59 protein-coding genes (2 of these 59 running past the window's edge) are annotated in these 54,429 nt (G+C 69.0%); 32 read left to right on the top strand and 27 right to left on the bottom strand.

The window, feature by feature from the left end; genetic code table 11:
* A protein-coding gene (gene sodB, locus AVE30378_RS03575) for a superoxide dismutase [Fe] (RefSeq protein ID WP_129239398.1) crosses the window boundary here: on the bottom strand, positions 1–86 show its beginning. 493 nt of this gene lie to the left of the window's left edge; 86 of the gene's 579 nt are visible here — the first part of the coding sequence; it begins with the start codon at positions 84–86; its stop codon lies beyond the left edge, outside the window.
* A 121-nt stretch (positions 87–207) separates the two neighbouring features.
* On the bottom strand, positions 208–1,575 hold the full coding sequence (xseA, locus tag AVE30378_RS03570) for an exodeoxyribonuclease VII large subunit (RefSeq protein WP_129239397.1): 1,368 nt from the start codon (positions 1,573–1,575) through the stop codon (positions 208–210).
* A 353-nt stretch (positions 1,576–1,928) separates the two neighbouring features.
* Here xseA and AVE30378_RS03565 point away from each other — a divergent pair, with 353 nt between their 5' ends.
* The 3 genes from AVE30378_RS03565 to lpxK are packed head-to-tail and all read left to right on the top strand — an operon-like array spanning position 1,929 to position 4,008.
* On the top strand, positions 1,929–2,555 hold the full coding sequence (locus tag AVE30378_RS03565; protein WP_129239396.1) for a MotA/TolQ/ExbB proton channel family protein: 627 nt from the start codon (positions 1,929–1,931) through the stop codon (positions 2,553–2,555).
* Complete coding sequence (locus tag AVE30378_RS03560; protein ID WP_129239395.1) at positions 2,552–2,965, top strand: ExbD/TolR family protein; 414 nt, start codon at positions 2,552–2,554, stop codon at positions 2,963–2,965. The genes AVE30378_RS03565 and AVE30378_RS03560 overlap by 4 nt, the downstream gene beginning before the upstream one ends.
* The gene (lpxK, locus tag AVE30378_RS03555; RefSeq protein ID WP_129239394.1) at positions 2,962–4,008 is read left to right on the top strand and encodes a tetraacyldisaccharide 4'-kinase; all 1,047 of its coding nucleotides are present in this window, start codon (positions 2,962–2,964) and stop codon (positions 4,006–4,008) included. The genes AVE30378_RS03560 and lpxK overlap by 4 nt, the downstream gene beginning before the upstream one ends.
* Here lpxK and AVE30378_RS03550 read toward each other — a convergent pair.
* Complete coding sequence (locus AVE30378_RS03550; RefSeq protein ID WP_129239393.1) at positions 4,005–6,218, bottom strand: IgaA/UmoB family intracellular growth attenuator; 2,214 nt, start codon at positions 6,216–6,218, stop codon at positions 4,005–4,007. The genes lpxK and AVE30378_RS03550 overlap by 4 nt on opposite strands.
* A gap of 193 nt (positions 6,219–6,411) precedes the next feature.
* Between AVE30378_RS03550 and AVE30378_RS03545 the strand changes: the two genes are divergently transcribed.
* From AVE30378_RS03545 to rpsT, 7 genes are all read left to right on the top strand, one after another.
* On the top strand, positions 6,412–6,594 hold the full coding sequence (locus AVE30378_RS03545; protein ID WP_129239392.1) for a Trm112 family protein: 183 nt from the start codon (positions 6,412–6,414) through the stop codon (positions 6,592–6,594).
* 11 nt (positions 6,595–6,605) lie between these two features.
* Positions 6,606–7,370, top strand: a complete 765-nt coding sequence (gene kdsB, locus AVE30378_RS03540) for a 3-deoxy-manno-octulosonate cytidylyltransferase (protein WP_129239391.1) — start codon at positions 6,606–6,608, stop codon at positions 7,368–7,370.
* 91 nt (positions 7,371–7,461) lie between these two features.
* Positions 7,462–8,118, top strand: a complete 657-nt coding sequence (adk, locus tag AVE30378_RS03535) for an adenylate kinase (protein WP_129239390.1) — start codon at positions 7,462–7,464, stop codon at positions 8,116–8,118.
* Between the two features lie 133 nt (positions 8,119–8,251).
* Positions 8,252–9,010 carry a 3-hydroxyacyl-CoA dehydrogenase gene (locus tag AVE30378_RS03530; RefSeq protein WP_129239389.1) on the top strand — a complete coding sequence of 253 codons (759 nt, stop codon included), beginning with the start codon at positions 8,252–8,254 and terminating at the stop codon, positions 9,008–9,010.
* A 250-nt stretch (positions 9,011–9,260) separates the two neighbouring features.
* Positions 9,261–10,820, top strand: a complete 1,560-nt coding sequence (gene murJ, locus AVE30378_RS03525) for a murein biosynthesis integral membrane protein MurJ (RefSeq protein WP_129239388.1) — start codon at positions 9,261–9,263, stop codon at positions 10,818–10,820.
* A 193-nt stretch (positions 10,821–11,013) separates the two neighbouring features.
* Entirely contained in the window at positions 11,014–11,982 is a 969-nt protein-coding gene (locus AVE30378_RS03520) for a FecR family protein (RefSeq protein ID WP_129239387.1), read from the top strand.
* 278 nt (positions 11,983–12,260) lie between these two features.
* Positions 12,261–12,524 (top strand): 30S ribosomal protein S20, encoded by a 264-nt coding sequence (gene rpsT / locus AVE30378_RS03515; protein ID WP_006396042.1) that lies wholly within the window; start codon positions 12,261–12,263, stop codon positions 12,522–12,524.
* 105 nt (positions 12,525–12,629) lie between these two features.
* On the opposite strand, the gene AVE30378_RS03510 is transcribed toward rpsT, so the two are convergent.
* From AVE30378_RS03510 to AVE30378_RS03500, 3 genes are all read right to left on the bottom strand, one after another.
* Positions 12,630–13,544, bottom strand: coding sequence for a LysR family transcriptional regulator (locus AVE30378_RS03510; RefSeq protein ID WP_129239386.1), 915 nt, complete (start codon positions 13,542–13,544; stop codon positions 12,630–12,632).
* A gap of 94 nt (positions 13,545–13,638) precedes the next feature.
* Positions 13,639–13,980: a type II toxin-antitoxin system PemK/MazF family toxin gene (locus AVE30378_RS03505; RefSeq protein ID WP_244234950.1), complete on the bottom strand. Its 342-nt coding sequence runs from the start codon at positions 13,978–13,980 to the stop codon at positions 13,639–13,641.
* Complete coding sequence (locus tag AVE30378_RS03500) at positions 13,977–14,201, bottom strand: antitoxin MazE family protein (protein WP_129239385.1); 225 nt, start codon at positions 14,199–14,201, stop codon at positions 13,977–13,979. Before AVE30378_RS03500 ends, AVE30378_RS03505 begins: the two co-directional genes overlap by 4 nt.
* Before the next feature lie 203 nt (positions 14,202–14,404).
* On the opposite strand from AVE30378_RS03500, the gene lysA reads away from it, so the two are divergent.
* A complete protein-coding gene (lysA, locus tag AVE30378_RS03495; RefSeq protein ID WP_129239384.1) occupies positions 14,405–15,637 on the top strand; it encodes a diaminopimelate decarboxylase in 1,233 nt (410 codons plus the stop codon).
* Between the two features lie 203 nt (positions 15,638–15,840).
* On the opposite strand, the gene garL is transcribed toward lysA, so the two are convergent.
* The 6 genes from garL to AVE30378_RS03465 all read right to left on the bottom strand — a co-directional run bounded on the left by garL (position 15,841) and on the right by AVE30378_RS03465 (position 22,643).
* Positions 15,841–16,608 carry a 2-dehydro-3-deoxyglucarate aldolase gene (gene garL, locus AVE30378_RS03490; protein ID WP_129239383.1) on the bottom strand — a complete coding sequence of 256 codons (768 nt, stop codon included), beginning with the start codon at positions 16,606–16,608 and terminating at the stop codon, positions 15,841–15,843.
* An 88-nt stretch (positions 16,609–16,696) separates the two neighbouring features.
* Positions 16,697–17,698: a Bug family tripartite tricarboxylate transporter substrate binding protein gene (locus AVE30378_RS03485; RefSeq protein ID WP_129239382.1), complete on the bottom strand. Its 1,002-nt coding sequence runs from the start codon at positions 17,696–17,698 to the stop codon at positions 16,697–16,699.
* Positions 17,699–17,892: 194 nt separating this feature from the next.
* Positions 17,893–19,638, bottom strand: coding sequence for an L-arabinonate dehydratase (araD, locus tag AVE30378_RS03480; protein WP_129239381.1), 1,746 nt, complete (start codon positions 19,636–19,638; stop codon positions 17,893–17,895).
* A gap of 30 nt (positions 19,639–19,668) precedes the next feature.
* On the bottom strand, positions 19,669–20,790 hold the full coding sequence (locus AVE30378_RS03475; protein WP_129239380.1) for an Ldh family oxidoreductase: 1,122 nt from the start codon (positions 20,788–20,790) through the stop codon (positions 19,669–19,671).
* A gap of 43 nt (positions 20,791–20,833) precedes the next feature.
* Positions 20,834–21,538: a FadR/GntR family transcriptional regulator gene (locus AVE30378_RS03470; protein ID WP_165360076.1), complete on the bottom strand. Its 705-nt coding sequence runs from the start codon at positions 21,536–21,538 to the stop codon at positions 20,834–20,836.
* Between the two features lie 175 nt (positions 21,539–21,713).
* The gene (locus tag AVE30378_RS03465; RefSeq protein WP_129239378.1) at positions 21,714–22,643 is read right to left on the bottom strand and encodes a dihydrodipicolinate synthase family protein; all 930 of its coding nucleotides are present in this window, start codon (positions 22,641–22,643) and stop codon (positions 21,714–21,716) included.
* A 218-nt stretch (positions 22,644–22,861) separates the two neighbouring features.
* Between AVE30378_RS03465 and AVE30378_RS03460 the strand changes: the two genes are divergently transcribed.
* The 3 genes from AVE30378_RS03460 to AVE30378_RS03450 all read left to right on the top strand — a co-directional run bounded on the left by AVE30378_RS03460 (position 22,862) and on the right by AVE30378_RS03450 (position 25,997).
* Positions 22,862–23,869, top strand: a complete 1,008-nt coding sequence (locus AVE30378_RS03460; RefSeq protein ID WP_129239377.1) for a Bug family tripartite tricarboxylate transporter substrate binding protein — start codon at positions 22,862–22,864, stop codon at positions 23,867–23,869.
* A 76-nt stretch (positions 23,870–23,945) separates the two neighbouring features.
* Positions 23,946–24,932: a Bug family tripartite tricarboxylate transporter substrate binding protein gene (locus tag AVE30378_RS03455; protein ID WP_129239376.1), complete on the top strand. Its 987-nt coding sequence runs from the start codon at positions 23,946–23,948 to the stop codon at positions 24,930–24,932.
* Positions 24,933–25,034: 102 nt separating this feature from the next.
* On the top strand, positions 25,035–25,997 hold the full coding sequence (locus AVE30378_RS03450; protein WP_129239375.1) for a 2-hydroxyacid dehydrogenase: 963 nt from the start codon (positions 25,035–25,037) through the stop codon (positions 25,995–25,997).
* 162 nt (positions 25,998–26,159) lie between these two features.
* Here AVE30378_RS03450 and AVE30378_RS03445 read toward each other — a convergent pair whose 3' ends face one another.
* From AVE30378_RS03445 to radA, 3 genes are all read right to left on the bottom strand, one after another.
* The gene (locus AVE30378_RS03445) at positions 26,160–26,399 is read right to left on the bottom strand and encodes a hypothetical protein (protein ID WP_129239374.1); all 240 of its coding nucleotides are present in this window, start codon (positions 26,397–26,399) and stop codon (positions 26,160–26,162) included.
* A 172-nt stretch (positions 26,400–26,571) separates the two neighbouring features.
* Positions 26,572–27,351, bottom strand: a complete 780-nt coding sequence (locus tag AVE30378_RS03440; protein ID WP_129239373.1) for a sulfite exporter TauE/SafE family protein — start codon at positions 27,349–27,351, stop codon at positions 26,572–26,574.
* Positions 27,352–27,440: 89 nt separating this feature from the next.
* Positions 27,441–28,802 carry a DNA repair protein RadA gene (radA, locus tag AVE30378_RS03435; protein ID WP_129239372.1) on the bottom strand — a complete coding sequence of 454 codons (1,362 nt, stop codon included), beginning with the start codon at positions 28,800–28,802 and terminating at the stop codon, positions 27,441–27,443.
* Between the two features lie 71 nt (positions 28,803–28,873).
* On the opposite strand from radA, the gene AVE30378_RS03430 reads away from it, so the two are divergent.
* From AVE30378_RS03430 to hpaR, 3 genes are all read left to right on the top strand, one after another.
* Positions 28,874–29,095, top strand: a complete 222-nt coding sequence (locus tag AVE30378_RS03430; RefSeq protein ID WP_129239371.1) for a hypothetical protein — start codon at positions 28,874–28,876, stop codon at positions 29,093–29,095.
* Positions 29,096–29,207: 112 nt separating this feature from the next.
* Positions 29,208–29,834, top strand: coding sequence for a hypothetical protein (locus tag AVE30378_RS03425; protein ID WP_129239370.1), 627 nt, complete (start codon positions 29,208–29,210; stop codon positions 29,832–29,834).
* Between the two features lie 106 nt (positions 29,835–29,940).
* A complete protein-coding gene (gene hpaR / locus AVE30378_RS03420; protein ID WP_129239369.1) occupies positions 29,941–30,405 on the top strand; it encodes a homoprotocatechuate degradation operon regulator HpaR in 465 nt (154 codons plus the stop codon).
* On the opposite strand, the gene hpaD is transcribed toward hpaR, so the two are convergent.
* Complete coding sequence (gene hpaD / locus AVE30378_RS03415) at positions 30,406–31,257, bottom strand: 3,4-dihydroxyphenylacetate 2,3-dioxygenase (RefSeq protein WP_129239368.1); 852 nt, start codon at positions 31,255–31,257, stop codon at positions 30,406–30,408. It abuts the gene before it with no gap.
* A 221-nt stretch (positions 31,258–31,478) separates the two neighbouring features.
* Between hpaD and AVE30378_RS03410 the strand changes: the two genes are divergently transcribed.
* From AVE30378_RS03410 to hpaI, 4 genes are read left to right on the top strand one after another with little or no spacing between them, the layout of a single operon-like run.
* Positions 31,479–32,528: a fumarylacetoacetate hydrolase family protein gene (locus tag AVE30378_RS03410; protein ID WP_129239367.1), complete on the top strand. Its 1,050-nt coding sequence runs from the start codon at positions 31,479–31,481 to the stop codon at positions 32,526–32,528.
* Positions 32,529–32,544: 16 nt separating this feature from the next.
* A complete protein-coding gene (locus tag AVE30378_RS03405) occupies positions 32,545–33,294 on the top strand; it encodes a fumarylacetoacetate hydrolase family protein (RefSeq protein ID WP_129239366.1) in 750 nt (249 codons plus the stop codon).
* A 23-nt stretch (positions 33,295–33,317) separates the two neighbouring features.
* Entirely contained in the window at positions 33,318–34,121 is an 804-nt protein-coding gene (hpaH, locus tag AVE30378_RS03400; protein ID WP_129239365.1) for a 2-oxo-hept-4-ene-1,7-dioate hydratase, read from the top strand.
* Positions 34,122–34,135: 14 nt separating this feature from the next.
* Complete coding sequence (hpaI, locus tag AVE30378_RS03395; RefSeq protein WP_129239364.1) at positions 34,136–34,936, top strand: 4-hydroxy-2-oxoheptanedioate aldolase; 801 nt, start codon at positions 34,136–34,138, stop codon at positions 34,934–34,936.
* Positions 34,937–35,015: 79 nt separating this feature from the next.
* Here the strand turns inward: hpaI and AVE30378_RS03390 are convergent, their stop codons facing one another.
* Positions 35,016–35,735, bottom strand: coding sequence for an SDR family oxidoreductase (locus tag AVE30378_RS03390; RefSeq protein WP_129239363.1), 720 nt, complete (start codon positions 35,733–35,735; stop codon positions 35,016–35,018).
* A gap of 130 nt (positions 35,736–35,865) precedes the next feature.
* Positions 35,866–36,993, bottom strand: coding sequence for an alanine racemase (gene alr, locus AVE30378_RS03385; protein WP_129239362.1), 1,128 nt, complete (start codon positions 36,991–36,993; stop codon positions 35,866–35,868).
* A 141-nt stretch (positions 36,994–37,134) separates the two neighbouring features.
* Here alr and hpnC point away from each other — a divergent pair, with 141 nt between their 5' ends.
* The 3 genes from hpnC to hpnE are packed head-to-tail and all read left to right on the top strand — an operon-like array spanning position 37,135 to position 40,149.
* The gene (gene hpnC / locus AVE30378_RS03380) at positions 37,135–37,965 is read left to right on the top strand and encodes a squalene synthase HpnC (protein ID WP_129239361.1); all 831 of its coding nucleotides are present in this window, start codon (positions 37,135–37,137) and stop codon (positions 37,963–37,965) included.
* A gap of 1 nt (position 37,966) precedes the next feature.
* Positions 37,967–38,830, top strand: a complete 864-nt coding sequence (gene hpnD, locus AVE30378_RS03375; RefSeq protein WP_129239360.1) for a presqualene diphosphate synthase HpnD — start codon at positions 37,967–37,969, stop codon at positions 38,828–38,830.
* A complete protein-coding gene (gene hpnE / locus AVE30378_RS03370; RefSeq protein ID WP_129239359.1) occupies positions 38,827–40,149 on the top strand; it encodes a hydroxysqualene dehydroxylase HpnE in 1,323 nt (440 codons plus the stop codon). Before hpnD ends, hpnE begins: the two co-directional genes overlap by 4 nt.
* A gap of 57 nt (positions 40,150–40,206) precedes the next feature.
* On the opposite strand, the gene AVE30378_RS03365 is transcribed toward hpnE, so the two are convergent.
* The 5 genes from AVE30378_RS03365 to AVE30378_RS03345 form a co-directional block, all read right to left on the bottom strand.
* Positions 40,207–40,665, bottom strand: a complete 459-nt coding sequence (locus AVE30378_RS03365; RefSeq protein WP_129239358.1) for a carboxymuconolactone decarboxylase family protein — start codon at positions 40,663–40,665, stop codon at positions 40,207–40,209.
* A 66-nt stretch (positions 40,666–40,731) separates the two neighbouring features.
* The gene (locus AVE30378_RS03360) at positions 40,732–41,718 is read right to left on the bottom strand and encodes a tripartite tricarboxylate transporter substrate binding protein (protein WP_129239357.1); all 987 of its coding nucleotides are present in this window, start codon (positions 41,716–41,718) and stop codon (positions 40,732–40,734) included.
* Positions 41,719–41,790: 72 nt separating this feature from the next.
* Positions 41,791–42,795: a cyclase family protein gene (locus AVE30378_RS03355; protein WP_129239356.1), complete on the bottom strand. Its 1,005-nt coding sequence runs from the start codon at positions 42,793–42,795 to the stop codon at positions 41,791–41,793.
* A gap of 53 nt (positions 42,796–42,848) precedes the next feature.
* A complete protein-coding gene (locus tag AVE30378_RS03350) occupies positions 42,849–44,060 on the bottom strand; it encodes a CaiB/BaiF CoA transferase family protein (protein WP_129239355.1) in 1,212 nt (403 codons plus the stop codon).
* 56 nt (positions 44,061–44,116) lie between these two features.
* Entirely contained in the window at positions 44,117–44,962 is an 846-nt protein-coding gene (locus AVE30378_RS03345) for an HpcH/HpaI aldolase/citrate lyase family protein (protein ID WP_129239354.1), read from the bottom strand.
* Between the two features lie 85 nt (positions 44,963–45,047).
* Between AVE30378_RS03345 and AVE30378_RS03340 the strand changes: the two genes are divergently transcribed.
* The 3 genes from AVE30378_RS03340 to AVE30378_RS03330 all read left to right on the top strand — a co-directional run bounded on the left by AVE30378_RS03340 (position 45,048) and on the right by AVE30378_RS03330 (position 47,794).
* A complete protein-coding gene (locus tag AVE30378_RS03340) occupies positions 45,048–45,950 on the top strand; it encodes a LysR family transcriptional regulator (protein ID WP_129239353.1) in 903 nt (300 codons plus the stop codon).
* An 84-nt stretch (positions 45,951–46,034) separates the two neighbouring features.
* Positions 46,035–47,000: a tripartite tricarboxylate transporter substrate binding protein gene (locus AVE30378_RS03335; protein ID WP_129239352.1), complete on the top strand. Its 966-nt coding sequence runs from the start codon at positions 46,035–46,037 to the stop codon at positions 46,998–47,000.
* Positions 47,001–47,026: 26 nt separating this feature from the next.
* Entirely contained in the window at positions 47,027–47,794 is a 768-nt protein-coding gene (locus AVE30378_RS03330; protein ID WP_129239351.1) for a GntR family transcriptional regulator, read from the top strand.
* Here AVE30378_RS03330 and crcB read toward each other — a convergent pair.
* Both crcB and AVE30378_RS03320 read right to left on the bottom strand, forming a co-directional pair.
* A complete protein-coding gene (crcB, locus tag AVE30378_RS03325) occupies positions 47,791–48,183 on the bottom strand; it encodes a fluoride efflux transporter CrcB (RefSeq protein ID WP_129239350.1) in 393 nt (130 codons plus the stop codon). The genes AVE30378_RS03330 and crcB overlap by 4 nt on opposite strands.
* A 6-nt stretch (positions 48,184–48,189) precedes the next feature.
* Positions 48,190–48,744 carry an HdeD family acid-resistance protein gene (locus AVE30378_RS03320; RefSeq protein ID WP_129239349.1) on the bottom strand — a complete coding sequence of 185 codons (555 nt, stop codon included), beginning with the start codon at positions 48,742–48,744 and terminating at the stop codon, positions 48,190–48,192.
* Between the two features lie 189 nt (positions 48,745–48,933).
* Between AVE30378_RS03320 and AVE30378_RS03315 the strand changes: the two genes are divergently transcribed.
* From AVE30378_RS03315 to AVE30378_RS03295, 5 genes are read left to right on the top strand one after another with little or no spacing between them, the layout of a single operon-like run.
* Positions 48,934–49,560 (top strand): PepSY-associated TM helix domain-containing protein, encoded by a 627-nt coding sequence (locus AVE30378_RS03315; protein WP_129239348.1) that lies wholly within the window; start codon positions 48,934–48,936, stop codon positions 49,558–49,560.
* Between the two features lie 27 nt (positions 49,561–49,587).
* Positions 49,588–50,103: a DUF2271 domain-containing protein gene (locus AVE30378_RS03310; protein WP_129239347.1), complete on the top strand. Its 516-nt coding sequence runs from the start codon at positions 49,588–49,590 to the stop codon at positions 50,101–50,103.
* A gap of 20 nt (positions 50,104–50,123) precedes the next feature.
* Positions 50,124–50,924 carry a DUF4198 domain-containing protein gene (locus AVE30378_RS03305; RefSeq protein WP_129239346.1) on the top strand — a complete coding sequence of 267 codons (801 nt, stop codon included), beginning with the start codon at positions 50,124–50,126 and terminating at the stop codon, positions 50,922–50,924.
* Between the two features lie 15 nt (positions 50,925–50,939).
* A complete protein-coding gene (locus tag AVE30378_RS03300; RefSeq protein ID WP_129239345.1) occupies positions 50,940–51,956 on the top strand; it encodes an FAD:protein FMN transferase in 1,017 nt (338 codons plus the stop codon).
* 4 nt (positions 51,957–51,960) lie between these two features.
* Complete coding sequence (locus AVE30378_RS03295) at positions 51,961–53,331, top strand: sulfite reductase subunit alpha (protein ID WP_129239344.1); 1,371 nt, start codon at positions 51,961–51,963, stop codon at positions 53,329–53,331.
* A gap of 10 nt (positions 53,332–53,341) precedes the next feature.
* Here the strand turns inward: AVE30378_RS03295 and AVE30378_RS03290 are convergent, their stop codons facing one another.
* Together AVE30378_RS03290 and AVE30378_RS03285 are read right to left on the bottom strand one after the other, a co-directional pair.
* The gene (locus tag AVE30378_RS03290; protein WP_165360066.1) at positions 53,342–54,301 is read right to left on the bottom strand and encodes a tripartite tricarboxylate transporter substrate binding protein BugE; all 960 of its coding nucleotides are present in this window, start codon (positions 54,299–54,301) and stop codon (positions 53,342–53,344) included.
* A gap of 32 nt (positions 54,302–54,333) precedes the next feature.
* Positions 54,334–54,429: the 3' portion of an N-acyl-D-amino-acid deacylase family protein gene (locus AVE30378_RS03285; protein ID WP_129239343.1), read on the bottom strand. The gene runs 1,359 nt beyond the window's last position; the window shows 96 of its 1,455 coding nt (coding positions 1,360–1,455); the start codon falls outside the window, past its right edge; the stop codon is at positions 54,334–54,336.

Below are 54,429 nucleotides of genomic sequence, written 5' to 3'. Positions count from 1 at the left end.
CCGTAGTGGAACTCCAGCGTTTCCTTGGAGATATGCGGAGCCAGCGCGTCCAGTTCGTAAGGCAGGGGGGGGAGAGTATGTGCCATGTGAAAGTTCCTTCTGTTGAGTGCACGATCAAGCCGGTCAATTGTATCGGCAACTCATGAGGATACCTCGTTAACCCCGCGGTGGCTCGGGGTTAACGGACACACCGTTTTTGAGACGCGTTCAGGAAGCGTCGCGCGCGCCGCGGGTCTGCGTGACTTCGACCTGGGCGCCACCTTGCGCGAAGCTGAGATCCAGCGCCTGCCCCGCCGCCAGCGCCGCCGCGTCGCGCACGATGCGGCCTTGCGCGTCGCGGGCGATGGCGTAGCCGCGCGCCAGCGTATTGCCCGGATCCAGCGCGCGCAACTGCGCCGTCGCGGCCGCCAGCCGGTCGCGCCGCTGCGCCAGCAGCCGCGCGTGCGCCTGGCCCAGTTGGCGCAACGCGCCGTTCAGGCGGTCGGCGGCGCGGCCGGTGTCGGGCACGCGATGCGCCAGCCGCTGCGCCAGCAGGTTGACCCGCGCCGCGCGGCGGCCCTGCGGCCCCGCCCAGGCGGACGCCAGGCGAAAGCGCAGGCTGTTGAGCCGTTCGCGCTGGTGCTCCAGCCGCTGGGCCGGGGACACGAGCTGCGCCGCGGCGCGGTCCAGCCGCTGGGCGGCGCGCTCGAGCCGGCGCTGCTGGCCTCTTGCCATGGCCTGGGCCGCCTGCATGACGCGGCCCAGCAATTCGGAACGCGGCACGCAGGCCAGTTCGGCGGCCGCCGTCGGCGTGGGCGCGCGCACGTCGGCCACGAAATCGGCGATCGTGAAATCCGTTTCGTGCCCGACGCCGCTGATGACCGGAATGCCGCTGGACGCCACCTGGCGGGCCAGGCCCTCGTCGTTGAAGCTCCAGAGATCCTCGATGCTGCCCCCGCCGCGCACCAGCAGCAAGGTGTCCACTTCGGCGCGTTCATTGGCCAGGCGCACCTGGGCGGCCAGCCGCCCGGCGGCGTCCGCCCCCTGGACCGGGGCCGGATAGATGATCACGGGCACCTGCGGCGCGCGGCGGGCCAGGGCCGACAGCACGTCGCGCAGCGCGGCGGCGTGCAGCGAGGTGATGACCCCGATCGCCCGCGGCAGCCTGGCGGGCTCGCGCTTGCGGGCCGGATCGAACAGGCCTTCGGAGGCCAATTGCTCCTTCAGCCGCAGGAACGCTTCATAGAGATTGCCGACTCCGGCCCGGCGCATCGCGTCGGCCTGCAACTGGTAGTCGCCGCGGGGCTCGTACAGGGAGACCCGGGCCCGGATTTCGACCTGGTCGCCCGCCCGGGGCACGAAACCCACCGCGCTGGCGCGGCTTCGGAACATGACGGCGCGCACGGAAGCCCGGCTGTCCTTGAGCGTGAAGTACCAATGCCCGGAAGCCGCGGCCGTGAAGTTGGAAATCTCCCCGCGCACCCATAACGCCGGGATGCTGCGCTCCAACAACTGCCCCACGGCTTGGTTCAACTGGGCAACCGTCAGGATATCCCGCGCAAATGCGTTGTTTGTGACTGCAAATTCAATTGTCATGAGGCTTTCCGATGCATACCTGTCCACAGGGCACGCGTAGCGGGCCGCCATCATACCGCGTCCCCGCTTGTTTGCTCCAATTGCCCCGATAGCCAGCAAATTCAAAGCAACTTGTTGATTTATATATGATTTTTATAAAAAACCGACTGCTCGAAATTGAAGCAATCAAGTGCAAGCCCTGTGCCCACAAGCGTTCCGGGGAAGTTTTACACAGAATTATCCACAAGATCTGTGGATAGCTTCGGGGTCGTTCCGACTTGCCACGCCCCGGCCGCCCCGTTACAGTTTCAGCTTGATCAGAAGCCGGCGCGCGCCGTTCCCGCGCGCATGGCGCCCCCCGGGAGTTGAACGCTTTGCTTTCCATCTTGCGCGAGGCCGGCTGGCCCATCTGGCCCCTGCTGGCGACATCGGTCCTGGGCTTGGCGCTGATCTTCGAGCGCTTCCTGTCCCTGCGCCGCGGCCTGGTCATGCCGCGCGGCCTGAACGAGCAGGTGGCGGAAATGCTGCGCAACCACCAGGACACCCCCGAATCGATCAACCGGCTCGAACGCAATTCGCCGCTGGGCCGCGTGCTGGCCGAGGTGATGCGCCACCGCCACCTGCCGCGCGAGGAACTGCGCAACGTGGTCGAGGACGCCGGCCGCGCCGTCGCCCACGACCTCGGGCGCTACATCTCCGCCATCGGCACCATCGCCGTCATCGCGCCCCTGATGGGGCTGTTCGGCACCGTGGTCGGCATGATCGAGATCTTCGGCTCCTATACGCCCGGCGGCGGCGACCCCGCCCAGTTGGCGCGCGGCATCTCGATGGCGCTCTACAACACCGGCTTCGGCATCCTCATCGCCATTCCCGCCATGATCGCGCACCGCTACCTGCGCGGCCGCGTGGACGGCTACCTCAGCGCCATGGAGCAGGCCGCGTCGCGCCTGGTCCGCGCCGTATCGCCCTATTCCGCCGCCTCCCGCGAGGGCCGTTCATGAATTTCCGAGGCTCCCGGGGCGGCCGCGACGAGCTGGACATCAACCTGATCCCGCTCATCGACGTCCTGCTGGTCATCCTGATTTTCCTCGCGGCGACCACCTCGTTCGCGCGCTTCACGCAGTTGAAGGTGACCCTGCCCCAGGCCTCGACGGAACAGGACACGCCGCCGGCCCTGGAAGTGGCCGTCAGCCAGGACGGGCGCTACGCGCTCAACGGCACGCTCATCGACGTGTCCACGCCGCCCGAAATCGCCGACGCCCTGCGCCAGGCCGCGGCCGGCAAGACCGAGCCCCTCGTCGTCATCAACGCCGACGCCCAGGCCACCCATCAATCCGTGATCAACGTCATGGAAGCCGCCCGGCTGGCCGGCATCGGCCGCGTCAACTTCGCCGCGCAGACCGCCCGGTGACCGCGAAGCGCGCCTCGACGCTGCTGGCGCGCCAATGGCAGCACGGCGGCTGGCTGTCCACCCTACTGCGCCCCCTGTCCGCGCTGACCGCCTGGGCAGTGGCGCGCAAGCGCAAACGCTACCTGGACGGCACCCGCAAGGCCTATCGCGCCCCCGTTCCGGTGGTGGTGATCGGCAACGTCTACGTCGGCGGCACCGGCAAGACGCCGATGGTCATCGCCACCGTGGAAGGCCTGCGCGCGCGCGGCTACACGCCGGGCGTGGTCAGCCGCGGCTACGGGGTCGAAGTCGGCCCGCAAGCCCGCGTCGGGACCGGCGCGCTGGAAGCCGCCCGCTACGGCGATGAACCGGCGCTGATCGCCCGCGCCACCGGCGCCCCGGTGGCGGTGCATCCCAAGCGCGCCCTGGCGGCCCAGGCCCTGCTGCAAGCGCACCCCGAAGTGGACGTGATCGTGTCGGACGACGGGCTTCAGCACCTGGCGCTGGCCCGCGACGTCGAGATCGTGGTGCAGGACGAGCGCGGCGTGGGCAACGGCCGCCTGCTGCCGGCCGGCCCCTTGCGCGAGCCCGCCAGCCGCCTGCGCGAGGTGGATGCGGTGGTGACGAACGCCGGCGCCCCCGGCGGACCGCCGCAAGCCGCCAGCGGCGCGGGCGGCCGTCCGCGCCAGGCGCGCATGTGGCTGGAGCCAGGCGAAGCGCGCCAGATCGAAGGCGGCGGCACGCGGCCCCTGGCGGCCTTCGCCGGGCAGCCCCGCGTGGCGGCGGCGGCCGGCATCGGCAACCCCGAACGCTTCTTCGCCACGCTGCGCGCCGCGGGCATCGCGCCGGAAACCACCCTGGCGCTGCCGGACCACCACGACTACGCCGAATCGCCTTTCCGGACGCTGGCGGCCGACGCCATCCTGGTCACTTCCAAGGACGCGATCAAGTGCGCCGCCCTGGGCGACGCGCGCCTGTGGGAAGTCCCGGTGCGGGCCGGTTTTTCCGACCCGGAACTCTTCGACTGGCTGGCCCGGTCCCTGCGCCAGCCGCCCAGACACTAGAAGAACGCGGGCTTGGCCGCGCGGCGGCGCTCGGCATATTCCCGCAGGCCCCGTTCGCGGGCGGAGGACTCCCGCTTGCGAACGACGGCCAGCGGCAGGTGCGCGAGCACCAGCAGCCCCGCCAGCAGCAGCCAGGCCATGCGCGCCAGCGACGGCCACGGATCATCCAGGCTGCGCCCCGCATCCACGGCGATCTCCGGCGCGCCCGAGGAATCGGTGCCCGCGCCCGCCACCATGCCGCTGACCTTGAACGGCATCGCGCCGTCGGGCGACAGAACGTGCAACTGCTGGTTCCAGGCCGCCAGCAGCCCCTCGTTGGCCGTATCGCGCAGGCGCGGCAGCGTCGCGTACGGCCCGGGCAGCACGCGCAGCACCACCCCGCCCCGCTGCGTTTCCATGGCGCCGCGGGACGCGCGGTCCAGGGCCGCCTCGATCAATGTGTGCATGCCGGACCGCGCCAGGCGGCGGACCTCGTCGACATAGCGCGAGAACATGACGCCGTCGTCGCCGCGCCCCTTGCCCTGGAACGCGCCCTCTTCCGCCAGCCTGTGCAGTTCGAGCCAACTGCCGGCCCCCTCTTTCGCCAGCAGGACGTTGGCGGCGAATGCCCGCTTCAGCTCGTCGCACGCGGCGATCGATTCGCCGGTGGCCAGGTCGCAGGCCTGCTCGATGGTGAGCACCGTCTTGCTCAAGCCCGCCACGCTCAGCGCCGAAACGTTGCGCGCGGCGTAGCCCGCCATGGGGTTGTCGCGCATCCGGCTGTAGATCTGGCTGGCCAGCAGGACGTCCAGCATCGGATTGGGCCGGGTCTTCAGGAAATCGCCGGAATATAGCTGCATGACCGCCGCGTTCACTTCCAGGCGACCGGGCTGCGGCTCCTCGCCGCCCCAGCGCAACCGGCCGCAGTCGAAATCCACCTTGCCGTCATCGCCGGGCCGCAGTTCGCAACGCGCGCGGCCCTGCAGCGAGACGGGCACGCCGAAGCCCGGCGGATCCTGGGCCAGTTCGGCCGCCGAGGCATAGGCGCGCGGCGGAACGCCCCGCAGCCAGGCGCTGGCCAGCGCCGCATCGCCCTTCAGGCTGTCCGCCGACGCGTACAGCGCCGCGCCGGCCAGCAACCCCGTCAGCGCCAGCGTCGCGTGGCGGCCCCAGAAAACGCGCGGGAAAAGGCGCTGCTCCTCATCCACCGAATGGCTGCCGCCCAGGCGCACGACGGAGTAGTCCTCCACGCGCATGTCCACGTCCACGCGGCCGTCGTCGGGCAACTCCAGCGTGGCGCGCCAATGGTCCGGCAGCTTGACCGGCAGTTTGTCGCCCAGGAACAGTTGGGCGGACACGGCCTGGGCGTTGTCGGGATTGGTCAGCACGATGGCGTGGAGTTCGCCCCTGGCGCGGTTCACCTTCTGCGGCGCGCCCAGGGCGCGCTTGCGCCAGGTCAGCCACAGCGCCAGGACGGCCAGCGCCGCGGCCGCGCCCGCGAACGCCGCGCCGCCGCCCGCCGCCGTCGCGGCCAGCCCGGCGAAGACCAGCAGCCACAGCATCGAGATCCAGAAGGCGATGCCCGGATGCCGGCGATCGGCGATTTCCGCGGGCGTCTCGTCGCGCTGGCCCAGGATCTCGACCCGCATCGCCTCGGACAGTTCGTGCCCGTCCTGCTCGCGCGCCGCGCCAGGCGCCTCGGTTTCCGGATCGGCGATATTCTGCATCGCCCCGGTCTTGCCGGCGGACCATTGCCGCTCCTGCCTGTCCCGCCGCTGGTCGCGCTCGCGCCCGCCAGCCAGGTCGAACTCGCCGTTCAGGGCGACGACGATGGCGTATTTTTCCGTCATCGCCACTTCGGCCACGTTGTCTTCGCGCAGATAGTCGCGGGCGTCGTAGGGCAGCACCACGTCCACCCCGCCCAGCGTGTCGTGCATGGTCGAACCGCCCTGGTTCGACGAGATGCCGTGGCGCACGAAGGCGCCGCGCAGCGGAAAGATCCCGTCGTTGGCCAGGCGCGCCGTCTTCCTGGGGCCCGCCGGATGGATCAGGAAGGGCTGCAGCATCTCGCGCTCCGCCGCCGTCATCCGGCGCAAGGGCTGGCCTTCCTGCTTGAGTTCGCGCAGCGCGCCCTTGTTGCCGCTGCGCCGGGCCATGTAGGTGATCCCGCTCACCACCGTCCAGGCCAGGACGATGAGCATCAAGCCGATCCTGATAGTGTTGGAATCCATCGCGTTTCCTGTGTTCTGCTGAGAATCGCGGCGGATGATAGCGACGATCCGTCCCGCAATTCGCAGGACTCAATTCAAAATATGACATTAATTAACAAATCGGTCGAAAACGGCGCCAAAAGGCGTCCCGCCGCCGCTTCGGGCACCCGCCAGGCCGGTCCGGCCCGGGGCAAACTGCTTTAGAATTCCGGTCATGGAATCCCGCCTTCTCGACATCCTCGTCTGCCCCCTGTGCAAGGGCCGCCTCGAACACGACCGGCAGCAGGCCGAACTGGTCTGCCGCGCCGACCGCCTGGCCTTCCCCGTGCGCGACGGCATCCCCGTCATGCTGGAATCGGAAGCCCGCGCGCTCGACGACGCCCCCGCCGCCAGTTGAACCGCCGCCGCATGAGCTTCATCGCCCTGATTCCGGCGCGCACCGCCTCGACCCGGCTGCCCGACAAGCCGCTGGCCGACATCGCCGGCAAGCCCATGGTGGTGCGCACGGCCGAGCGCGCCGCCCAGTCCGGCGCTGCCCGCGTCTACGTCGCCACCGACGACGCGCGGGTCCAGCAGGCCGTGCAGGCCCATGGCCTGCAGGCGCTGATGACCCGCGGCGACCATCCCACCGGCACCGACCGCCTGGCCGAAGCCGTGGATCAGCTCGGCCTGCCCGACGATGCCATCGTGGTGAACGTCCAGGGCGACGAACCGCTGATCGAGCCCGGCCTCATCGACGCCGTCGCCGCCAAGCTCCAAGCCTGTCCGGAGGCGGACATCGCCACCTGCGCCTGCCCCCTGGCCGACGCCGAAGCGCTGTTCAACCCCAACGTCGTGAAACTGGTCTGCGCCGCGGACGACCGCGCCCTGTATTTCTCGCGCGCCCCCATCCCCTGGGCCCGCGATGCGCTGGCCTCCGGCGAACGCGTGCTGGCCGAGGGCCTGCCCGCCTGGCACCATATCGGGCTGTACGCCTACCGCGTGTCGTTCCTGCGCCGCTACCCCACCCTGCCGCAAGGCGCGCTGGAGCGTTTCGAGTCGCTGGAGCAACTGCGCGCCATGGAACACGGGCACGTCATCGTCGTCCATCGGGCGTCCCACCCTCCGGCGGCGGGCGTAGATACCCCGGCGGACCTGGAGCGCGTCCGGCTGGCCTACGCCAATCAGACATAAGGGTTATTTCCTATAGCGCAGCGCCGCACCGGCTGCTGCATTGCGGCATAATTCCCCGGATCACAAAAAATAAACCCCATCAGGAGCACTCATGCGTCTCATCTTGCTCGGACCCCCCGGCGCCGGCAAAGGCACCCAGGCCGCGTTTCTCACCCAGCACTTCGGCATCCCCCAGATCTCCACCGGCGACATGCTGCGCGCGGCCGTGAAGGCGGGTACGCCGTTGGGTATTGAAGCCAAAAAGGTCATGGACGCCGGCGGCCTGGTCTCCGACGAGATCATCATCGGCCTCGTGCAGGACCGCCTGAAGCAGTCCGACTGCGCCAACGGCTACCTGTTCGACGGCTTCCCCCGCACCATCCCGCAGGCCGACGCGCTCAAGAGCGCCGGCGTCAAGCTGGACTACGTGGTGGAAATCGAAGTGCCCGAAGAAGACATCATCGAACGCATGAGCGGGCGCCGCGTGCACCAGCCCAGCGGCCGCACCTACCACGTGCGCTTCAACCCGCCCAAGACGGCAGGCCGCGACGACGTCACCGGCGAGGAACTGATCCAGCGCGACGACGACCGCGAGGAAACCGTGCGCAACCGCCTGTCCGTGTACCGCGAACAGACCCGCCCCCTGGTCGACTACTACTCGACCTGGGCGCAGCAGGATTCCGCCGGCGCGCCGAAGTACCGCAAGATCTCCGGCGTCGGCGCGGTCGACGAAATCAAGTCGCGCCTCTTCGAGGCCGTCAAGAGCTGACCGGCGCCGCGATGGCTTGAAGGCCTTCGGCGCCGGCGGGACGCGACGCGTTCCCGCCCCGGCCCGAAGGCCTTGTCACATTCGGCGCCTGCCGCGCCGCTTTCATCCCTTGAATTGATCTGGTGGTAGACACATGGAAATCGCGAACAAGGTATTCATCGTTACGGGTGGCGCTTCCGGACTGGGCGCGGGCACCGTGCGCATGCTGGTGCAGAACGGCGCCAAGGTCGTCATCGCCGACGTCCAGGACGAGCCGGGCGAGGCCCTGGCCAAGGAACTGGGCCAGCGCTACGTGCATTGCGACGTGACGCAGGAAGCCGACGGCAAGAACGCCGTGGCCGCGGCCAAGGAACTGGGCGCGCTCTTCGGCCTGGTTAACTGCGCCGGCGTGGCTCCGGCCGCCAAGATCGTCGGCAAGAACGGCGCGCACCCGCTGGATCTGTTCCAGAAGGTCGTGTCGATCAACCTGATCGGCAGCTTCAACATGATGCGCCTGGCCGCCGAAGCCATGAGCGCGAACTCGCCCGAACCCACCGGCGAGCGCGGCGTGATGATCAACACCGCATCCGTGGCCGCCTTCGACGGCCAGATCGGCCAGGCGGCCTACGCCGCGTCCAAGGCGGGCGTGGCCGGCATGACCCTGCCGATCGCGCGCGACCTGGCCAAGACCGGCATCCGCTGCATGACCATCGCCCCGGGCATCTTCGGCACGCCCATGATCTTCGGCATGCCGCAGGAAGTGCAGGATTCCCTGGCCGCCAGCATCCCCTTCCCCGCCCGTCTCGGCCGCCCGGAAGACTACGCCAAGCTGGTCCACAGCATCATCACGAACGATATGCTGAACGGCGAAACGATCCGCCTGGACGGCGCCATCCGCATGCCGCCGAAGTGAGGCCCCCACGCCGCGCACACTGCGTGTGCTTGCTGCCCCCCGAGGGGGCTGCGCCGCCTTGGGGCGGCCCGGCGGCGGCGCGGCTATTTTTACGACGGTCGTCAAAACGACCATCGGTCTCCGCGCTTAGTCTTGCAGACTCGGCAAGGTGCCGCCGGAGACCGTACATTCTTGCGGGCGCGGCGCCTTTCGGGCGAAGATCCTGTCTTGCGGGGCCAGTCGGCCCCTTTTTCATTACATAGCCTTCCCCATGAGCCTGTTCCGTTCGGCGGCCACGGTCAGCAGCTTTACGCTGCTGTCCCGCATTTCCGGCCTGGTCCGCGACATCCTGGTGGCCCGCGCCTTCGGCGCCGGCCCCATCACTGACGCGTTCTGGGTCGCCTTCCGCATTCCCAACCTGTTGCGCCGGCTGTTCGCCGAAGGCGCTTTCGCACAGGCGTTCGTGCCCATCCTGGGCGCGGCGCGCAACAACCGTTCCCCGGAAGAGGTCCGCACGCTGCTCGACCGCGTGGCCCTGCTGTTGACCTTGGCGCTGATGCTGATCACGCTGGCCGGCATCGTCGCGGCGCCCTGGGTGGTGTCGGCCATGGCGAGCGGCCTGCGCGGCGCGGACCGCGACACCGAATTCGGCGCGGCCGTCTGGATGACGCGGATGATGTTCCCCTACATCTTCTGCATGTCGCTGATCGCCTTCGCCTCGGGCGTGTTGAACACCTGGCGCCGCTTCGCCGTGCCCGCCTTCACGCCGGTGCTGCTCAATCTTTCCATGATCGCCGCCTGCCTCTGGCTGGCGCCGCGCATGGACGTGCCCATCTACGCGCTGGCCATCGGCGTGATGATCGGCGGCGTGGCCCAGTTGGCGGTGCAATGGGCCGCCCTGGCGCGGCTGGGCCTGACGCCCAGGTTTTCGCCGCGGTTCCGCGAAGCCTGGAGCGATCCGACGGTGCAGCGCATCCTGAAGCAGATGGCGCCCGCCACGCTGGGCGTGTCCGTGGCCCAGCTCTCCCTGCTGATCAATACCAATATCGCCACCTGGCTGACCCCCGGCAGCGTGACCTGGCTGTCCTTCGCCGACCGCCTGATGGAATTCCCCACGGCCTTGCTGGGCGTCGCGCTGGGCACCGTGCTGCTGCCCAGCCTGTCGGCGGCCCATGCGAGCGACGACCACGGCGGCTACAGCGCGCTGCTGGACTGGGGCCTGCGCCTGGTGCTGCTGCTGGGGCTGCCGGCCGCGATCGGCATGGCGCTGCTGTCCGACGGCCTGGTCGCCACCCTTTTCCATTACGGCGCCTTCGCCGCCCAGGACGTCGCCCAGACGCGCCTGGCGGTCATCTCCTACTCCGCGGGGCTGATCGGCCTGCTGGCCGTCAAGATCCTGGCCCCCGGCTTCTACGCCAAGCAGGACATCCGCACGCCCGTGAAGATCGCCATCGGCGTGCTGATCGTGACGCAGTTGCTGAACCTGGCGCTGGTGCCCCTGATGGCGCATGCCGGCCTGGCGCTGGCCATCGGCCTGGGCGCCTGCCTGAACGCGCTGGCGCTGCTGATCGGGCTGCTGCGCCGCGGCCTCTACCAGCCCGGTCCGGGGTGGGCCGCGTTCACGCTGCGCCTGCTGCCCGCACTGGCGGGGCTGGCGGCGCTGCTCTGGTACGCGGACGGGCGGATCGACTGGATCGCCTTGCAGGCGCACGCCGGGCTGCGCGTGGCCTGGCTGGCCGGCGTGCTGGCCGCCAGCGGCGCGGTCTACTTCGGAATGTTGTTACTGTTTGGCTTTCGTCCTCGGGACTTTGGGCGACGCCCGACGCGTTAAATTCGGCAATTCTGCCTAGATTCCCCCCAAAAGCCGGCCTAGTGCCGGCTTTTTTGCACTAGGTTCGTCAAGAATTGACAATCGCCCCGTAATCTTTGGTAAAAAACCTTTATTATTTACAAGTTGCCATCGAAAGGACCCCCCCCGGGAACATATGCGGGGACATGAAGTGAAGTACGCCCAAGGACAACCCATGGCGGACCAGGTCATCAATTGGCTGCTGCTGTTGCGCTCAGGCAAGGCGACGGCGCAGGACTACAACGACTTCCTGGCTTGGCGAGCGGCAGACCCTGCCCACGAGAATGCCTGGCAACAGTTGACGGGCTCGCTGGAGGGGTCGACGTTCGGCCGGCTTGGCGACGCCTACCCCGCCGGGTACGCCGCCGCGGGCCCCGCCCCCCAGACGCCGCTGGCACCGCCGCCCCTGGCCATCGCGCCGCCACGCCGCCGTTTCCTGGCCGGCGCGCTGGCGCTCGCCGGCACCGGCGCCTGCGCCGCCTATATAGGCAATGCCTTCTACCCCTTGAACAACGTCGCCGCGGACGCCGCGACGGCCACGGGCGAACGCCGCCGCTACGTGCTGTCCGACGGCAGCCAGTTGCTGCTGGACGCCCGCAGCCGCGTCAACCTGGATTTCACCCCCGCCTACCGGCAGGTCCGCCTGCTGGATGGCGCGGTCACGGTATCCGTGGCGCCCGACGCGCGCCGCCCCTTCCTCGTCCAGACGGCCGAAGGCACGGTCCGTGCCCTGGGCACGCGCTACATGGTGCGGCAGCAGGCCCAGCGCACGGTGGTGGTGGTGCATGAACACGAGGTCGAGGTCGAAACCATGTCCGGGGCGCACGGCACCGTCCGCGCCGGCACGGGCGCCCGTTTCGACGCATCCCGCATGGACACCCCGCGCGCGGAGCTCATGGCCGAAGCCGCCTGGGAAGCCGGCTGGGTCGAGGCCCGCGGCCGCCCGCTGGCCGAGGTGATCGCCGCCCTGCGCCCCTACCGCAGCGGCACCCTGCGCGTGTCCATGGCGGCCGGCGGCCTGCCCGTCTCCGGCCACTTCCCGCTGGACGACACCGACGCCGCGCTGGACACGCTCAAGGACATGATGCCGATCCACGTCCGCCGCTTCACGCCCTGGTTCGTCTCGATCAACGTCGCCACCTGACAACGCCCGCGCGCGCGTCCGTGCCGCCGGGCCGGCTTCGTTGTATACTTGGCACGGTGTTTTTATCCAGTAGGCGCCGCGGGTTTTCCTCCAGGCCGGATTTTCTCCGGGCTTTTCCGGAAATCGTCCGCAAGGGTCCTCCAACCCAGGGACATTCCTCCCAGCGCCCCCCGCCCGGTTGACGGGCGCTCCATCGGTAGACTTGACATTAAAAGCTTGCAATCCCGTAGGGACTTGCTACAATGTTCGACTTTGCCGAATTCAACTTATATAGCAACATGGCCAATACCGCCCAAGCCCGCAAGCGCGCTCGCCAATCCGTTGAGCGCAACAAGCACAATTCCAGCCTGCGCTCGATGCTGCGCACCGCCATCAAGCGCGTTCGCCAATCCATCGCCGCTGGCGACAAGGCTGCGGCAGGCGAAGTGTTCCAGAAGGCCTCGAGCGTGATCGATCGCGTGGCCGACAAGAACATCATCCACAAGAACAAGGCCGCTCGCCACAAGAGCCGCCTGGCTGCCGCCATCAAGGCGCTGGCCTAAGCCATTCTGCCGCCCCGGCCTGCCGGGGCGTCACGAATACGGCAAATAGAAAAGGATGCCCGCGGGCATCCTTTTTTGTTTCTGGCGCCAAGCAAAAAAAACACACTAATTCAGGCTGGCCGCCAGCCGGCTCTCGACGGCCGCCGCCGCCTCGCGCAGCGACGCCATGAACGCGCCGACCAGCGGATTGCCCGGGCGATGCTCCGGGAACACGACGCTGACCCGGAACGGAAACGAACGCGCCAAGGGGCGGATGTGCATCCCGCGCCCGACGAAATCCAGGGCGGTCAGCGGGTTCACGATGGCCAGGCCCAGCCCCTGCCGCACGAAGGTGCAGACCGACACGGCGGTGGGGGTCTCGACGATGGACCGCCGCAGCACGCCCGCTTCGGCAAAGGCCTCGTCGATCTGGATCCGGTAAGGGTCGCTGGAAGACAGGCTGACGAAGGCATGTCCCTCGAAGTCCGCCAGCTCGATCCGCGGCCGCGCCAAGAGCGCGTGTCCGTCGGGCAGCGCGCAGACCTCGTCCACCTCCAACAGCAGCTCCACCCGCGTGCCCGCCGGCGCCGCGTCGTGCTCGGTCAGGCCCAGGTCGTACCGCTGGGCCGTCAGCCATTCCTCCAGGACGGGCGACTCCTGCGTTTCCACGGCCAGGCTCACGCCGCCATGCCGCTCGTGGAACCGCCGGAAGGCCTCGGGCAGGATCGAATGGGAAAACGCGGGCAAGGCGATCACCGACAACTGCCCGCCCTTGAACGCCCGCAGGCGCGCCGCGGCGGACGCCACGCGCTCCAGGCCGGCATAGGACTGGCGAACCTCGTCGAACAGCGCCAGGCCCGGCATGGTGGGCCGCAGGCGCCCTCCCACCCGGTCGAACAGCGCAAAGCCGATGCCCTGCTCCAGGCGCGCGAGCTCGCGGCTTACCGTCGGCTGGGACGAGCCCAGCAGCTCGGCCGCCTTGGTCACGCTGCCGGCGATCATCACCGCCCGGAAGACCTCGATATGCCGGTGCGTCAGCATGGCTGTCGAATTCCATTGAGTTTGGAATTTGTGTCGCCCAGATTGAACACAGCAACCACGCTGGCGCGGTGTTCGCTCGGATTCAGGGCGGCTCCTATTTGGCGATGCCCAGGAAAACGGCAAGGCAGCGTTCAACCTGAACCATCACGGCCATGTCGATACGGCCGATGGGTGGGCCGAGCTTTTCGCGCTTGACCGTCAGCACCTTATCAACCATAACTTGCGACGGCTTTTGCAGACCGTTTTCTGGCGTCGGCTCGATGGTGACCCGCAGCAAGGGAGCGGTGACAAGCATGCTTGTCACTGGCAGTACCGTTACGCTGGGGTGTACGCTGAACTGGTCGGCCTGGATCACAAGCGCTGGCCTGGGTTTGCCGAAATCACCCTGCATTGCAACGGTAACGAGCGCCCCGCGCATACTCTCATACGCCATCATTCCGTCCAGCCATCGACGTCGGCAGCGGTCTCATCCATCAGGCGTTCCAATTGCTCGTCGGCCTTGTCCGACTCGGCTACCGCAAGGCTTTGGCGGCGGCATTCCTCGGCAAACCCCGGTCGCCGGGTGTCAGGCACCCAGATTTGCACCGGGCGCAACCCTGCCTTGCGTAGTGCATCCCTGTGCTTTTGCACTCGGGCGTTGATGATTGATGCCCCCATGATTAGCCTCCTGGTCGCGTTACATGTAATTTTACGCTGTGTTGGCGTTACATGCAACGCGATTGGAGTCCAGGCCCAATGAATTTCAACAATGGCTTCTCCATATCAATATTGAATGAATCAAGGAAATATAAGCATTTTACTGGATGGCCGAAGCCGGGCATCATGCCGCCTGGTTTCACTCCCCTGAGGTTTCGCCAGCCATGGCATTCGATCCGCGCCAACTCACCCGACTCGCCGCCGAACACGGCACGCCGCTATGGGTCTACGACGCCGCCGTCATCCGCGAGCGCATCGCGCAACTGCGCCGCTTCGACACCATCCGCTATGCGCAGAAAGCCTGCTCGAACCTGCACATCCTGCGCCTGATGCGCGCGGAAGGCGCCGTGGTGGACGCCGTGTCCCTGGGCGAGATCGAACGCAGCCTGGCGGCCGGTTTCCAGCCGCGGGGCGAGCCGGAAGGCATCGTCTTCACCGCGGACCTGATCGACCACGCCACCTTGGCCGCCGTGCTCAAGCACGGCATCACCGTGAACGCCGGTTCGCTGGACATGCTGGCCCGCGTCGGCCAGGCGTCGCCCGGCCATCGCGTATGGCTGCGCATCAACCCCGGCTTCGGCCACGGCCACAGCAACAAGACCAACACCGGAGGCCCGCAGAGCAAGCACGGCATCTGGATCGGCGACCTCGCCCAGGCCATGTCCATCGTGCGCCGCCACGGCCTGAAGCTGGTCGGCATCCACATGCACATCGGCTCGGGCGTCGACTACGGCCACCTGTCCAGCGTGTGCAACGCCATGGTCGACGTCGTGGCGTCGCTGGACCACGACATCGAGGCCATTTCCGCGGGAGGCGGCCTGTCGATCCCCTACCGCGACGGCGATTCGCGCATCGACTGCGATCATTATTTCGAGCAGTGGGACGCGGCGCGCCAGCGCATCGCCGAGCGCCTGGGCCACGACGTCCGCCTGGAAATCGAACCGGGCCGCTTCCTGGTCGCCGAGGCCGGCGCCCTGGTGGCCGAAGTGCATTCGATCAACCGCCGCCCGGAGCGCGACTTCGCGCTGGTGGACGCGGGATTCAACGACCTGATGCGCCCGGCCATGTACGGCAGCTATCACCGCATTTCGGTGCATGCGCCGGACGGCGGCCAGCCGCAGGGCTCGCCGGAAACGCGCATCGCGGTAGCCGGCCCCCTGTGCGAATCGGGCGACGTGTTCACCCAGGACGCCGGCGGCGTCGTGTCCGACCAGTTGCTGCCGCGTCCGCGCATCGGCGATTTCCTGGTGTTCCACGACGCGGGCGCGTACGGATCGTCCATGTCTTCGAACTACAACAGCCGGCCGCTGGCGCCGGAAGTGCTGCTGGATGAAGGCGAGGCGCGGCTGATCCGCAGGCGGCAGACGATCGGGGAATTGTTGGCGTTGGAAGAGTAACCCCTCCAGGTGTCTGACACCCGTACGAAACGGCCTGAGAGATCAAGGCAGTCTTCCCGGGTGTCAGACACCGGCCTGCTTTGAAAGACTGTCAGATACTGCCGGTGTCAGACACCCGGGAAGAGGGTCTGGTGTTCGTAAGAGCTTCTCGTACGGGTGTCAGACACGTGGAGACGTGGCGCAGCCACGTGACGCCGGACCGCTCAGGTGGGAAAGGCCTCGCGCAAGGCGAAGGTCGCCTGCTTGAACACGCCGAGGTCGGTCCCTACCGCCACGAAGTGCATGCCCATGTCCAGGTAGCGCCGCGCATCCGCGTGCACCGGCGCCAGGATGCCCACGGCCTTGCCCTGGGCCGACACCCGCTGGTACAGGTGGCGGATGGCCTCCTGGACTTCGGGGTGGCCGGGATTGCCGATATGCCCGAGCGCCGCGGCCAGGTCGGACGGCCCGATGAATACGCCGTCCACCCCTTCCACCGATGCAATCTCGTCCACCGCGTCTATCCCCGGGCGGCTTTCGATCTGCAGCAGCACGCAGATGTTGTCGTTGATGGTGTGCAGGTAATCCGGCACCGTGCCATAACGGTTGCTGCGCTGGGCGCCCGCCACGCCGCGCATGCCCTGCGGCGGATAGCGCGTGGCGGCCACGGCCCGGCGCGCGTCGTCCTCGGACTCGATGAACGGAATCAACAGGTTGTAGAAACCGATATCCAGCAGCCGCTTGATCTCCACCGGATCGTTCCAGGACGGCCGCCCCACGGCGGCGCTGGCGCTGCCCTGCAGGGCCTGCAACTGCTGCAGGAACATCGGCACCTCGTTGGGCGAATGCTCGCCGTCCAGGAGCAGCCAGTCGAAGTCCGCCAGCCCCACGAGTTCGGCGGTGATATGGCTGGACATGCACATCCAGAAACCGATGAGCCGTTCGCGCGCCAGGATGCGTTGCCGGAAACGGTTGGGTAAGGGTGAATTCATTGCTGCCTTCGTATCAGGAAAAATAAGTTGCCATTCGTTGGGGGCGCCTGCCCCGGCCATCCGACAGCCGGGGAAGCGCCCCGCGGGATCAATCCAGTTTCGCGCCGGACGCCTTGGCCGCCTTGCCCCACTTGGCGATCTCGTTGTCCACAAAGGCCGAGAACGACTTCGGGTCGTCCGCGACCACCACGAAGCCCACGCTCTCCAGCTTCTGCCGAATTTCAGGCGAGGACAAGGCCTTCACCGTCGCCTGGTTCAACTTCTGGATCACGGCGGGCGGGGTCTTGGCGGGCGCGGACAGGCCGAACCACGACTCGGCCGAGAAGCCCGGAAAGCCCGATTCCGCCACGGTGGGCGTGTCGGGATAGGCCGGATTGCGCTTGGCGCTCGCCACGGCCAGGGCGCGCAGCTTGCCCGAGGTGACTTGCGGCAGCAGCGTGTCCTGGTTCAGGAACATTACCGAGACGCGGCCGCCGATCATGTCGGTGATGGCCGCCGCGCCGCCCTTGTAGGGCACGTGCACCAGGTCGATCTTGGCGTCCTGCTCCAGCATTTCCATGGCCAGATGGCCGGAGGAGCCGCTGCCCGAACTCGCGTGCGTGTACTTGCCCGGATTCTCGCGGACCAGTTTGATGAAGTCCGCGAAGGTCTTGCCCGGGAAGTCGTTGTTGGCCACCAGCACGTTGGGGCCCGTGGCCAGGAGCGAGACGTGCGCGAAATCGCTGTTGCGGTACGGCATGTTCTGGTAGACCGCGTAGCTGATGGCATTGGAGCCGACCCCCGACAGCAGCAGCGTATAGCCGTCGGGTTCCGCCTTGGCCACCACGTCGGAACCGATGTTGCCGTTGGCGCCGCCCTTGTTCTCGACGACCACGGTCTGGCCCAGTTCCTTGGACAGCTCGGCCGCCAGCAGGCGGCCCACGGAGTCCGTGCTGCCGCCCGCCGGGAAGGGCACGACCAGCTTCAACTGCCTGGCCGGCCAGGCGTCGGCCTGCGCCATCGAGGCGGCGGGCAGAAGGGCCAGCGCGCCTGCCGTCGCGGCGGCCAGGGCGATCAGGCGTCTGCGCGCCTTGGATGGGTTTTGATGCATGGTTGTCTCCTCTTTGTGGGTTCTTCTTGGATGGGGGGGTGTCAGACACCCGGGAAGCGTGTTTTGGACTTGTGGGGGTTTCTCGTACGGGTGTCAGACACTGGGGGCATCTTGGATGTTGAGGGTGTCAGACACCCGGGAAGCATGTTTTGGACTTGTGGGGGTTTCTCATACGGGTGTCAGACACTGGGGCATCAATGGATTTCGGGTTCGCCTGCGGCCGCGGCGCGCGTTTCGCTTTGGAGGAAATCGAAATCGCAGCCGGTGTCGGCCTGGCCGATGTGCTTCAGGTAGAGCACGCCGTAGCCGCGCTCGAAGCGCGGCGGCGGCGCCTGCCATGCGGCGCGGCGCGCGGCCAGCTCGGCTTCGGGCACCAGCAGTTCCAGTCGCCGGGCGGGCACGTCCAATGCGATGCGGTCGCCGTCCCGCACCAGCGCCAGCGGGCCGCCGACGTAGGCCTCGGGCGCCACGTGCAGCACACAGGCGCCGTAGCTGGTGCCGCTCATGCGCGCGTCCGAGATCCGCACCATGTCGCGCACGCCCTGCTTCAGCAGTTTCTGCGGGATCGGCAACTGCCCCCATTCCGGCATGCCGGGCGCGCCCTGCGGCCCGGCATTCTGCAGCACGATGACGCTGTCGGCGTCCACGTCCAGGTCCGGGTCGTCGATGCGCGCCGCCATGTCGTTGTAGTCCTTGAAGACCACGGCGCGGCCGGTGTGCACCTGCAGGCGCGCTTCCATCGCGGGCGGCTTGATCACCGCGCCGTCCGGCGCCAGGTTGCCCCGCAGCACCGCCAGGCCGTCGCGCTCGATCAGCGCCTGCGAGCGCGGCCGGATCACGTCTTCGTTGAAGATGCGCGCGCCGGCGATGTTCTCGCCCAGCGTGCGGCCGTCGACGGTGCGCTGCGCGGTGTCGAGCAGATCGCCCAACTGCACCAGCATCGCGCGCAAGCCCCCCGCGTAATAGAAGTCTTCCATCAGGTACTTGCCCGCCGGCCGCAGGTTGGCCAGCACCGGCGTCGTGCGCGCCAGGTGGTCGAACCGGTCCAGGTCCAGGTTGAAGCCGCTGCGGCGGGCCATGGCGATCAGGTGCACCACGGAATTGGTCGACCCCGACAGGGCCAGCACCGTGCGCACCGCGTTGTCGTAGGACGCGGCGGTCAGCAGGTCGGACGGTTTCAGGTCTTCCCACACCATCTCCACGATGCGCTTGCCCGTCAGGCTGGCCATCTGCGCATGCCGCGAATCCGGCGCCGGGATGGACGACGCGCCCGACAGGCACAGGCCCAGCGCCTCGACCGCGCCCGTCATGGTGGATGCGGTGCCCATGGTCATGCAGTGCCCGGGCGAACGCGCGATGCCGTCCTCCACGCCCTGCCAGTCTTCCTCGGTGATGTTGCCGGCACGCAGTTCCGCCCAGTACTTCCAGGTGTCCGAGCCCGAGCCCAGGGTGTTGCCGTTCCAGTTGCCGCGCAGCATGGGGCCGGCCGGCACGAAGATCGTCGGCAGGTCCATCGACACCGCGCCCATGATGAGCGCCGGCGTGGTCTTGTCGCAGCCGCCCATCAGCACACAGCCGTCCGCCGGATAGGAGCGCAGCAGTTCTTCCGTTTCCATCGCCAGCAGATTGCGGTAGAGCATGGTCGTGGGCTTCTGGAACGGCTCGGACAGGCTCATGGCCGGCATTTCCACCGGGAAGCCGCCCGCCTGCCAGATGCCACGCTTGACCTCTTCCACGCGCTGCTTGAAATGGCTGTGGCAGGGGTTGATGTCGCTCCAGGTGTTGATGATGGCGATGACGGGCTTGCCGGCGTAGTCCGAGCGGTGATAGCCCATCTGCGCGGTGCGCGAACGGTGGCCGAAGGACCGCAGGTCCTTGACGCCGTACCAGCGGTGGCTGCGCAGTTCCTCGGGTTTCTTGCGCTTGTCTGAATGGCTCATGTCTCGATGCCTCTGCTCTCGGGCGAGGGGTTATTGGAAATCAGGCGCGCCCAGCAGATAGGGCGTGCTCGCGCGTTCGCAAATGCCGCGCAGGCGCTGCGCCAGCGCGGCCGGAATGGGAATGCCCTGGCGCAGCCGGCGCGCGCGCTCGGCGGCCTCGGGCTCGCCCGCCACCAGCACCGGCTCGCCGGGATTCGCGGGCGGCGTGTCGTGCATGGCGTCGATCATGTCGTCCATGTCGGACTCGAACGACCCCGCCGCGCGGAAGGCGTCGGGATTGAGCGCCAGGAAGAAATGCCCCACGTCGTCGGGCTCGCCCGGCCGGCGGGTCGGCGCGCGCCGCGCCGCGAACGCGCTGCCGCTCAACGTGCCGCCCAGGATCTGCGCCATCATCGCCAGGCCGTAGCCCTTGTGGCTGCTCATGGCGCCGGTGCCGCCCAAGGGCGTCAGCCCGCCTTCGGGGTGCTCGAAGATGAATTGCATGGCGGCGGCCGCGTCGGTCACCGCGCCGCCCTGGCCGTCCACCGCCCAGCCCGGCGGCAGCGGCTTGTCCAGGAAGTCGTACACCTTGACCTTGTTGGCCGCGACGGTGGTGGTCGCCATGTCCAGCAGGAAGGGCTCGTTATAGGCCGCCGGCGCGCCGAAGGCGATGGGATTGGTCCCCAGCATGGGCATGGCGCCCCGCGTGGGCACCATGATCACGCCGTTGGCGCTGCTGGCCACCAGCCCCACCGCGCCCCGTTCGACGGCGATGCGCGCATAAATGCCGGCCGCGCCGAAGTGATGCGAATTGCACACCGACACCGCGCCCACGCCGTGCTCCAGCGCCTTGTCGACGGCCAGGTGCATGGCCTGCGCGGCGACCGGATAGCCCAGCCCGCCCATGCCGTCGATCAGCGCGCTGGCGCCGCCGTCGCGCACGATCCGCGCGCGCGCCTCCAGCCGCAGGGATCCGGCGCGCCATTTTTCCTCGTAGGCTGGCAGCATCGAAATGCCGTGCGAATCGATGCCCAGCAGGTCGGTCCGCGCCATCAGGCCGGCGGTGACGTGCGCCAGGTCCTGCGCCATGCCCCATGCCATCAGCACCTGCAGGATCTGTTCGCGGACCTGCTCCACCGGCACGTCCGTCGCTGTCGCTCCATTGCCTCGCACTCTGTTGTCTCCTGTCGTGGTTCGCGGGCCGCGGCGCGCGGGATCAGTCGCGGTTCCGGTCCACCAGCCGGTGGCGGGCCTGGCCCAGGTGGAATTGCATCGCGACGCGGGCGCGCTCGCTGTCCTGCTCGCGGATGGCGTCCAGGATCGCGGCGTGCTCGTCCACCACCCGCTGCGCGCGCTGGCGCGAACCGGTGCGGGTGAGGTTCAGGGTCAGCCGCATGAAGCCGCTGATGGATTCGTGGATGCTCTCCAGCACGCCCAGGTAGAAATCGTTGCCGCTGGCTTCGGCGATGCTGGCGTGGAACGCCAGGTCCGCCTCGGCCGATACCTGGCCGCGCGCCAGGCTGTCGGCGAAGGCGGCGTGCGCGTCCTCGATCTTCCTGAGCTGCTCGTCCGTGCGGCGCAGCGCCGCCAGGCGCGCGGCGTCGCCCTCCAGCGCCACGCGGACCTCCTGCGCCCGCAGGTAGGCGCTGACGTTCTGCACGTCGTTGAAGGTCTTCAGGCGCGGCGCGGGCTGATGGCTGACGAAAGTGCCCAGCCCCTGGTGCGCGGTGATCAGGCCGTCGGCGCGCAGGCGCAGCAGCGCTTCGCGCACGACCGGGCGCGACACGCCGAACCGTTCGGATATTTCGTTTTCGGAGGGCAGCTTGTCGCCGACGTTCAGTCCGCCGGACACGATCTGCTCGAAGATCTGCCCGTAGAGCTGGTCCGCCAGCCGCACCCGGTGCCCGCGTTCGAGCACCAGCGCGCCATGCGCGTCCGGTTCGGCAGGCGCCTGGGGCGCGGGCGGGGGCGATGCTTTGGGTCGGGCCACGGAACCTCCTCGATACTGGGGCCTGTTCACAGAGGCGGAACAGCGCCCATCGTACCGTCAATGCGCAAGGCGATGCGCATGCCCGGGTCCGCCGCGCGGCGCATGCTCACGCCGCCGCGGCTTCCCGGTCCCACGCGGCCAGGGCGCGCGCGGCCGGCGCCACGCGTTCGCGCTCGGCGCTGGACAAGCCCGTCAGCAGCGGCAGCATCGGCCCCATGTCCGCCACGCCCGACAGGGTCACCGCGTCGTGCAGCACGCGGATCGGGCTGATGCCGTCGCGGCAATCCTCCAGCGGCAGGTATTTTCCCCGCACCGCCTCGGCCTCTTCGTAGCGGCCGTCGCGCAGCAGATGCAGCAGGCGCATCGACCCGCGCGGCGCCACGCAGACGGAACCGGACGTGAAACTCTTCAGGCCGAAGCCGCGGTAGTGGGCGATGGCCGGACGTTCGCCGATGCCGCTGACGATCCAGCGCGCATCCACGGCCTGCAGCAGGGACGACAGATACGCGTCGCGCGACGGGTCGTCGCGCACGACCGCATACTTGAACGCCACGATGCGGCCTTCCTCGATCAGGCGCGCCGCCGTGGCCGGCGCCAGGTAATCGGCCGATTTCAGATAGACCACCGCGGGCTTGCCCAGCGCGTCCGTGAACCGGCGCACGCCCTCGGCCAGCCCCGCGTCGGTGTAGGGGAAGGACATGGGCAGCAGCATGGCCGTGGGAAACGCGCGCGAACGCAGGATCGCCGCCTGGTCCATCATCTTGCCGTAGTCGGGTCCCACCGAAGGCAGGATCCAGGTGTCCTCGCCCGCCATCCCGGCCAGCATGTCGACGATGCGCGCGTATTCGCTCACGGCCACGTTATAGAAATTGGCGTTGCCGCCATACATCACGTTGCGCACGCCGCCGGCTTCCAGGTGGCCGAGCAGGGCCTTGTTGGCCTCCACGTTCAGGGACAGGTCGTCGCGGCGCGCCAGCGGCGGCACCGCGATGACCGAACGCTGCAGATCCTGCGCGGTGACCGGGGAAGTTTTCATGGGCGGCTCCTGGCTGACCCGGGGGTCGGATGGCTGGGGTTCAAAAAGTATACTTGGTTGACAAGCATAAGCTCAATACATATATTTGTTTTACAAGTACCGGCAGCACGAACGCAAAGCGCCGCGGAGGTTCCGCGGCTTGTGGGCCTCGGGCGATGCCAGGGGCGGAATACCCATCAACGATGCGCGGCCACGCGCACACCGAGGAGACGAATTCCATGCATGCAGCCCCTGTGCGAGGCCGGTCCGCCGCGGCCGCCCTGTTTGCCGCCGCCCTGGCCGCCGCCGTCCTGCCGGCCGCGCCGGCCCAGGCCGATTACCCGGAACGCGAGGTCCGGATCATCGTGCCCTTCCCCGCGGGCGGCACGACCGACATCGCGGCGCGCGTCGTCGCCGCGGAACTGGGCAAGGCCTGGAACAAGCCCGTCGTGGTCGACAACAAGGCGGGCGCCGGTGGCAACGTCGGCACGGCCGAGGCGGCGCGCGCCGCGCCGGACGGCTACACCCTGCTGATGGGCACGGTCAGCACGCACGCGATCAATCAGTCGGTCTACGCCAAGCTGCCTTACGATCCGGTCAAGGACTTCGTGCCGGTGACGCTCGTCATCCCCGTGCCGAACATCCTGGAACTGAATCCCCAGTTCGCCGACCGGCACGGCATCCGCAATGTCGCCGACCTGATCGGCTACCTGAAGGCCAATCCGGACAGCGTCAACATGGCGTCCACCGGCAACGGCACGTCCACGCACCTGTCCGGCGAGCTGTTCCAGAACATGACGGGCACGCGCATGACGCACGTGCCCTACAAGGGCAGCAGCCCCGCGCTGACCGACGTGATGGCGGGCTCCGCCGACCTGATCTTCGACAACCTGCCCTCCTCCATGGGCTTTCTCAAAAGCGGCAAGCTGCGCCCGCTGGCCGTCACGGGCGCCCAGCGCTCCCCCGCCCTGCCCGACGTGCCCACCATGGCGGAGGCCGGCGTGGCGGGCTACGACGCGTCCAGTTGGTTCGGCCTGCTGGCGCCCGCGGGCACGCCGCCGGCGGTGGTGGACAAGGTCCAGCGCGACGTGGCGGCCGCGCTGCGGCTCCCGGCCGTGCGCGCGCAGTTGCAGGCGCAGGGCGCCACGCCGTCCGGCAATACCCCAGGTGAATTCAAGCAGTTCATGGCGCGGGAAACCGCCAAGTGGGCTGAGGTCGTGAAGAAATCGGGCGCCAAGGTCGATTGACCAAGCGCCGATCCGGGCCCGTCCGCAACGCGTGGGCGGCGGGCCCATCACATCATCGCGCGAACCTGGAGACACCATGAACAGACTACTGAGCGCCGTCGCCGCGGCGGCCGTCGCGGCGGCGGGCGCCGCCCTGCCCGGCGGGCCGGCCGCGCACGCGGCCGGCTATCCCGACAAGCCCGTCACGATGATCGTTCCCTTCGTCCCTGGCGGTTCATCCGACATCACCGCGCGGTCGGTCACGCCCGCGCTCACGAAGCTGCTGGGCCAGACCTTCGTGGTCGAGAACAAGCCCGGCGCGAACAGCGCGATCGGCGCGCAGGCGCTGGCGCGCGCCACGCCGGACGGCTACACCATGATGGTGGGCTCGATCGGCACCTTCGCCATCAACGAAGCCCTGTACAAGACCCTGTCCTACAACCCCAGCAAGGACTTCGAATACCTGACGCAGGCGGTGCGCAATCCCAATGTGCTCGTGGCCGCGCCCAACTTCCCCGCCGCCACCGTCGCCGAACTGGTGGACTACGCCAGGAAAAATCCGGGCAAGGTGTCGTACGCCTCGTCCGGCACGGGCTCTTCCGACCACCTGTCGGCGGTGCTGTTCCGGCAGCGCACGCAGAGCACGGGGGTGGACGTGCCCTACCGCGGCGGCGGCGCGGCGATCGCCGACCTGATCGGCGGGCAGGTCAACGTGTCGTTCCAGAACCTGGGCGCGGTCCAGACCCACATCAAGGCGGGCAAGCTCAAGGCGCTGGCGATCACCGGCGAAGCGCGCGCGGCCGACCTGCCCGGCGTGCCGACCCTGGCGGAAGCCGGCATCGAGGACATGGTGGTGTATTCCTGGCAAGGCTTCGCCGTGCCCAAGGGCACCCCGGCGCCCGTGGTCCAGCAGTTGTCCAAGGCGCTGCAGGCCTCCCTGCGCGAGCCCCAGACGGAGAAGACGCTGCAAGGGCTGGGCTTCGAGGTCGTGGCGAACACGCCGCAGCAGTTCAGCGCCTTCCAGCAGGCCGAGGTCAAGCGCTGGAAGGACGTCATCAAGCAGGCCGGCATCCAGTTGGAGTAAGCCCGGAAGCCGCGCGCCGGGATGCCTTCCGAGGGCATTCCCGGCCTGCTTCGCGACCGGATCAAGTAGCATCGGTATTTTGCCACCCACGTGTACGACAACATGACCACCAAGCATCGCATCATCCAGGTCGGCTCGCTGGCCGGTTCCCCCTCCGCCAACAAGAACCTCGCCGACCGCTACGACGTCGTCGAGCTGTGGAAGTACCCGGACCGCAAGGCCGCGCTGGCCGAGCACGGCAAGGGCATCGCCGCGGTCGTCACCTCCGCCAACTACGGCGCCGACGCCGACCTCATCAACGCCCTGCCCGACCTGAAAGCCATCTGCAGTTGGGGCGTGGGCTACGAAACCATCGACATCCAGGCCGCCAAGCAGCGCGGCGTGCAGGTCAGCAACACGCCCGACGTGCTGACCGACTGCGTGGCGGACCTGGCCTGGGGTCTGCTGATCGCCGGCGCCCGCCGCATGGGCCAGGGCGAACGCTTCGTGCGCGCGGGCCTGTGGGGCAAGGGCCAGGTGCACGGCAGCATCCCGCTGGGCCTGCGCGTCAGCGGCAAGAAACTGGGCATCGTGGGCCTGGGCCGCATCGGCGACGCCATCGCGCGCCGCGGCGCGGGCTTCGACATGGACATCCGCTACCACAACCGCCGCAAGCGCGACGACGTGCAGTACGGCTATGAGGCCTCGCTCACGGATCTGGCCAAGTGGGCGGACTTCCTCATCGTGGCGACGGTCGGCGGCCCCGGCACGCGCCACCTGGTCAACCAGGAAGTGCTCGAGGCGCTCGGTCCCACCGGCATCATCGTCAACATCGCGCGCGGCCCCGTGATCGACGAAGCCGCGCTGGTCGCCGCGCTGCAGGCCGGCAAGCTGGGCTGCGCCGCGCTCGACGTGTTCGAGCACGAGCCCAAGGTGCCCGAAGCCCTGGCCACGAGCGACAACGCCGTGGTCCTGCCGCACATCGGCAGCGCCACGCTGGAGACGCGCCTGAGCATGGAGAACCTGATGCTGGACAACCTGCAGGCGTACTTCGACACCGGCCGCGTGATCACGCCGGCGGAGTAGGCGCGCCGCCCCCCGGCGGCCCTGCACCGCCTGGCCGCCCGAACGGAAAGCCCATGAAAAAGCCTCTCGGCGCCCATACCGAGAGGCTTTCGACTTTCCGGCCCCCGCGGGAACCGGCAGTCGTTTTGCGCAAAGGAACCCGGGCCTCGCGGCCCGCCGCGATTACTTGGCCGGCGTCGCGGCGCCGGACTTATCCATCTTCGCGGCCCCGCCCGACTTCCCCGCCTCGTGCTTGGCGGAGGTTTTGTCGGACTTGTGATGCTTGTGCTGCGCGTGGGTCTTGGTATCGCCCGTCTTGCCCGAGGCATCGGCGCCGGCCGCGAACGCGCTAGGCGCGGCGGCAAGACCGAGGCACAGGGCCGAGGTGGACAGGAACGCAGCAATACGGGAGTGAGTCGTCATTTCATGAACTCCTGAATGTATAAAGGCGTGGGCCTTTCTCCGACACGGGGCGGCGACATCGCCGCTTGACCCGTATCCGGTTGGAGCACGGCCCCTTCAGAAGGTTCAGCGCGGAACCAGAAATTTTCGGCCGCTAACGGTTCGACATGGGTTCGAAATGACTTCGCAAGCATCAGCGCTCGAATGCCAGCAGCGCGACGGTCGCGAAGAGCATGAGCGCGAAGCAGGCTCTCAGCTTGCGTTCAGGAAGCCGGTACGCAAGCTTGACGCCCACCGGCACGAAGAGCAGGCTGCCGGCCGCCAGCGGCGCGCCCACCAGCCAGTCGGCCTGGCCCGCCCAGCTATAGGTGATCAGCGCGATCGTGGAGCCGGGTATCACCATGCTCAGGGCCAGCGCCTGCGCGGCGGTCTGCGACAGGCGGAACACGGTGGTGATGATGGGCACGGCCAGCACGGCTCCGCCCACTCCGAAGAAGCCGCCCAGCGTGCCGCACAGGATGCCCAGCACGCTGGCCCGGCGCGGCGTGAAGACCGGCGCTTCGCGCCTGGCCGCCGGCTTGCGCGCGGCGGCGGGACGCGACGCGCGCCAGGTCTGCCACACGTAGAAGAGCGCGATGAAGAACAGGAACACCGCGAAGCTGCGGCGCAGGACGCTGGAATCGATGCCCAGCGCCAGCCGCGCGCCCACCCAGGTGAACACCACGGCGCCGGCCGCGCCCGCCAGCGCCACGCGCTTGTCGATGCGCACCTGCTGGTTGTACTTGCGCACCGCCATCATGATGGTGGGCAGCACCATGATGAGCGCGGTGCCCTGTGCCAGTTGCTGCGACATGCCCATCAGCAGCACCAGCGCGGGAATCGCGATCAGGCCGCCGCCGATGCCCAGCGCGCCGCCCATGAAACCGATCAGGCCTCCGGCCGCCAGGCAGGCGGCGATGACTAACAGACTCAAGTCTTGCTCCAGCAGGCCCGTCCGGTCCGGGCGGGCAATCAGAATACGGATGTTCGAAGCGTCGCCGCGGGCCCTGCCGGGCCGCCGCGTCAGCGCAATTTGTCCAGCGCGGCGTCCAGCCGGTCCACGGCCCAGATCTCCAGGCCCTCGATGGGCTGGCGCGGCGCGTTGGCCTTCGGGATCAGGGCGACCGAGAAGCCCAGTTTGGCCGCTTCGCGCAGGCGTTCCTGTCCGCGCGGCGCGGGCCGGATTTCACCGGCCAGGCCGACTTCGCCGAAGGCGATCAGGCCGCGCGGCAGCGGCTTGTCGCGCAGCGAGGACATGATGGCCAGCAGCACCGGCAGGTCGGCCGCCGGCTCCGTGATGCGCACGCCGCCCACCGCATTGACGAAAACGTCCTGGTCGAACGTGGACACGCCCGCGTGCCGGTGCAGCACGGCCAGCAGCATCGCCAGCCGGTTGCCTTCCAGGCCGACGGTCAGCCGGCGCGGGTTGGGCGCGTGCGAGGAGTCCACCAGCGCCTGGATTTCCACCAGCAGCGGCCGGGTGCCCTCCTGCGTGGCCATCACGCAGGAGCCGGCCACCTGCTGCTCGTGCTGCGACAGGAACAGGGCCGACGGATTGGCCACGCCGCGCAGCCCGCGGTCCGTCATGGCGAAGACGCCCAGTTCGTTGACCGCGCCGAAGCGGTTCTTGAAGGCGCGCACCAGGCGGAACGACGAATGCGTGTCGCCCTCGAAATACAGCACGGTGTCCACGATGTGTTCGAGCACGCGCGGCCCGGCCAGCGCGCCGTCCTTGGTGACGTGGCCGATCATGACGATGGCGATGCCCGTCTGCTTGGCCAGGCGCGTAAGCTGCGCCGCGCATTCGCGCACCTGCGACACCGAACCCGGCGCCGCGCTCAGTTCGCCGCTGTACAGCGTCTGGATGGAGTCGATGACCGCCACGGTGGGTTTCTGCTCGGACACGGCGGCCTGGATGGCTTCCAGCCGGATTTCGGCCAGCAGGTTGACGTTGCCGGTCTGCAGGCCCAGGCGCCGCGCGCGCAGCGCCACCTGCTCGGCGGATTCCTCGCCGGTGACGTACAGCACGCTGGTGGTCGCGGACAGGGACGCCAGCGCCTGCAACAACAGCGTCGACTTGCCTATCCCCGGGTCGCCGCCGATCAGCACGACGGCGCCGGCCACCAGGCCGCCGCCCAGCACGCGGTCGAATTCATCCAGCCCGGTGGGCTGGCGCGGCGTTTCGCGGGCCTCGATCTCGGACAGGCTGCGCACCGGGCTGCTCGAGGCCAGCGGCGCGTAGCGGTGGGCGGACGCGGCGGACGCCGAGGACTCCACCGTCTCTTCGAGCGTGTTCCAGGCGTTGCAGTGCGGGCATTTGCCCTGCCACTTGGGGGTGGTGCCGCCGCAATCGGCGCACACGTATACGGTTCGGGATTTGGCCATGCGCGAAAGTGTACCGGCATCCCCGCGCGGCCGCCCGGCCGCGCGCGCGGGCAATGCGCGGGGCGCGGCGCATGAAGCTGTCATTCCGCTTTCAGAAACAGGACGAGGCGAAGCCGCACGATGCAAAGCCGAGAAATTTCCTGCCGGATTTTTTCAAATCGCGCATAATCGGCAGGTGCAGCGCATTGTCGAACCGCCCGGTCCAGGGCGGCATACCCGAAGCCGTACGCCCCACGGGCGCGGCGGCGGGAATCGCGGCGCATTCACCCGCGGCTTTCCAGGAAGCCGCCTGAACCGGAACAGGACCCGAACTGCGACGAGACCGCCGGACGAACCGGCGCGGCGCATGCGGAGGTCAAACGCGGATGCGCCCTGCCACCAGGCGCATGCGCGAGGAGTACGCGCATGAGCATTACCTACCGCCCCCCTTTCGACGAAGACGATGAACGGGATCTGCGCGCCCTGTACCGCCGGCCCGGCCCCGCGGCCACTCCCGAGCTGGACGCGGCGGTGCGCCGCAACTGGCATCCCGGCCATAGCTGGCACCCGGGCTGGGGCGCCGCCGCCTGCGCCGCGATGGTCGTCGGCCTGTTCGCATGGACCGACATGCGCGAAGCGCAACAGGACCTGGCCGACCAGGCCGCGCAGTTGATCGCTCCGCACGAATCCGAAACGAGCCAGGCGCCGCCCGCCTCCGCCCCGTCCGCCCAGCCCGAAGCCCCGGCCCCGCAGGCCGCGCCCGCCATCCAGCGCGAGGCCGCCGCGCCCGCTTCCCAGGCCGTCCCGGCACAGGAAGCGCCGCCCGCGGCCGCCCGGCAGGCGGCCGAGGCGCCGCAAGCCGAGGCCGCCCCCGCCGAGGCGGCGCCGTTCGGCGAACAGGACATCGAGGCCCGCGTGGCCCAGATCCGTTCCCTGATGCAGGCCGACCAGCAGGACGACGCCGTGCAGGCGCTGCGCGAATTGCAGCAGGGCGCCCCCGACCTGACCCTGCCCGACGATCTGCAGGAACTGGCCGACCAGAACCCCGCCTGAACGCCCCATCCGGCCCCGACAACGGACCCGCGCCTTGCGGGTCCGTGGGCCGGACACGCGGCGCGGCCCGTCCAGGAATCGCCCGGCTTCTTGCTAACATACCCGCATGAGCCCGAGCTTCCACCACCGCAATCTTCCCCACCTGCTGCTGTACGCGCGCGAAACGCTGATGGCGCATTTCCGCCCCATCCTGCACGCGGCGGGCGTTACCGAACAACAATGGCGGGTATTGCGCACCTTGAGCGAAGTGGGCGCCATGGAACCCAACCAGATCGCGCGCAGTTGCCAGATCCTCAGCCCCAGCCTCACCCGCATGCTGGCCGGCATGCAGGAACAGGGCCTGATCAAGCGCGTGCGTTCCAGCTCCGACCAGCGGCGCCAGGAAATCTCGCTCACGCCCAAGAGCAACAAGCTGATCGACGGCATGCGCCCGCAAGTGGACGCGAAGTACCTGGAGATCGAGGCCAGGATCGGCAAGGAACTGCTGGAACGCCTGTATCGCGACGTGGACGCGATGGTCGACCTGATCAAGCGCGACGCCGACGCGCCGCGCGGCCCCGAAGAGGCCTGATCAGGCCGGCACCGGAAAGATCGCGTTGATCTGTCCCGTGCCGGAACTGGCGAAGTAGTCGGTGACGATCTCCACCGGCCTGTCGTACCCGTCCCAGCCCAGCAGGCCCAGCAGCATGGCGGTATCGTGCATGCCGCCCTCGCCCACGCACAGTTCGGCGTAGTCGGGCAGCATGGCGCAGAACGTCTTCCAGTCCCCCTGCCGCCACAGTTCCACCACGCGCAGGTCCACCTGCCGGAAGAACTCGCGGCTGATCTGGTGAATCGCGGCCTCGGGGCTGCCGTTGTCGTTGAAGCGGTGCGACAGCGAGCCGCTGGCCATCACCGCCACGCGGCCGTCGCCCGCCTCGATGGCCTGGCGCAGCGCGGCGCCGAAGCGCCGGCTTTCGTCCAGCGCGTGCCAGGCGCACCACGCCGCGACGGACACCACGTTGAAGCGGCCGTCGCCGTTCATGTAGCGCATCGGCACCAGCGTGCCGTATTCCAGTTCCAGGCTGTCGATTTCGTGCGACCTCGTGCCCACGCCGGCCGCGTTCGCGCACTCGGCGATGCGCCGCCCCAACTGCGGATTGCCGCCGTAGGCGTAATCCATGTCCTTGATGAAATGCGGCAGTTCGTTGCTGGTGTAGCGGCCCTTGAAGCCGGCGTTGCAGTTGATGTGATAGCCGGCGTTGACCAGCCAGTGCACGTCCAGCACGACGATGGTGTCCACGTCCAGGTCGCGGCACCGCTGGCCGATGACGCGGTGCCCCTGGATGGCGGCTTCCCGGCAGCCCTGGTGCTTGCCGGGAAGCTCCGACAGATACATGGACGGCACATGTGTCACCTTGGCCGCCAGCGCGAGCTTGCCCATGATGGTTGTCTCCTCGTTCTTGTGGATTCGGGCGGTTCCCTGGCGGCGGATCGCGCCGGAACGCTCCGGAAAAATTTAATTAACACGTTAACGTTATGCCGGCCGAACCGGCCTGTCAACGCCGGGAAACCCCGAACCGGCGCCCTCCTTTCCCGCATTGTCGCGCCGGCGTTTTTTCATTATTATAGTTAACATGATAATTACTTTGTGCGGAGCGGGCCATGCCCCATATCTGGATTGAGTATTCGGGCAACCTGGCCCTGGATACGCGCGCGCTGATGCGGACGGTGCAGGACGCCGCCGTGGGCGACGGCAGCCTGTTTCCGCTGGCGGGCGCGCGCACCCGCGCGGTGCGCGTGGACGACTACCTGATCGTCGACGGCCACCCGGACAACGCCTTCGTCCACGCGGTGCTGCGCATCGGCCACGGCCGCAGCGACGAGCAAAAAGCCGCGCTGGGCGCGCGCGTGTTCCAGGCGCTGAACGAGGCGCTGGCGCCGCAGGCGGCCGCGCGCCCGCTGGGCATTTCCCTGCAGATCGAAGAAGCCGATCCGGTGCTGAACTACAAGTTCAACAACTACCGCGGCTACCTGGCGGCGCGCGCCGCGGCGGCGGCCGTGCCCTGGCCCCGGACGGTGGTGGGCGCGGCGCTGAACGCGCGCGAGGCGCTGGCCGCGCTGGGCGACGCCGTGGACGCCGCTCCCTACAAGGGCGCCCCCAAGGCGCCGGTGCTGTACATCAAGCCCGCCAACACCTATGCGCAGGACGGCGCCACCATCGTCCTGCCGGCCGACGTCGATGAAGTGGAAGTGGGCGCCTGCCTGGGCGTGGTGTTCGCCCGCCGCGCCACCCGCGTCGACGAGGCCGAGGCGCTGGACTACGTGGCGGGCTATCGCGTCGTGGCCGACCTGTCCGTGCCGCACGCAAGCTACTTCCGCCCCGCGCTCAAGCAGAAGTGCCGCGACGGCTTCTGCCCCATCGGCCGGGAACTCGCGCCCGCCGCCGCGGTCGCCAACCCCGACGCGCTGGACATCGAAGTGCGCATCGACGGCGAGGTGGCGCAGCGCGCCAGCACGGCCGGCCTGATCCGGCCGGTGGCCCGGCTGATCGCCGACGTCACGCAGTTCATGAGCCTGGAGGCCGGCGACATCCTGCTGGTCGGCGCTCCGCAAGGCGCGCCGCGCGCGCGCGCCGGCCAGCGCTACGACATCAGCATTTCGCAGGTGGGCACGCTGGGCAACGCGCTGGCGGCCCGCCGCGCCGCCCCGTGACCGAAGGAACCCCGCCATGAAACATGCCCGCATTTCCCTGGACGGCGCCATCCACGCCGCGACCGAAGCCGGCCCCGGCCGGATCCGCCTGGCCGACGGCCGCGAACTGCCCGAGGACGCGGTGGCGTGGCTGCCGCCCATCGAGCCCCGCACGACCTTCACGCTGGCCATCAACTACGCCGACCACGCCAAGGAATTGGCGTTCAAGGCGCCCGAAGAGCCGCTGGGCTTCCTGAAGGCGGCCAACACCTTCATCGGCCACCGCGCGCAGACCTTGCGCCCCGCCGACGTCGCCTTCATGCACTATGAATGCGAACTGGCGGTGGTGATCGGCAAGACCGCGAGCAAGGTCGGCCGCGGCCAGGCCTACGACTACGTGGCCGGCTACACGGTGGCCAACGACTACGCGCTGCGCGACTACCTCGAAAACTGGTACCGCCCCAATCTGCGCGTGAAAAGCCGCGACACCTGCACGCCGCTGGGCCCGTGGCTGGTGGACCGGGACGACGTGCCCGACCCCATGAACCTGAACCTGCGCACCACCGTCAACGGCGTCGAGACCCAGCGCGGCAATACCCGCGACATGGTGTTCGACGTGCCCGCGCTGATCGAATATTTCAGCAGCTTCATGACGCTGTCGCCCGGCGACCTGATCCTGACCGGCACGCCCGACGGCATCGTCAACGTCCAGCCCGGCGACGAGGTCGTGACCGAAATCGAAGGCATCGGACGGCTGGTCAACACGCTGGTCCCCTTCCCGTCTTGAATCCGCATCCACCAGGAATCCGCATGCTGGACACCCACACCGTGCGCGCCATCGCCGCGCGCCTGCACGACGCCGAACGCACCCGCCGGCAGATCCGCCAGATCTCGCTGGAACATCCCGACATCGGCATCGCCGACGCCTATGCCATCCAGCGCGCCTGGATGGACATCAAGCTCGCCGAGGGGCGCATCAAGCGCGGACACAAGATCGGGTTGACCTCGCGCGCCATGCAGCAGGCCTCGCAAATCGAAGAGCCCGACTTCGGCATGCTGCTGGACGACATGTTCTTCGACGACGGCGCCGACATACCCGCCGGCCGCTTCATCCTGCCGCGGCTGGAGGTCGAGCTGGCCTTCGTGCTGGGCAAGCGCCTGCAAGGCCCCGGCGTCACGCTGTTCCAGGTGTACGACGCGGTCGACTACGTGGTCCCGGCGCTGGAAATCATCGACGCGCGTTCGCACGGCATCGACCCCGACACCAAGCGCCCCCGCAAGGTATTCGACACCATCGCGGACAACGCCGCCAACGCGGGCGTGGTGATGGGCGGACGGCCCGTGAAGATCGGCGAACTGGACCTGCGCTGGATCGGCGCCATCCTGTCGCGCAACGCCGTCATCGAGGAAACGGGCGTGGCCGCCGGCGTCTTGAACCATCCCGCGAATGGCGTAGTATGGCTGGCTAACAAGCTGGCCGCCCACGGCGTGGCGCTGGAGGCGGGAGAGATCGTCCTGTCGGGTTCCTTCACCCGGCCGGTGGCCGCCCGCCCCGGCGATACCTTCAACGTCGACTACGGCGCGCTGGGCTCCGTCAATTGCCATTTCATTTGAGCGACCCGTCGTCCATGGACCTCCTGACCAACACCTTCAAACGCGCCCTGCAAGCCGGCAAGCCCCAGATCGGCCTGTGGGCGGGCCTGTGCAGCGCCTATTCCATCGAGATCGTCGCCGGCGCCGGCTTCGACTGGCTGGTGATCGACGGCGAGCACGCGCCCAACACCTTGCAGACCACGCTGGCGCAACTGCAATCGGTGGCCGCCTACCCCGTGGCCCCGGTGGTGCGGCCCGCCTGGAACGATGCGGTCCAGATCAAGCAGATCCTGGACGCGGGCGCGCAGACGGTACTGGTGCCCATGGTGCAATCCGCCGAGGAAGCCGCGGCCGCCGTCGCCGCGGTGCGCTATCCGCCGCAGGGCATCCGCGGCGTGGGCAGCGCGCTGGCGCGCTCGTCGCGCTGGAACCGCATCCCCGACTACCTGCAGCGCGCCAACGACCAGATGTGCGTGCTGGTGCAGATCGAGACCCCGCGCGGCGTCGACGCGCTGGAAGAGATCCTGGCCGTGGACGGGGTGGACGGCGCCTTCATCGGGCCGGCCGACCTGTCGGCCAACATGGGCTACCTGGGCCAGCCGGACCACCCTGAAGTGACCCGCGCGATCGACGACGCCATCCAGCGCATCGTCCGTTCCGGCAAGGCGGCCGGCATCCTGCACAGCGGCGTCGAACAGGCCAGGCACTACCTGTCGCTGGGCGCCAGCTTCGTGGCCGTGGGCGTCGACGCCATCCTGCTGGCGCGCGCCGCGGAACGGCTGGCGGGCCAGTTCAAGGACATCGCCGCGCCGGCGGCCTCGAAAGGCCCCTACTGATCGCCGGGCGGCGCTACGCCGCCCCAAGAAACGCCCGCAGGGCGGCATTGAACAAGGGCGCGCTGCAGAAAGCAGGGCCCTAGGAACGCCCGCCCAGGCTGCCGCCCCCGTCCACGCCCAGCACCTGGCCGGTGATGAAGCCGGCGTCGTCGGACAGCAGGAAGGCGATCGCGGCCGCCACCTCGGCGGGCGTGCCCAGCCGCTTCATGGGCACGGAGGCCAGGGCGCGCTTTTCGGCGTCGCTGCCCGCGGGCCGCGTGGCGCGGAACATTTCCGTTTCGATCGGGCCGGGCGCGACCGCGTTGGCGGTGACGCCGTACTCGGCGAGTTCCAGCGCCCAGCTACGGGTGCAGCCCACCAGCGCGCTCTTGGCGGCCGAATAGGCGGTGCGGTCCAGGCCGCCATGGATGGCGCGGCTGACCACGTTGACGATGCGGCCGGCGCGGCGCACCTTCATGGATTCGATGAAGGCCTGGGTGACCTGCACGGCCACGCGCACGTTCAGGTCGAGCACGTTGTACAGGGTGGCCAGGTCGATTTCGCCCAGGGGCTGGGGCGACACGATGCCGACATTGTTGACCACGGCGTCGACCGGGAATTTCTCGCGGATTTCGCGCAGCACTTCTTCGGTGCGGCCGGCGTCGGCGAGGTCACAGGCATAGAGATAGCCGGGGAAGTCCACGTCGGTGGTGTTGCGCGCGATGCCCACCACGTGACAGCCCATGTCGGACAGCCGCTGAGTAAGGGCCCAGCCTATGCCTTTGGTGGCGCCCGTGATGAGCACGCATTTGTCCTTCATGGGTTGAAACCTCGTAGTCTGGTTCTTGGTCAAAAACGGGCGCTAGAGCGCCCGGTTTTCCAAGTAGACACCATCCGGCGCCATCTGTCTTGCAAATTGCGCAGCAATTCTTGCACGCCGGACGGACGGCTCAGACGTCGCGCGCGACCGGGACGCGCGGCGCCAGGGCGCACAGAAGTTCGTAGCCGATGGTGCCGGCGGCCTGGGCCACTTCGTCCACGGACGGGCCGTCCTCGCCCCAGAGCGAGACGGGCGCGCCCACGCCGGCGGCGGGGACGGGCCCCAGATCGACGATCAGCATGTCCATGGACACGCGGCCCAGCAACTGGGTGCGGATGCCGGCCACCACCACCGGCGTGCCGGTCGCGGCGTGGCGGGGATAGCCGTCGGCGTAGCCGCAGGCCACGATGCCGATGCGCATGGAGCGGTCGGCGCGGAAAATGGCGCCGTAGCCGACCGAATCGCCCGCCTTGAGTTCCTGCACGGCGATGATTTCCGAGCGCAGCGACATGGCCGGCTTCAGGCCGAAGGAAGCGGCCTCGGCGTCGGCGAACGGCGAGGCGCCGTAGAGGCAGATGCCGGGACGCACCCAGTGCGCCTGCGTTTCCGAGCCGACGGCGATCTCGGCGAAGCGCAGCGCGGCCGCCGAGTTGCAGACGCTGATCGCGCCCGGCATCTTATGCGTCACCGAATTGAACACGCCCAGTTGTTCGTTCACGCCCTGGGGCCCGTCGGCGCAGGCGAAATGGGTCATCTTGCCCACGGAGCCCAGGGTGCCCTGCTGTTGCAGCAGCATGGCGCGTTCGTGCGCCGCGGCATAGGCCGCCGGGCTGAAGCCCAGCCGGTTCATGCCGCTGTTGAGCTTGAGCATGATGTCCACGCGGCGCGACAGGCGCGCCCGCGCCAGCATGTCCAGTTGTTCGCGGTTGTGCACCGTGGCGCTCAGGTGGTAGCGGTCGACGATGTCCAGGTCGGACGGGTTGAAAAACCCTTCCAGCAGCAGGATCGGCCCGCCCCAGCCCGCCTCGCGGCAGCGCACGGCTTCGTCCAGGTCCAGCATCGCCAGCCCCTGCGCCTTCGAGAAGCCGGCCACCGCCTGTTCGATGCCGTGGCCGTAGGCGTTGGCCTTGATGACCGCCCAGATCGAAGGCGGAAGCCCCGACGCGGCGGCGGCGGTCTGGTCGAGATGGCGGCGCACGGCGGCAAGGTTGTGCGCGAGGGCGGAAACGGAGACGGAGGCTGAAATTGGGCGCGGCATGATGTGCAATCCTGTGGCGCTTAAGTCTAACTGATCCGCGCCCTCGCGGCATTGCGCCGCGCCAGGGAAAACGGCCGAGGCCCGTTCACCTTAAAATGGGCTGGTCAGGGTCCTTCGGGGCCGCAACCGCGCAGCCGCTTTATGTCCATCGATCACTACGAGAACTTCCCCGTCGCCTCGCTGCTGCTGCCGCGCAGGCTGCGCCGCGCCGTGACCGATATCTACCGGTTCGCCCGCGCCGCGGACGACATCGCCGACGAAGGCAGCGCCACCGACGAGGAACGGCTGAGCCAGTTGGCCGCCTTCCGCGCCGAACTGCACCGCATCGGCGCCGAGCCCGGCACGACGCCCGAGCCCGGCTCGCCCGAGCTGGCCGGCATCTTCGTGCCGCTGGCGGCCACGATCGCCCGCCACCAGTTGCCGATCACGCCCTTCTACGACCTGCTGTCCGCCTTCGAGCAGGACATCGGCGTCAAGCGCTACGAAGACTACGACACCCTGGCCGATTACTGCACCCGCTCCGCCAATCCGGTCGGCCGGCTGATGCTGCATCTGTTCGAAGCCACCAACCCCCAGAACGTGAGCGAGGCCGACGCCATCTGCACCGGCCTGCAGTTGGTGAACTTCTGGCAGGACGTGCGGGTGGACTGGCACAAGCACCGCGTCTACCTGCCGCAGGAAGACCTGCGCCGCCACGGCGTGACCGACGAGGACCTGGCCGCCTGCCGGCTGACGCCCGCGTGGCGCGACCTGATGGCGTTCGAGGTCGAGCGCGCCCGGGCGCTGCTACACTTCGGCGCTCCGCTGGCGCGCCGCCTGCCGGGCCGCATGGGCCTGGAGCTGCGCCTGGTGGTGCAAGGCGGGCTGCGCGTGCTGGAGCGTATCGAGGCGAGCGGCTACGATGTATTCATGAATCGCCCCGAATTGGGCGCCAAAGACTGGGCCATCATGTTGTGGCGCGCAATTACCTGATATGACCCCTGACGAATACTGCCAGGAAAAAGCCGCCAAAAGCGGTTCCAGCTTCTACTACGCCTTCCTGTTCCTGCCGCCCGAACGCCGGCGCGCCATCACGGCGCTGTATGCCTATTGCCGGGAGGTCGACGACGTCGTGGACGAATGCACCGACCCGTCGCTGGCCCGCGTCAAGCTGGCCTGGTGGCGCACGCAGATCGACCAGATGTACGACGGCAAGCCGGACCATCCCGTGACGCGCGCCCTGCAGCCGCACCTCGAAAGCTGTTCGATCACGCGCGAACGCCTGCAGGCCGTGGTCGACGGCATGGAAATGGACCTGGACCAGACCCGCTACCTGGACTGGCCCGGCCTGCGCAAGTATTGCTGGCACGCGGCGGGCGTGGTGGGCGAGCTGTCCGCCGGCGTCTTCGGCTACTCCGACCCCAAGACCCTGGTCTACGCGGAGAAGCTCGGCTTGGCGTTCCAGATGACGAACATCATCCGCGACGTGGGCGACGACGCCCGCCGCGGCCGCATCTACCTGCCCGTCAACGACATGCAGCAGTTCGAGGTCAAGGCCTCGGACATCCTGAACGGCGAATACTCCGACCGCTTCAGCGCGCTGATGAAGTTCCAGGCCGACCGCGCCCGCGGCCTGTACCGCGAAGCGATGAGCAATCTGCCCGAGGCCGACCGCCGTTCGCAGCGGCCCGGCCTGATGATGGCCGCCATCTATCACGCGCTGCTCGATGAGATCGAGCGCGACGACTGGCAGGTGCTGCACCAGCGGATCTCGCTCACGCCCCTGCGCAAGCTGTGGCTGGCCTGGAAGACCTGGGTGGGCGGCGGACGCGGACTCGTCCGCCGGTTGACGCGGTGAAGGCCGCGGTCGTCGGCGCGGGCTGGGCCGGCCTGGCGGCCAGCGTCGCCCTGCGCGAAGCGGGCGCCAAGGTCACGGTGTTCGAAGCCGGCCATACGCCCGGCGGGCGCGCCCGGCGCGTCTTCCACACCGAATTCGACTCGCCGCTGGACAACGGCCAGCACCTGCTGTCGGGCGCCTACACGCACACGCTGGCGCTGATGCGCCGGGTGGGCCGCAACCCGGACGCCCTGCTGATGCGCCGCCCGCTGCGGCTGGCCAGCCTGGACGGCCGCTTCCACCTGTCCGCCCCGCGCCTGCCCGCGCCGCTGCACATGGCCGTCGCCATCCTGCGCGCCCGCGGCCTGTCCTGGGCCGACCGCCTGGCCACCCTGCGCCTCATGCGCGGGCTGAAGGCCATGTCCTGGACGCCGCCGCGCGGCTGGACCGTGCAGCATCTGCTGCACTATCACGGGCAATCGGACGCGCTGGTCCGGCAGCTCTGGGAACCGCTGTGCCTGGCCGCGCTGAATACGCCGCTGGCCACCGCCAGCGCCGCGCTGTTCGCCCGCGTGCTGCGCGACAGCCTGGCGGGCAGCCGCGAGGACAGCGACCTGCTGCTGCCCTGCACCGACCTGTCGGCGCTGTGGCCGGACGCCGCCGCCCGCCAGGTCACCATGCGCTACGGCAACACGGTGCGCCAGATACGCCCGTCGGCCGAAGGCATCGACATCAACCAGGAACGCTTCGACGCGGCGGTGCTGGCGGTGCCCCCGGCCTTCGCGGCCCGGCTGCTGGACGCGCCGCTGCGCGAAGCCGGCGCCACGGGCCTGCTGGGGGCATTGAAGGCCTTCGACTACCTGCCCATCGCCACGCTCAACCTGCGCCTGGCGGAGCCCTGGCGCCTGCCCGAGCCCATGATGATGCTGCGCGAGGAGTCCGCCCGGGGCCACGTGGGCCAATGGGTGTTCGACCGCGCGCAACTGGCCGGCGACACCAAGGCGGGCGAACTGGCCGTGGTGGCCAGCGTCGCCACCGGCATCGCGGACCGCAACCGCCAGCAGACCATCGAGGCGCTGATCGACCAGGTGGCCGAACAGGCCTCGCGCCATCCCGCGCGCCTGCCTTCCATGCCGGAAGTGGCGGCGGCGGAACTGTTCATCGAAAAGCGCGCGACCTTCGCGGCGGTGCCGGGCCTGACCCGTCCGCTGAATTCCACGCCCTGGCCCACGCTGGCGCTTGCCGGCGACTGGACCGACACGGGCTACCCCGGCGTGCTGGAAGGCGCGGTGCGCAGCGGCCTGCAGGCCGCGCGCGTGCTGAATCCCCGCGCGGACTGACGCGGCAAGGGCGGGCATCCGCGCCCGCCGCCGTCCGCAAACCCGCGCGCAGGCGGCTCAGGCCGGGCCGCCGCCGAACAGATCGGCCTGGCGCGGGTCCGCCGCCGCCAGGTCGTAGCCGATCTGCGCGGCCACCTCGCGCAGGATATTCTGGGCCAGGTTGAAGGCCGTGTTGGCGGCCGGCACGCCGGCGTAAATGGCGTTCTGCAGCAGCACTTCCTTGAGCTCGTCCGGCGTCAGGCGCGACGCGTCCGGCGCCGTCAGCGCTGCGCGCACGTGCAGTTCGAACTCTTCCCAGCGGCCCAGCGACAGGGTCACCGCCAGCACCATCATGCGCCGCGCCTTGTGCGGCAGGCCCGGGCGGCTCCAGATGTCGTGCCAGGCGTAGCGCGTGATGAGGTTCTGGTAGTCGGCGGTGAACGTGGTGGCGCGCTCCAGCGAACGCTGCACCCACGCATCGCCCAGCACCGCGCGGCGGTTCGCCAGGCCGCGCTCGAAATCGTCTTCCCGGCTCATCTGATGAATCCCTCCTCGGTTCCTGGGGACGCGGGGAACGGGCGGGGGCCCGCTCTCCCGCGTGGATCAATTCACCGTGATGTTATTGGCTTTCACGACTTCCGCCCAGCGGACCTGCTCCGCGTCGACGAACCTGGCGAAGTCCGCGGCGCTGCTGCCCACCGGGGTCAGCCCCAGCTTGGCGAGCTTGTCGCGGGTCTCGGGGCGCGCCAGCGCCTTCTGCACCAGGTCCTGCAGCTTGGCCACCACCTCGGGATCGGCGCCGGCCGGCAGGAAGAAGCCGTTCCACTCGACCACGTCGAAGTCCTTGACGCCGCTTTCGCCCACGGTGGCCACGTCCGGCAGTTCCGGCATGCGCTTGGCCGAAGACACCGCCAGCGCCTTCAGCTTGCCGCCGCTGACGTAGTTCAGGCTGGACGCGGCATTGGCGAAATAGACATCGACCTGCCCGCCCATGACATCCACGATGGCCGGCGCGCCGCCCTTGTAGGGAACGTGCACCACGTCCACGCTCGTGTCCTTCTTGAGCAGTTCGGCGGCCATCTGCGCCAGGCTGCCGGGCCCGTACGACGCAAAGGTGTACTTGCCGGGATGGGCACGCGCGGCCTTGATGAAATCGGGCAGATTGTTGAAGGCCGAGGCGGGCGCCGCCACCAGGATGTTCGGCACGCTGACGGCCTGCGAGACCGGCACGAAATCCTTCTTCGCGTCGTAGGGCAATTTGCGCAGCACCGGATTGATGGAGAAGGCCGAGGCGTCATAGAGCACCGTGTAGCCGTCGGGTTTCGCGCGCGCCACGAAGGCCGCGCCGATGGAGCCGCTGGCGCCGCCCTTGTTCTCGATCACCACGCTCTGGCCGGCGACTTCGCCCATGCCCTGCGCGATGATGCGCGCGGCGTTGTCGGCACCGCCTCCGGCGGAATACGGCACCACCACGGTGATGGGCTGATCGGGATAACCGGCGGCATGGGCCGCGCCCAACGCGCCGGCCAGGCCGGCGGCGGCGGCCAGCGGACGCAATGCGGCCAATGCCGTGTGACGGATGTTCTTCATCTGTGCTCCTCGTGCCTCCCCTAGGGGGATGTTGAAGTACTCATGGATCGCGGCGCGATCTGCCCGGCGGGGTCAGACGGTCGCGATGGGGTTGACCGGCGCGCCCACCAGACCGGGCACGTACATGGGCGCGGCGGTCAGGAAGAAGGCGTGGCGGCCATGCTGGCGCAGCCATCGCGCCAGCGGGGTCAGGTGCCAGAGCTCGCCCAGCGGCAAGCCCAGCTTGAAAAGGCATTGTTCGTGCAAGGGCAAGAGCGGCCCGCTGCCGGCGTCCAGGCTATGGTTGCGCAGTTCCACGGCGTGGTTGTCCGCGGCGATGGCGGCGATGCGGCTGTCCTTGATCCAGGCCAGCAGTTCCGCGTCGGCGCCATCCAGCACGCAGCAACTCGTCATGAGCCGTTCCTGTTCGCCGTCGCCCAGGGTCAGCGCCAGGTCCGCCAGCCCGGTGTGCAGGCACAGCACGTCGCCCGGCCGGACCTGCACGCCGTCGGCGCGCATGACGTCCATCAGGTCGCCATAGGAGACCTTGCGGCGCGCGTCGCCAAAGCGGGCGCGCAGATCCACCATCACGCCCCGCCCCTGGATGCCGTGGCGCGCCATCGGCTCGATGGACAGGTCGCGCGTGCCGGCAAAGCCCTCGGCCCGGGGCTCGCTGACCGCGAAGCCGTTGTAGCCCACGGGCTGCGCCTGCCCGGTGCCGTGCGCGTCGTACATCGAGCCGACGTGGCCCAGCGCATCCCACTGCGTGGAGTACTGGGGCGAGAGCGTGACGCGGTCGTCGCTGATGACGTCGGTGGCGCCCGGCACATCGCGCGCGAGCGGATACCGGTACACGGGCACGCCGTTCTTCTCGGCCGGCTGGATCACCGGCCCCTTGCGGCGCGGATTGAGCACGGGGGCCCGCGGCACGGTCAGCGGCAGGCTGAGCGAAAACGAAAGCCCGGTCCGGATTTCGGCGGCGGCAGCCAGCCGCGCAGGGCTGTCCAGGTGATTGAGCGTCCCGAGCTGGTCGTCATGCCCGAAATCGCCCCAGTTCGATCCGTCGGGGCGGCGGAGGTAGCGCTGCGCTTGACTCATGATTCTTGTCTCCTCGCCCGATTCCGGGCGATTCTTGTCATCGTTGTCGATGCCTATTGCACCACGGCGGACAACATCAATTGCTCCACTTCATCCGAGGTGTACCCAAGGGTGGACAGTATGTTCCGGCTGTGTTCGCCCTTCCCCGGCGCGCCGCGGCCCAGGGCCGCGCCGCCGGGCGCCGGGTCCGCCGCCGCCGGGCCGAAATGCGCCCATTGCGCCAGGCCCAGGTAGCCGCCGGCGTTTTCGTTGCGATACGGTTTGATGAACCCCATGGCTTCCACCTGCGGATGCTCGAACATGTCCTCGACCGGCCTGACCTCCGCGCAGGGCACGCTCTGGCCGAAACGTTCGGCCCACTCGCGCGCCGAGGCGCGCGCCAGCGCCTGGCGCACCAGCGGCACCAGCACCGCCGCCTGCTCCGCGCGCTTTTTCACCGTGTCGTAGTCGGGGTCGTCGGCCAGGCCGGGCAGGTCCAGATGGCCGCACAATGCGCGCCAGAAATGCGGCGTGTTGGCGGACAGGTAGAGATGGCCTTCCCGGGTGGGGTGGATGCCGGTGATGCCGCCTGAACGCATGTCGCGCTCGACGCGGCGGGGCTCGCCCTCGGCCCAGACCAGGCGGGCCGACTGCATGGCCAGCGCGCTGCCCAGCAGCGATACCTCGACGGCCTGCCCCCGCCCCGTCTTCTCGCGCCTGTAGAGCGCGGCCGAGACACTGTTGGAGATCAGCGAGGCGCCGTAATAGTCCACCACCGACCCATACAGCACTTCCGGCGGGCCGCCGGGCTTGGCCTGCGAGGCGCACATGCCCGTCATGGATTGCAGCACCTGGTCGTAGCCGGCATGGCCGGCCATGGGGCCGGCCGCGCCGTAGCCCGTCATCGCGCAATAGACCAGGCGCGGATTGATCCGCGAGAGCGTGGCGAAGTCGATCCGCAGGCGTTCCGGCACGCCCGGCCTGAAATTGTGGACCAGCACGTCGGCCTCGCGCACCAGCCTGACCAGGACTTCGTAGCCGGCCGCTTCCTTCAGGTTCAGGCACAGGCCGCGCTTGTTGCGGTTGATGCCCAGGAAAGCGCGGCTCTCGGCGGCCAGGGTCGACGGATACTTGCGCAGATTGTCGCCCTCGGGGGGTTCGACCTTGATCACGTCCGCGCCCATGTCGCCCAGCAAGGTGCAGCCGTACGGGCCCGCGATGTAGGCGCTCAGGTCCAGGACCTTGATGCCTTCCAGCGGAAGCTGAGCGGGAATTCCATGTTCCATCGTAACTATCACTCGAAAATAACGTTGGGCCGCGCCGCGCTCGGCATCGACCCGGTTCAGGCGGGCCGGCCCGCGGCCAGCAACACGTCCTGCGCGCGGCGCACGAAAGGCGCATCGATCATCTTCCCGTCCAGCAGGAATGCGCCCACCCCGTCCTGTTCGCGGCTGGCGGCCACGATCCGCTGCGCCGCCTCGACCTCTTCGGCGCTGAAACCGAATACCTCGTTGGCGATGGCGATCTGACCGGGATGCACGCAGGATTTGCCCAGGAAGCCCAAGGACCGCGCCAGTTGCGCTTCGGCGCGAAACCCCTCGGCGTCGCGCACCCGGGCATAGGCGGCATCCATGGCGTACTTGCCGGCGCAGCCTGCGCCCAGCCGCAAGGCCAGCATCACGGCGCGCAGGGTCTCGGGCTGGTAGCGGTCGATGCCCAGCGGCTCGAACAGGTCGGCCAGCCCCAATTGCAGGCCCGCCACGCGCGGGTGCGCGCCCGCCAGTTCCGGCGCGCGGGCCAGCGCCAGCGGCGTTTCCACGGTGACCAGGAACTCGCCCTGGAAGCCGGCCGCGATGGCCTGGACGGCGGCGGCGTGCAGCGCGGCGGCGCTCTCGACCTTGGGCAGGTTCAGCACATCGACGGGCAGGCGGCCCAGCGCGGCCAGGTCGCCCACAAAGTACGGGGTATCGGCCGCGTTCACGCGCACGATAATTTTCTTGTGATGTCGGGCTTGCGCGGCGGCAAAGGCCGGCGACGCAAGCCACTCCGCCAGGCCTTCCCGCGCGGCTTGCTTGCGTGCCGGCGCGACGGCGTCCTCCAAATCGAAGGACAGCGCATCCGCCTGGCTGGCGAAGGCCTTCTCGAATAATTCCGGGCGCGATGCCGGCACAAAAAGCTTGCTTCTCATTGATGTCTCCTGAACGCATTGTGATCCCGCCGGATCGCGTCAGGGGAAAGCCGGGATACGATAAGAAGATAGAATATCTATCATCATGAACACCGACTTCCTGCGCACGCTGGCCGCCGTCGCCCAGCACGGCTCCATGGCCGAGGCCGCCCGCCGCCTCGGACTCACGCATGGCGCCGTCGCGCAGCAGGTGCGCAAGCTGGAACAGGAACTCGGGGTGCCGCTGGTCGCCCGCGCCGGCCGCACGGTGCACCTGACCGCCAAGGCAATCGAACTGATCGGACCGATGCGCGAGGTGCTGGAGCGCATCGAAAAGATCCGCTATCTGGCCAGGTCCGATGAAATGATGGGCGAGCTTCGGCTGGGCGCCGGCAACACGGCGCTGAACTCCATGGTGCCGGCCATCCTGGAACACCTGGTCAGGCGCCATCCGCTGATCAGCGTGGAAATCCAGCCCGGACACTCGGCGCGCTTCTATCCCGCCATCGAAAGCGGCGAACTCGACGCCGCCATCGCGCTGGAGGCGCCCTATCCCCTGTCCAAGAGCCTGGGCTGGCAGTTGCTGCGCGAGGAACCCTATGTGCTGGCGGCGGCTCCGCGCCACGCGGGCCGGCATCCGCACAACCTGCTGACCGCGGAGCCGTTCATCCGCTACCAGCGCAACGACTGGAGCGGGCGCCACGTCGAAGACTATCTGCGGCGCGCCGGCATCACGCCGCGCGAACGCTTCGAACTGAACGCGATCGAGTCGATCGCGGTCATGGTGAGCCGGGACCTCGGCGTCGCCATCCTGCCCCGCTCGACCAACGGCGCGATTGAACGCCTGGGCCTGCTGACGCTGCCGCTGCCGGCCCACTGCGAACCCCGCCGCTTCGGCCTGATCTGGTCGCGCGTGTCGCCGCGGCTGGCGCTGATCCAGGCCTTTCGCGACATCGCCGTCGTGGAATACGCCAAGGCGCAGGCGGCGCTCGAGCATCCCTCGCGCTAGCGTCCCGTCCGGAAGACCTGGCGTCCAGGGGCCGGCCTCAATATACTTGTATTGTCATCAATACAACATATCAGGAGACAAATCATGCAGGGACTGCATCGCATCGGCGCGGGCTTCGCGCTGTGGGGCGCGCTGGCATTGCCGCTGGCCCCCGCCCTGGCGCAGAGTGACGCCATCAAGCTGGTCGTGGGCGCGCCGCCGGGCGGCACCACCGATACCGTGGCGCGCAGCATCGCCCAGCACATATCGCAGGACCTCTCCCGCACCGTGCTGGTCGAGAACAAGCCGGGCGCCGGTGGCAACATCGCCGCCGACTACGTGGCCAAGAGCAAGGCCGACGGCAGCACCCTGCTGGTCACGTTCACCAGCTTTTCCATCAACGCCTCCCTGTACCGCAGCCTGCCGTTCGACCCGGTGCGCGATTTCACGCCCATCAGCATGCTGGCCAACGTGCCCAGCGTGCTGGTCGTGCGCAAGGACTTCCCCGCCCGGTCCATGCCGGAGTTCGTGTCGGCGGTGAAGGCCAGCCCCGGCAAGTACACCATGGCGCTGGGCGCCATCGGTTCGTCGTTGCACATGGCCGGCGAGCGCATGAAGATGATGGCCGGCCTGGACATCCTGAACGTGCCGTACAAGGGCACGGCCCCCGCCATCACCGACCTGCTGGGCGGCCAGGTGGACATGATGTTCGCCAGTTCGCTCAATGCCCTGCCGCATATCAAGAGCGGCGCGCTGCGGGCGCTGGGTGTCACCAGCCCGCAGGCGCTGCCCCAGTTTCCCGGCGTGCCGCCCATAGGCGATACCATCGCGGGCTTCGAATCCAATGCGTGGTTCGCCCTGTTCGGTCCGGCCAGGCTGCCGCCCAAGACGCTCGCGGCGCTCAACGCCGCGGCGCGCAAGGCGGTCGATACGCCCGAGTTCCGCCAATTGCTCGAGCGCGAAGCCGCCAGCGCGGTCAGCAGCAGCCCGCAGGAACTGGATGCCTTCGTGCGCAAAGACATCGAACGCTACGCCGAGACCGTCAAGTTCACCGGCGCCACGGTCGATTGATTTTTCCCCTGACTGGAGCCCCCGCCGTGTCCGAAAGCCCGCTGCCTCTTTATCACAAGGTGTATCTGCTGCTGAAGCAACGCTTGCAGGCGGGCGGATTCGCCGAGGACACGGCCATGCCGGGCGAAAACGCCCTGGCGGCCGAATACGGCGTGTCGCGCCTGACGATACGGCGTTCGCTCGATCTGCTGGAATCCGACGGCCTGATCCAGCGCCGCCAGGGGCGCGGCACCTATGCCGCCGGCCAGGCGCAGTTGTCGGCCCCGCAGAACGGTTCCGACATCGATTCCCTGATGGCCCACCTCGCCCGCATGGGCATGCACACCCAGGTGCGCCTGCTGGAACTCGATACCGCGCCGGCGCCCCCGCTGGTGGCGGCGCGCCTCGAAGTGGCTGCCGGCGCGCCGGTGCAGCGCGCGGTGCGGGTGCGCAGCCACGAGGGCCAGCCCTTCTCGCACCTGACCACCTTCGTGCCCGGCGACATCGGCCGGCGCATACACCGCAAAGACCTCGGATCGAAGCCGCTGCTGGCCATTTTCCGCGACCTGGGCTTGCGGGTGGCGCGTGCCGAGCAATCGATTTCGGCGGTGCTTGCCGAGCCCGGCGTCGCCGAGCTGCTCGACGTGCCGGTGGGTTCGGCCCTGCTCAGCCTGCACCGCGTCGTGCGCGATGACTCGGACCGTCCGGTCGAATGGCTGCATGCCCTGTACCGGCCCGACCGCTATGAATACCGCATGAACATGCAGGCCCACGACACGTCCGGCCAACCCACCTGGCTGCCCGCCGGCGGCTAGCGCAGCAGGCTGGCGGTGGCCAGGCCCGCCGCCGTCAGCGCGAGCGAACCCGCCAGGCTGAAGCCGGCGTAGCTCAGCGCCGAGCCATAGGCGCCGCGCTCCAGCATGGACACCGTTTCCGCCGAGAACGTCGAAAACGTGGTCAAGCCGCCCAAAAAGCCCGTGACCGCGCCCAGCCGCACCCAGGCCGGCCACTCGGGATGCCCGGCCACGAGCGCCAGCACCAGCCCCACCAGGTAGCCGCCGGCCAGGTTCACCGCGAAGGTGCCCCAGGGCCAGGCCTCCACATTCAGCCACAGGCCGACCAGCCAGCGGGCCCAGGCGCCGAACATGGCGCCCAGGCCCACGGCCAGGAAGTTCAGGGGAATCAGGGTTTGATAGACGGACATCGGGTACTAGGCCGCGTTGTGCTGCCTCAGGCGGAAGGAAAAGACCAGCAGCAGTATGCCGAAGAACACGGCGTAGATGCCGATGACCCAGACCAGCGCCAGCGCGCCCGCGCCGGGCTGCATGATGAGCATGCCGCCGAACAGCACGGACACCAGCCCCGACAGGCCGAGCAGCCATTCGTTGCGGATTTCCTTGCGGAAGCGGATGGCGGCGATGATCTGGAACACGCCCGACACCAGCGCCCAGATCGCGATGATGTAGAGCAGGATCAGGGCCGTCAGGCCCGGCCAGAGAAAAGTGACGATGCCGGCCGCGATCCCCAGCAGGCCCACGACGATGAGCGCCCACAGCGGCTTGCCGCCGTCCCGGATGCGCACGCCGGCGACCAGCGCCAGCACGCCATCGGCCAGCGCGAAGGCGCCCCACACCAGCACCAGGGCGGACAACGTGATGGCTGGCATGAACATGGCCATGAGGCCGAACAGGATGGCGACGACGCCGCGCAATGCCACCCACCCCCAATGACGACCGATGCGATCCGCGACTTGCTGTTCGAGCATGACGACCTCCGGTGTTTGTAACGGGTGGCCTATCTTATCGCCGCCGGCCCGCGCGCGCCACGCCGGCCTGGCCCCGCCCCGGGGAACGGCCCCGAAATGGATTGAAATTTCCTTGTGCGCCCGGCGGCGGCATTTATAAGAGTCATTCTCATTAAATGTTAGAATCCGCGGGCTTTCACCCGATACTCAATGGACAGTCAACCCACCCCTCGCCGCCGGGCCTACTGGCTCAAGACGCTGCACCAATGGCACTGGATCAGTTCGGCGCTGTGCCTGTTGGGGATGCTGCTGTTCGCGGTGACGGGGCTGACCCTGAACAACGCCTCGCACATCGAGGCCAAGGCGGTGGTGACCAGCCGCCAGGTCCAGTTGCCCGCCGCCGAGCTGGCGCAATTGTCCCCGCCGCCCGCGCAGAAAAAGGCGCCGCTGCCCGCCGCCGTGGCGCGCTGGCTGGACGACACGCTGGACGCCGCTTCCGCCGGCAGGGCGGCCGAATGGTCCCCCGACGAGATCTACCTGTCGCTGCCGCGCGCCGGCGGCGACGCCTGGCTGTCCATCGACCTGGCCAGCGGCGACGTCGAATACGAACGCACCGACCGCGGCTGGATCTCGTACCTGAACGATCTGCACAAGGGCCGCAACACCGGCCTGGCCTGGAGCTGGTTCCTGGACATCTTCGCCGCCGCCTGTCTGGTCTTTTCGCTGACCGGGCTGGTGCTGCTGAAGATGCACGCGGGCAATCGCAGCGCGACCTGGCCGATGGTCGGGCTCGGCGTCGTGATCCCGGTCGTGCTGGCCCTGCTCTTCATTCACTGATTCCATCGATCCGCCCTGGAGACCTCCATGCGCAAGCTATTGTTGTCGGCCCTGCTGGCCGGCCTGATCGCCCGAACGGCCCACGCGGCCGACATCGGCCTGTCCATCGAGGTGCCGCGCCTGGACGTCGCGGAATACCACCGCCCCTACGTGGCGATCTGGATCGAGAACCCCGACCAGAGCGTCGCCGCCGACCTGGCGGTCTGGTACGACGTGGCCAAGAAGAACAACGAAGGCACCGAGTGGCTCAAGGACATGCGCCAATGGTGGCGCCGCAGCGGCCGCAACCAGCAGTTCCCGGTGGACGGCGTGAGCGGCGCGACCAAGCCCGTGGGCAAGCACGCGCTGAGCTTCGACGCGGCCAGCAAGCCCCTGTCGCAGCTCAAGCCCGGCCAGTACGCCGTGGTGGTGGAGGCGGCGCGCGAAGTCGGCGGCCGCGAGCTGCTGCGCATCCCCTTCCAATGGCCGCCGCAGAAGGCCGAGCAATTGACCGCCCGCGGCGAACACGAACTGGGCGCCATCGCGCTCGACCTGAAACCCTGATGCCCTCAAGGAGCGCAACGATGAAATCCGCCGCCAAACTGGCCGCCGCCCTGGCGCTTTGCCTGCCCTTTGCCGCCCACGCGCATGACGTCTGGATCGTGCCGTCCTCGACGGTGCTGTCCGGCACCGATAGCTGGGTCACGGTCGACGCCGCCGTCGGCAACGACAAGTTCTATTTCAACCACGCCCCGCTGCGCCTGGACGGCCTGGCCGTGACGGCGCCGGACGGCAATCCCGCCGAAGCCGAAAACCTCAACCGCGGCAAGCTGCGCAGCACCTTCGACCTGCAGCTCAAGCAGAGCGGCACCTACCGCGTGGCCGTGGTCAACGACGGCGTGTTCGCGCGCTGGAAGGAAGACGGCAAGAACAAGCGCTACTTCGGCAAGGCCGAAGGCCTGGCGCAGGCCGTGCCCGCCAAGGCCGACGAACTGGAAATTTCGCAGAGCCTGGGCCGCGTCGAGACTTTCGTGACCGCCGGCAAGCCGACGGCCGTCAAGCCGGTCGGCCGCGGCCTGGAACTGGCCCCCGTCACCCACCCGAACGACCTGTTCACCGACGAGCCCGCCACCTTCCAGATGCTGCTGGACGGCAAGCCCGCCGCCGAGCTGGAAGTCAACGTCGTGCCCGGCGGCAGCCGCTATCGCGACAAGGTCGGCGAAATCAAGCTGAAGACCGACAAGGACGGCAAGTTCTCGGTGAAGTGGCCGCAACCCGGCCTGTACTGGATCGAAGCCGGCATGGAAGACGCCAAGGTCAGCGTGCCGCAGGCCAAAAAGCGCCGCCTGTCCTACGCGGGCACGGTCGAAGTGCTGCAACCCTGAGCCGCTCCCGGCCGGATGGCGAATCCCCCTTCGTACGCCCCGCGGGGCGCGGCAGTTCCCGCGCCCCGCGTCGCCTATGGCGCCATGCCGGCCCGGCCGGCGGCGCTGGCCGGCGCCACCATGGGCACCACCTGGTCGGCGCGCATGGCCCTGCCCGCCGGGCGCGCGGAAGCGGCCGCGCGGCAGGCCATCCAGGCCGCGCTGGACGAAGTGGTCGCCCAGATGAGCACCTGGGAAGCGGACTCCGACATCACGCGCTACAACCGGGCCGGCCCCGGCTGGCAAACGCTTCCCGCCGCATTCTTCCACGTGCTGGGCCACGCGCTGGCGCTGGCAGAGGATACCGGTGGCGCCTACGACCCCACCGTCGGCCCGCTGGTGAACGCCTGGGGCTTCGGCCCGCACCAGCGCGCGTTCGAGCCGCCCTCGCCCGCCGCCATCGAGGCCGCGCGCGAGCGCTGCGGCTGGCGCCGCTTGCGGCTCGACGCCGGCAGGCGGGTGGCGTGGCAGGAAGGCGGCATCTATCTGGACCTGTCCTCCATCGCAAAGGGCTACGGCGTGGACCGCGCCGCGATGGCGCTCGACGCGCTGGGCATCGCGGACTACCTGGTGGAAGTGGGCGGCGAACTGCGCGCGCGCGGCAGGCGGCCCGACGGCCAGCCCTGGCGCGTCGCCGTCGAAGTGCCCGACGCCAGCGACGGCCATGCGCTGGCGCTGCCGCTGGAAGCATGCAGTATCGCCACCTCGGGCGATTACCGGCGCCACGCGGGCAGCGGCGCCGAACGCTACGCCCACACCATCGATCCGCGCAGCGGCCTGCCGGTGCGCAACAACCTCGCCTCGGTCACCGTGCTGCATCCGGGCTGCATGCAGGCCGACGCGCTGGCGACGGCGCTGACGGTGCTGGGCCCGGACGACGGGCCGGCCTATGCCCGCCGCCACGATCTGGCCGCGCTCTTCATCCTGCGCGAACCCGAGGCCTACCGCGCCGTCGCCACCCCGGCGTTCGAGGCGCGGGCCTTCCCCCGCTGAAACCATGGCTCCAACCCGGCTGATCGCGGCGGCGTGCGTGGTGGGGCTGTGGCTGCTGCTGTGCCTGTGGGCGCGGCGCGGCGCCATGCGCCAGGAAACGCAGCACGCGCTGGCGCAGCAGGCGCTGGACGCCCCCATTCCCGAAGACACCTTGCTGGTCGCCTACGCGACCCAGACGGGCTACGCCGAGTCGCTGGCGGCGCAGACCGCCGAATCTCTGCGCGCGGGCGGACTGACGGTGCGCGTCGCCGCGTTCGACCAACTGGACGCGGCGCGCCTGGCCGGCTATCGCCGCATGCTGTTCGTGGTCAGCACCTATGGCGAAGGCGATCCGCCCGACGCCGCCGCGGCCTTCGCCGACCAGATGCTGCCGGGCGCGCCCGCGCTGGGCGGCGCGCAATACGCGGTGCTGGCGCTGGGCGACAGCGAATACGCGCAGTTCTGCGGCTTCGGCCATCGCCTGGACGAATGGCTGCACGCCCAGGGCGCCGCGCCGCTGTTCGACCTGGTGGAGGTCGACAACGGCGATCCGGCCGCCTTGCGGCACTGGCAGCATCACCTGGGGCTGCTGGCCGGACGCAGCGACCTGCCCGATTGGCAGGCCCCCGCGTACCAGTCCTGGCGCCTGGCCTCCCGCGAGCGGCTCAATCCGGGCAGCCAGGGCGGCCCCTGCTACCTCCTGACGCTGACGCCGCCGGCCGGCGCGGACGGCGCCTGGCAGGCCGGCGACATCGCCGAGATCGGCCCGCGGCGCGAAGCCGGCGGCCCGCTGCACGCCCACCGCGAATACTCCATCGCCTCGCTGCCCGAGGACGGCGCCATCCAATTGCTGGTGCGCCAGATGCTCGGCGCGGACGGCGCCCTGGGCGTGGGCAGCGGCTGGCTGACCCACATCGCCCAGCCCGGCGACCCGATAGACCTGCGCGTGCGCGTCAACCGCAATTTCCACGCGCCGGCCGACGCCCGCCCGCTGATCCTGGTGGGCAACGGCACGGGCCTGGCCGGCCTGCGCGCCCTGATCAAGGCGCGCCGCGCCGCCGGCCACCGGCGCAACTGGCTGGTCTTCGGCGAGCGCAACGCGGCGCACGACTGGTTCTGCCGAGAAGACATCGCCGCCTGGCGCGGCGACGGCACCCTGGAACGCGTGGACGCGGTCTTCTCGCGCGACCAGGCCGAGCGCCGCTACGTGCAGCACCGCTTGCGCGAACAGGCCGACGCCGTGCGCGCCTGGGTGGACGATGGCGCCGCCATCTACGTCTGCGGCAGCCTCCAGGGCATGGCCGGCGGCGTGGACGCCGCCCTGCAGGACATCCTGGGCGACGCGCGGCTGCAGGTCATGCAGCGCGACGGCCGCTACCGGCGCGACGTGTACTGAGCGCGCGGCGTCACTGCAGCTTGATCTGCGCGCGGTCGATCACCGTCTTCCAGCGGTCGCGCTCGGCGCGGATCTGCTCGCCGAATTCGGCGGGCGTGTTGCCCAGCGGAAACGCGCCGGTCTCCTCCATCTTGGCCGCGGTCGCCGGATCGCGCACCGCCTGGGCGAAGGCCTGGGCCAGCTTGTCGCGTACATCGGCCGGCAGGCCCGCCGGACCCACCACGCCGTACCACGCCGTCACGTCGTAGTCCTTGTAGCCCTGCTCGGCGAACGTCGGCACATCCGGCAGGCGCGGGTTGCGCTCGGTGCCGGTGATCGCCAGGGCGCGCAGGTGATTGCTCTTCAGGTAGGGCAGCGAAGACGGGAAGTTGTCGAAGATCACCGGCACCACGCCGCCCACCGTGTCGGTCAGCGCGGGCGCCGAGCCCCGGTACGAAATGCTGTTCATCTTGCCGCCGATGATCTGCAGGAACCAGATCATGCCCAGGTCGTTCACGCCGCCCGCGCCCGCGTTGGCGTAGCCGTCCTTGTTCGGATTGGCGCGCACGTGCTCCACGAAATCGGCCAGATTCCTGGCGGGGAACTGCGGATTCACGCTCAGGATGTTGGGGCTGGTGACCAGGTTGCTGACAGGCGTGAAATCCTTGACCGGATCGTAGGCCAGGTTGGGAAACAGGTGCGGCGCCGTGCCGTGCGTGCTGACGGTGGCCAGCCCCACGGTGTAGCCGTCGGGCTTGGCGCGGGCCGTGGCCGTCATGCCGATCGTGCCCGAAGCGCCCGTGCGGTTCTCGACCACGATCTGCTGGCCCAGGATCTCGCCGGCCTTCGCCGCGGCCAGCCGGCCGACGATGTCGGTCGGGCCGCCCGCGGGGAACGGCACGATCAGGGTGATGGGATGGTCGGGAAAGGCCGCCTGTGCGGCGGGCAGCACGGCGGCCAGCGCCAGGGCGATGCAGGTTTTGCGCATCATGGTGTTTGTCTCCTGTAGGGATGGGGTATGTTTTATCGGGCGGCGCCGGACGCCATCGTTTCGCGCCGCAGGATCTTGCCGGGGCGCGGCATGCCCGCGGCGGCCGGGTGGACCTGGCTGCCGTTGAC

Source organism: Achromobacter veterisilvae (assembly GCF_900496975.1).
GTDB classification, from domain to species: domain Bacteria; phylum Pseudomonadota; class Gammaproteobacteria; order Burkholderiales; family Burkholderiaceae_B; genus Achromobacter; species Achromobacter veterisilvae.
The sequence above is the reverse complement of the archived record's forward strand: the minus strand, read 5'-3'. Positions and strand labels throughout refer to the sequence as shown.

Bases quoted from the DNA above. Each gene is read 5' to 3' on its own strand.
- AVE30378_RS03445 (WP_129239374.1), bottom strand. From the start codon at position 26,399: ATGACGACTCACTCCCGTATTGCTGCGTTCCTGTCCACCTCGGCCCTG.
- murJ (WP_129239388.1), top strand. From the start codon at position 9,261: ATGAGCCTGTTCCGTTCGGCGGCCACGGTCAGCAGCTTTACGCTGCTG.
- AVE30378_RS03315 (WP_129239348.1), top strand. From the start codon at position 48,934: ATGGACAGTCAACCCACCCCTCGCCGCCGGGCCTACTGGCTCAAGACG.
- hpaR (WP_129239369.1), top strand. From the start codon at position 29,941: ATGAGCCCGAGCTTCCACCACCGCAATCTTCCCCACCTGCTGCTGTAC.
- AVE30378_RS03365 (WP_129239358.1), bottom strand. From the start codon at position 40,665: ATGAGCCGGGAAGACGATTTCGAGCGCGGCCTGGCGAACCGCCGCGCG.
- AVE30378_RS03405 (WP_129239366.1), top strand. From the start codon at position 32,545: ATGAAACATGCCCGCATTTCCCTGGACGGCGCCATCCACGCCGCGACC.
- alr (WP_129239362.1), bottom strand. From the start codon at position 36,993: ATGCCGCGCCCAATTTCAGCCTCCGTCTCCGTTTCCGCCCTCGCGCAC.
- AVE30378_RS03390 (WP_129239363.1), bottom strand. From the start codon at position 35,735: ATGAAGGACAAATGCGTGCTCATCACGGGCGCCACCAAAGGCATAGGC.
- AVE30378_RS03545 (WP_129239392.1), top strand. From the start codon at position 6,412: ATGGAATCCCGCCTTCTCGACATCCTCGTCTGCCCCCTGTGCAAGGGC.
- hpnC (WP_129239361.1), top strand. From the start codon at position 37,135: ATGTCCATCGATCACTACGAGAACTTCCCCGTCGCCTCGCTGCTGCTG.
- AVE30378_RS03290 (WP_165360066.1), bottom strand. From the start codon at position 54,301: ATGATGCGCAAAACCTGCATCGCCCTGGCGCTGGCCGCCGTGCTGCCC.
- AVE30378_RS03355 (WP_129239356.1), bottom strand. From the start codon at position 42,795: ATGAGTCAAGCGCAGCGCTACCTCCGCCGCCCCGACGGATCGAACTGG.
- AVE30378_RS03465 (WP_129239378.1), bottom strand. From the start codon at position 22,643: ATGAAAACTTCCCCGGTCACCGCGCAGGATCTGCAGCGTTCGGTCATC.
- hpnD (WP_129239360.1), top strand. From the start codon at position 37,967: ATGACCCCTGACGAATACTGCCAGGAAAAAGCCGCCAAAAGCGGTTCC.
- AVE30378_RS03335 (WP_129239352.1), top strand. From the start codon at position 46,035: ATGCAGGGACTGCATCGCATCGGCGCGGGCTTCGCGCTGTGGGGCGCG.
- radA (WP_129239372.1), bottom strand. From the start codon at position 28,802: ATGGCCAAATCCCGAACCGTATACGTGTGCGCCGATTGCGGCGGCACC.
- AVE30378_RS03450 (WP_129239375.1), top strand. From the start codon at position 25,035: ATGACCACCAAGCATCGCATCATCCAGGTCGGCTCGCTGGCCGGTTCC.
- AVE30378_RS03320 (WP_129239349.1), bottom strand. From the start codon at position 48,744: ATGCTCGAACAGCAAGTCGCGGATCGCATCGGTCGTCATTGGGGGTGG.
- crcB (WP_129239350.1), bottom strand. From the start codon at position 48,183: ATGTCCGTCTATCAAACCCTGATTCCCCTGAACTTCCTGGCCGTGGGC.
- AVE30378_RS03455 (WP_129239376.1), top strand. From the start codon at position 23,946: ATGAACAGACTACTGAGCGCCGTCGCCGCGGCGGCCGTCGCGGCGGCG.
- AVE30378_RS03430 (WP_129239371.1), top strand. From the start codon at position 28,874: ATGAAGCTGTCATTCCGCTTTCAGAAACAGGACGAGGCGAAGCCGCAC.
- AVE30378_RS03510 (WP_129239386.1), bottom strand. From the start codon at position 13,544: ATGCTGACGCACCGGCATATCGAGGTCTTCCGGGCGGTGATGATCGCC.
- AVE30378_RS03295 (WP_129239344.1), top strand. From the start codon at position 51,961: ATGGCTCCAACCCGGCTGATCGCGGCGGCGTGCGTGGTGGGGCTGTGG.
- AVE30378_RS03340 (WP_129239353.1), top strand. From the start codon at position 45,048: ATGAACACCGACTTCCTGCGCACGCTGGCCGCCGTCGCCCAGCACGGC.
- rpsT (WP_006396042.1), top strand. From the start codon at position 12,261: ATGGCCAATACCGCCCAAGCCCGCAAGCGCGCTCGCCAATCCGTTGAG.
- AVE30378_RS03530 (WP_129239389.1), top strand. From the start codon at position 8,252: ATGGAAATCGCGAACAAGGTATTCATCGTTACGGGTGGCGCTTCCGGA.
- adk (WP_129239390.1), top strand. From the start codon at position 7,462: ATGCGTCTCATCTTGCTCGGACCCCCCGGCGCCGGCAAAGGCACCCAG.
- hpaH (WP_129239365.1), top strand. From the start codon at position 33,318: ATGCTGGACACCCACACCGTGCGCGCCATCGCCGCGCGCCTGCACGAC.
- AVE30378_RS03485 (WP_129239382.1), bottom strand. From the start codon at position 17,698: ATGCATCAAAACCCATCCAAGGCGCGCAGACGCCTGATCGCCCTGGCC.
- AVE30378_RS03520 (WP_129239387.1), top strand. From the start codon at position 11,014: ATGGCGGACCAGGTCATCAATTGGCTGCTGCTGTTGCGCTCAGGCAAG.
- AVE30378_RS03505 (WP_244234950.1), bottom strand. From the start codon at position 13,980: ATGATGGCGTATGAGAGTATGCGCGGGGCGCTCGTTACCGTTGCAATG.
- AVE30378_RS03550 (WP_129239393.1), bottom strand. From the start codon at position 6,218: ATGGATTCCAACACTATCAGGATCGGCTTGATGCTCATCGTCCTGGCC.
- AVE30378_RS03350 (WP_129239355.1), bottom strand. From the start codon at position 44,060: ATGGAACATGGAATTCCCGCTCAGCTTCCGCTGGAAGGCATCAAGGTC.
- AVE30378_RS03425 (WP_129239370.1), top strand. From the start codon at position 29,208: ATGAGCATTACCTACCGCCCCCCTTTCGACGAAGACGATGAACGGGAT.
- xseA (WP_129239397.1), bottom strand. From the start codon at position 1,575: ATGACAATTGAATTTGCAGTCACAAACAACGCATTTGCGCGGGATATC.
- AVE30378_RS03500 (WP_129239385.1), bottom strand. From the start codon at position 14,201: ATGGGGGCATCAATCATCAACGCCCGAGTGCAAAAGCACAGGGATGCA.
- AVE30378_RS03560 (WP_129239395.1), top strand. From the start codon at position 2,552: ATGAATTTCCGAGGCTCCCGGGGCGGCCGCGACGAGCTGGACATCAAC.
- AVE30378_RS03410 (WP_129239367.1), top strand. From the start codon at position 31,479: ATGCCCCATATCTGGATTGAGTATTCGGGCAACCTGGCCCTGGATACG.
- AVE30378_RS03345 (WP_129239354.1), bottom strand. From the start codon at position 44,962: ATGAGAAGCAAGCTTTTTGTGCCGGCATCGCGCCCGGAATTATTCGAG.
- AVE30378_RS03310 (WP_129239347.1), top strand. From the start codon at position 49,588: ATGCGCAAGCTATTGTTGTCGGCCCTGCTGGCCGGCCTGATCGCCCGA.
- lysA (WP_129239384.1), top strand. From the start codon at position 14,405: ATGGCATTCGATCCGCGCCAACTCACCCGACTCGCCGCCGAACACGGC.
- hpaI (WP_129239364.1), top strand. From the start codon at position 34,136: ATGGACCTCCTGACCAACACCTTCAAACGCGCCCTGCAAGCCGGCAAG.
- AVE30378_RS03300 (WP_129239345.1), top strand. From the start codon at position 50,940: ATGGCGAATCCCCCTTCGTACGCCCCGCGGGGCGCGGCAGTTCCCGCG.
- AVE30378_RS03360 (WP_129239357.1), bottom strand. From the start codon at position 41,718: ATGAAGAACATCCGTCACACGGCATTGGCCGCATTGCGTCCGCTGGCC.
- AVE30378_RS03460 (WP_129239377.1), top strand. From the start codon at position 22,862: ATGCATGCAGCCCCTGTGCGAGGCCGGTCCGCCGCGGCCGCCCTGTTT.
- garL (WP_129239383.1), bottom strand. From the start codon at position 16,608: ATGAATTCACCCTTACCCAACCGTTTCCGGCAACGCATCCTGGCGCGC.
- araD (WP_129239381.1), bottom strand. From the start codon at position 19,638: ATGAGCCATTCAGACAAGCGCAAGAAACCCGAGGAACTGCGCAGCCAC.
- kdsB (WP_129239391.1), top strand. From the start codon at position 6,606: ATGAGCTTCATCGCCCTGATTCCGGCGCGCACCGCCTCGACCCGGCTG.
- AVE30378_RS03305 (WP_129239346.1), top strand. From the start codon at position 50,124: ATGAAATCCGCCGCCAAACTGGCCGCCGCCCTGGCGCTTTGCCTGCCC.
- hpaD (WP_129239368.1), bottom strand. From the start codon at position 31,257: ATGGGCAAGCTCGCGCTGGCGGCCAAGGTGACACATGTGCCGTCCATG.